The organism is Rhodopseudomonas sp. (genome assembly GCF_013377015.1).
Taxonomy (GTDB): domain Bacteria; phylum Pseudomonadota; class Alphaproteobacteria; order Rhizobiales; family Xanthobacteraceae; genus JARJEH01.
Genome location: NZ_JACABA010000003.1, coordinates 56,016 through 113,686, shown reverse-complemented (window position 1 = coordinate 113,686; position 57,671 = coordinate 56,016). Strand labels below are relative to the sequence as shown.

Genomic DNA, 57,671 nt, shown 5'->3' with positions numbered 1-57,671 from the left:
GCGCGGCTGAGCAAGAGCGCGAAGAAGGCCAAGGTCGGCCGCATCGTCTCGTTCGGCGCCGATGCCAAAGCCGATGCCCGGCTGATCGACCTGTCGTTGCATTCGGATTGCACCGCGGTCCATGCCGACATTCTGGGACACAAAGTCACCTACAAGCTCGGCATTCCCGGCCGCCACATCGCGATCAATTCGCTGGCGGTGCTGGCGGCGGCACAACTGGCCGGCGCCGATCTGGCGCTCGCCGCGCTGGCGCTGTCGCAGGTGCAGCCCGCAGCCGGGCGCGGCGTCCGCCGCGCGCTGGAATTCGACGACGGCGAGGCCACCCTGATCGACGAGAGCTACAACGCCAATCCGGCCTCGATGGCGGCCGCGCTCGACGTGCTCGGCCATTCGGCGATCGGACCGCAGGGACGGCGGATTGCGGTGCTCGGCGACATGCTGGAACTCGGCCCCGCCAGCGCCGAATTGCACCGCGGTCTCAACGAGGCGGTCAAGGCTAATGCCGTCGACACCGTATTTTGCTGCGGACCGATGATGCGCAACCTGTGGGACGCCCTTTCCTCGGGAAAGCGGGGCGGCTATGCAGGGAGCTCGGCCGAGCTCGAATCGCAGGTTGTCGCCGCGATCCGCGCTGGCGATGTCATCATGATCAAGGGCTCGTTGGGCTCGCGCATGAAAACGATTGTCACCGCGCTCGAGAAGCGCTTTCCCGGCAAGGCCGCACTCAACAGCGCTGCGGTTTAAGGCGGCTCGAATGCTTTATTGGCTGATCGACTTTTCCTCGACAATTCCGGTCTTCAACGTATTCCGCTACATCACGTTTCGCACCGGCGGCGCGATGGTGACCGGGGCGCTGTTCGTGTTCCTGTTCGGCCCCTGGATCATCGACAATCTGCGACTGCGCCAGGGTAAGGGCCAGCCGATCCGCTCCGACGGCCCGCAATCGCACCTGATCACCAAGATCGGCACCCCGACCATGGGCGGGCTGATGATCCTGTCGGGGCTGGTGGTCGGCACCGTGCTGTGGGCCAATCCGCTCAATCCCTATGTCTGGATCGTGCTCGCGGTGACGCTGGGCTTCGGCTTCGTCGGGTTCTACGACGATTATCTGAAGGTCACCAAGCAGAGCCACAACGGCTTCTCCGGCCGAACAAGGCTCGCGATCGAGGCGGTGATCGCCGGCGCGGCCTGCTACGCACTGATGCGGCTCGGCCGCGATCCGCTGTCGAGCTCGCTGGTGATTCCGTTTGTCAAGGAAGTGGCTCTGAATTTCGGCTGGTTCTTCCTCATCTTCGGCGGCTTCATCGTGGTCGGCGCCGGCAACGCGGTGAACCTCACCGACGGCCTTGACGGGCTGGCGATCGTGCCGGTGATGATCGCGGCGGCGAGCTTCGGGCTGATTTCCTATCTCGCCGGCAACGCGGTGTTCGCCGAATATCTGCAGATCAACTACGTCGCCGGCACCGGCGAACTCGCCGTGCTGTGCGGCGCGCTGCTCGGCGCGGGCCTAGGCTTCCTGTGGTTCAACGCGCCGCCGGCCTCGATCTTCATGGGCGATACCGGGTCGCTGGCGCTCGGCGGCATGCTCGGCACGATCGCGGTGGCGGTGAAGCACGAGATCGTGCTGGCGGTGATCGGCGGGCTGTTCGTGCTGGAAGCGGTCTCGGTGATCGTGCAGGTGACGTCGTTCAAGCTGACCGGCAAACGGGTATTCCGGATGGCGCCGATCCACCATCATTTCGAGCAGAAGGGCTGGACCGAACCGCAGATCGTGATCCGGTTCTGGATCATCTCGGTGATGCTGGCGCTGGCCGGGCTCTCGACCCTGAAGCTGCGGTGAAGCATTGATCCCGGTCACTAGCTTCGCGGGTAAGACCGTCGCAGTATTCGGGCTCGGTGGCTCCGGCCTGGCGTGCTGCCACGCACTGAAAGCCGGCGGCGCCGAGGTCGTCGCCTGTGACGACAGCATCGATCGGATGGTCGAGGCGGCGCAGGCCAATTTCATCACCGCGGATCTGCGCAGCGTGTCGTGGGCGAGTTTCGCAGCGCTGGTGCTGACGCCCGGCGTGCCGCTGACGCATCCTGCGCCGCACTGGACCGTGCTGAAGGCGCGCGAGGCCGGCGTCGAGGTGATCGGCGACATCGAACTGTTCTGTCGCGAACGCCGACGCCACGCGCCGGACGCGCCGTTCGTCGCCATCACCGGCACCAACGGCAAGTCGACCACCACGGCGCTGATCGCGCATCTGATGCGTGAGGCCGGTTACGACACCCAGATGGGCGGCAATATCGGCACCGCGATCCTGTCGCTGCAGCCGCCGCGCGCCGGCCGCGTCCACGTCATCGAGATGTCGTCGTACCAGATCGACCTGACGCCGTCGCTCGACCCCAGCGTAGGCATTCTGCTCAACGTCACCGAGGATCACATCGACCGCCACGGCACGCTCGCGCACTACGCCGAGGTCAAGGAGCGCCTGGTTGCCGGCGTGCAGCCGGGCGGCACCGCGATCGTCGGCGTCGATGACGGCTTCGGCCGCGCCGCCGCCGATCGCATCGAGCAGGCCGGCCGCCGCGTGGTGCGGATTTCGGTGAAGCAGCCGCTGGCGGACGGCATCACCGTTGAGCACGAGACGGTCTTGCGCGCCGCCGGCGGCGCCCGCAGCGAGATCGCGCGGATTGGCGGCATCGGCTCATTGCGCGGGCTGCACAATGCCCAGAACGCCGCCGCCGCGGCCGCAGCCGTGCTGGCGCTCGGCGTCAGCGCCGAAGCGCTGCAAAAAGGCCTGCGCAGTTTTCCCGGTCTGGCGCATCGGATGGAGCAGGTCGGACGCCAAGGCGCCACGCTGTTCGTCAACGATTCCAAGGGCACCAATGCGGACGCCACCGCCAAGGCTTTGGCATCCTTCAACGACATCTTCTGGATCGCCGGTGGCAAGCCGAAGACCGGGGGTATCGAGAGCCTCGCCGAGTTCTTTCCGCGAATCCGCAAGGCCTATCTGATCGGCGAGGCGGCGAAAGAATTCGCCGCGACGCTGGAGGGCAGGGTGCCTTACGAGATCAGCGAGGCGCTCGACAAGGCGGTGCCGGTGGCGGCCGCCGATGCTGCGGCCTCGGGGTTGGCCGAACCTGTCGTGCTGCTGTCGCCGGCCTGCGCCTCGTTCGACCAGTACCGCAACTTTGAAATTCGCGGCACGAAATTCCGCGATCTGGTGACGGCGTTGCCGGACGTGAAGCCGGTGGTGTGACGTTGTGCAGGTGACGTGACGAATTGAAGCCTGGCTTCGCCACACCCTCGACCGTCATCGCCCGCGAAAGCGGGCGACCCAGTATTCCAGAGCGGCAATGGGCCAATCGCGGCGCTGCGGCGTACTGGATCCCCGCTTTCGCGGGGATGACAGTGGGGGCTACCCGCAGCGCCGCGTCCGATCGGGTGCTGCGCAAGTTGTTCAGGACATCACCCCAACTTCTTCAAACCATTTCGATTTCGTTAACTCCTTGGCAACCACGATGGCGCACCAATTGGGTGAGCTTTGCCCAAGGATCGCCGATGATTTCCCGTGAACAACGCACGCCGTTCAGCGAATGGTGGTGGACCGTGGACCGCGTGCTGTTGGCGGCGGTGATCGCTCTGATGCTTGGCGGCGTGATCCTGTCGCTCGCAGCCAGCCCACCGGTGGCGACCCGGATCGGGCTCGACCCGTTTCATTTCTTCAACCGGCACGTGATGTTCCTGCTGCCGTCCTTCATCGTGCTGATCGCGGTGTCGTTCCTGTCGCCGCTACAGATCCGGCGCTCGGCGCTGATCGTGTTCGCGATCTCGGTGGCGCTGATCCTGGCGACGCTGCTGATCGGGCCGGAGGTCAAGGGCTCGCGGCGCTGGATCACGCTGCTCGGCGTCAACATCCAGGCCTCGGAATCCGCCAAGCCGGCCTTCGTGGTGCTGGCGGCGTGGCTGTTTTCGGAATCGGCGCGGCGGCCGGAAATGCCGGCGACCTCGATGGCGCTGGCGCTGCTGATGACGCTGGTGTCGCTGTTGGTGTTGGAGCCGGATTTCGGCCAGACCATGCTGATCCTGATGGTGTGGGGCGCGCTGTTCTTCATCGCCGGGATGCGGATCATCTGGGCGCTGGGGCTCGCCGGGATCTCCGCGGGCGGGCTGTTCGCCGCCTATCTGTTCGTTCCCCACGTCGCCGGGCGGATCAAGCGATTCATGAATCCGGCCTCGGGCGACACCTTCCAGGTCGATACCGCGATGGAGGCCTTCAGCAATGGCGGCTGGTTCGGGCTTGGGCCGGGCGAAGGCATCGCCAAGCGCAGCCTGCCGGACAGCCACACCGACTTCGTGTTCGCGGTCGGCGCCGAGGAGTTCGGGATCATTCTCTGCCTGGCGTTGCTGGCGTTGTTCGCCTTCATCGTGATCCGAACGCTGTCGCGGGCCTATGCGTCCGAGGACATGTTCTCGCGGTTCGCTTCCTCCGGTCTGGCGATCCTGTTCGGGATCCAGGCCGCGATCAACATGTCGGTCAATCTGCAGCTGATTCCGGCCAAGGGCATGACCTTGCCGTTCATCTCCTATGGCGGTTCGTCGATGGTCTCGCTGGCCTATGGAGTCGGCATGATGCTGGCGCTGACAAGGCAGCGACCGCGCACCGAGATCGACTCGCTCGGCAATGCCGACGCGGCCCGCGGCTTTGCCTGACGCCATGAGCGCGGCACCCCTGATCCTGCTCGCGGCGGGCGGCACCGGCGGACATCTGTTTCCGGCCGAGGCGCTCGGCGTGGTGCTGATGGCGCGCGGGATGCGGGTGCGGCTGGTGACCGATTCCCGGGCCATGAAATACAGCGGGTTGTTTTCCAGCGAGATGATCGACGTGGTGCCGAGCGAGACGGTGCGCGGACGCTCGCCATGGTCGTTGGCGCGCACCGGCCTGCTGCTCGGCGCCGGCACCCTTGTGGCGCTCAATCTGATGCGGAAACTGCGGCCCGCCGCCGTGGTCGGCTTCGGCGGCTATCCGACGCTGCCGCCGCTGTTGGCGGCGCGCGCCGTCGGCATCGCCACCGTGATTCACGACGCCAACGCTGTGATGGGCCGCGCCAATCGCCTGCTGTCGCGCCACGTCAGCGCGATCGCCACCTCGCTGCCCGGCGTGCTGGATCGCGATCCGGCGCTGGCGTCGAAAACCACCACCACCGGCACGCCGATGCGGCCGGCGATCCTCGCCGCCGCTGCGGTGCCATACGCTTCGCCCGATCCGGCCGGCTCGCTGCGGCTGCTGGTGGTCGGCGGCAGCCAGGGTGCGCGGGTGATGGCGGACATCGTGCCCGGCGCGATCGAACAACTGGATCCGGCGCTGTGGAGCCGGCTCCGTCTCGTGCAACAGGTGCGCGAGGAGGACATGGCGCGGGTCCGCGCGGTCTATGACCGGCTCGGCATCGATGCCGAACTGGCGCCGTTCTTTTCCGACCTGCCGGCGCGGCTCGCGGCCAGCCATCTGGTGATCTCGCGCTCCGGCGCCGGCACCGTGGCCGAACTCGGCGCGATCGGCCGACCGTCGATCCTGGTGCCGCTGCCGGGCGCGCTGGATCAGGACCAGTTCGCCAATGCCGGCGTGCTGATGCAGGCGGGCGGCGCGCTCCGGATCGCGCAACCAGACTTCACCATTGAGCGGCTGGCCGCGGAAATTTCGGCGCTCGCCGCCGAACCGGCGCGCCTGATCGCCATGGCCGCCGCCGCCCGCACCGTCGGCCGGCTCGATGCCGCCGAGCGGTTGGCCGATCTGGTGGCGAAAGTGGCCCGGATTTAGCGTGCTGCAAGCCGTTTTTGGCCTTGTCATGTCTAGCGAAAGCGGGGCATCCAAGGGCCGCGCGGCTTGCCTGAATTACGGTCCGCGCGGAAATTCACCCATCCGCCATCGCGGATGACGACGTTTAAGGAATCGGCGATGCGACTGCCGCGCGAAATCGGACCCATCCACTTCGTCGGGATCGGCGGCATCGGCATGAGCGGGATCGCCGAGGTGCTGTGCAATCTCGGCTACACCGTGCAGGGCTCCGACGCCTCGGAAAGCGCGAACGTCAACCGGCTGCGCGACAAGGGCATCGCCATCCAGGTCGGCCACAAGGCCGAGAACCTCGCCGGCGCCGACGTGCTGGTGGTCTCCACCGCAATCAAGCGCGACAATCCGGAACTGCTGGCGGCCCGGGCGCAGCGCATTCCCGTCGTTCGTCGCGCCGAAATGCTGGCCGAATTGATGCGGCTGAAAAGCTGCGTCGCGATCGCCGGCACCCACGGCAAGACCACGACGACGTCGATGGTCGCGGCGTTGCTCGACGCCGGCGATCTCGATCCGACCGTGATCAATGGCGGCATCATCAACGCCTACGGCACCAACGCGCGACTGGGCGCCGGCGAGTGGATGGTGGTGGAGGCGGACGAAAGCGACGGCACGTTCCTGAAATTGCCGGCCGACGTCGCCATCGTCACCAATGTCGATCCCGAACATCTCGACCACTTCAAGACCTTCGAGGCGGTGCAGGACGCGTTTCGGCATTTCGTCGAGAACGTGCCGTTCTACGGCTTCGCGGTGATGTGCATCGACCATCCGGTGGTGCAGTCGCTGGTCGGCAAGATCGAGGATCGCCGCATCATCACCTATGGCGAAAACCCCCAGGCCGACGTGCGGCTGCTCGATCTCAATCCGCAGGGCAGCGGTTCGACCTTCAAGGTCGCGTTTCGCGACCGCAAAGCCGGCACCGCGCATGAGATCGCCGACCTGATGCTGCCGATGCCGGGCCGCCACAATGCGCTGAACGCCACCGCGGCGATCGCGGTGGCGCATGAACTCGGTCTCACTGATGCGGTGATCCGCAAGGCGCTGGCCGGGTTCGGCGGGGTGCGCCGCCGCTTTACCAAGACCGGCGAATGGAACGGCGTCACCATCATCGACGACTATGGCCATCACCCGGTGGAGATCGCCGCGGTGCTGAAAGCGGCGCGGGAATCCACCGCCGGCAAAATCATCGCCGTGGTGCAGCCGCATCGCTTCACCCGGCTGCAGTCGCTGTTCGAGGAATTCTGCACCTGCTTCAACGACGCCGACGCCGTCATCGTCGCCGACGTCTATCCGGCGGGCGAGGCGCCGATCGCGGGAATCGATCGCGATCATTTCGTGCTCGGCTTGCGCGCCCACGGCCATCGCAATGTGATCCCGCTGCCGGGGGCCGCGGCGCTGGCCGGCATCGTCGCCGGCATCGCCCAGAGCGGCGACTATGTCGTCCTGCTCGGCGCCGGCAACATCACGCAGTGGGCCTATGCGCTGCCGGGCGAATTGAAAGCACTGGGGTAATCATGAGCTTCCCCGACATCACGCCGGAGCTGCACGCCGCGATGCCGCAGCTGCGCGGACGGCTGCTGGCCAATGAACCGCTGGCGCCGCTGACCTGGTTCCGTGTCGGGGGGCCGGCGCAGGCGCTGTTCACGCCGGTCGACGCGGACGATCTGGCGTATTTTCTCTCCCGGCTGCCGCCCGACATTCCGGTCACCACTGTCGGCGTCGGCTCCAACCTGATCGTGCGAGACGGCGGCATCGCGGGCGTCGTCATCCGGCTCGGTGCGCGCGGCTTCGGCGACACCCGCGCCGAAGACGATGTGATACATGCCGGCGCCGCCGCGCTCGACAAGCGCGTCGCCGAGACGGCGGCGGCGGCCGGGATCGGCGGACTGGAATTCCTGCATGGCATTCCCGGCACCATCGGCGGTGCGCTACGAATGAACGCCGGCGCCAATGGCGGCGAGATCAAGGATGTGCTGGTGGAAACCACCGGCATCGGCCGCGACGGCGCGCTGAACGTGTTCAGCAACACCGGCATGCGGCTGTCCTATCGCAGCAGCGGCGTCGAGCCGTCGATCGTCTTCACCGCGGTGACGCTGCGCGGGGCGATCGCCACGCCCGAGGCGATCCGCGCCAGGATGGATGAGGTGCAGCGCCATCGCGAGACGGCGCAGCCGATCCGGGACAAGACCGGCGGCTCGACCTTCAAGAACCCGCCCGGCCACAGCGCCTGGAAACTGATCGACGAAGCCGGCTGCCGCGGCCTGCGCGTCGGTGGCGCCCAGGTGTCGGAGCTGCACTGCAATTTCCTGATCAACACCGGCGAGGCGACGGCGAGCGACATCGAGGCGCTGGGCGAGACCGTGCGGGCGCGGGTGCTGCAACAGTCCGGCATCGAGCTGGTCTGGGAGATCAAGCGGATCGGGATCGCCGCGCCGCCGCGTTGATCCGAACGGTTTGCACGTCAACGCGGAGCTGAGCGACTTGGAACGATCATTTTCGCCGCGCCTGCGCCAGTTGCACTGGTACGAAGTCGCGATCATCGCCGTGATCGCCTTGATATTCGCTGCCTACCTACCGATTGTGGTGAAGCGCACGGTAGTGCACGGCTTCGGCGATGTTCAGGTGTTCTTCCGCGCCGGCTGGGCGATCTGGACCGGCTATCCGCTTTACCAGGTCGCCGACAATCACGGCTGGACCTATCACTATCCTCCGACCTTTGCGTTGCTGATGGGATTGTTTGCCAATCCGCTCGAGGGGATGGCGCGGCCAGCCTGGGCGCTGTCGTTTTCGATGTCGGTCGCGGTCTGGTACGTCATCGGCGCCGTCGCGATGGCGCTGGCGGTGGATCTGTGGGCGAGGGCGCTGCAACGCTGCGTGGCGCGGCCCTTGCTCCAGGATCGCTGGAACGGCTGGTGGCTGCTGCGGCTCGGGCCGCTGCTGGCGCTGCTGCCGTTTTTCGGCGACGGGCTCGGCCGCGGCCAGCCGACCGCGCTGGTGCTGCTGTCGATGGTGGCGTTCCTGGTGCTCTATGTCCGCGGCCGGATTTTCGCTGCCGCGTGCTGCTTGGCGATCGGCTTCACCATCAAGATCTTTCCGCTGGCGCTGCTGCTGATTCCGCTGCTGCGGCGGGACTGGAAGACGATCTTTGGCACCGCGGGCTTCGGCTTGGTGTTCCTGATCGCGGTGCCGGCGCTGTGCCTCGGCACGACCGCGGTCGTGCAGCTCTATACGGCGCTGTGGACCGATCACCTCAGCGGCATCCTGGGCGGCGCGCCGAACCCAAAAATCGCCGCCGAGATCACCTTCACCTCCTACGATATGCTCAGCATCGGCGCGATGCTGGCGCGGATCGGCGCCGGCGGTTTGCCGGACGCGGCGTCGCTGCCGCCCTGGGCCACCGCGGGACAGATCGCAGCAGACGCGGTGCTGCTCGGCGCGGTGCTGATCGTCGGCCATGGCCGGTTCTGGCGGCTGCGCGGGCCGCAACCGGAGCCGTCCGAACCGTTGCTGATCGCCGGCGCCATCCTGTGCGCAGCGCTGCCGGTGATGCTGTCGGTGTCGCAGCCGAACTACGTGGCATTCGCCGCGCCGTTGTTGGCGGTGATCCAGCTCGACGCCTGGCGCCGCAGCGGCCGCGTGGCGTTGCTGCCGGCGCTGTTTGCCTGGTCGGCGATGGCGTGGTTCGGCATGATCGCCACCGAGGTGGAGGTGTGGCAGCCGCTGCGGGTGATCGGCCTCACCACGCCGGCGATCGTGATCCTGCTCGGCTGGGGCCTGGCTTGCCTGCGGCGGGCACCAGTTCAGGCGTAAGCCGGCTTCTCCGAATCAGATAAATCGACGAATCTCAGCGCGGGCGCGGCGTTTCGCAGCCATCACATCGACCCGCGACAATGCGAGGACATCAGGTGACAAAACGCAAGCACGTCGCGGTTCTGCTTGGAGGCTGGTCGTCCGAGCGGGAGGTCAGCTTGCGCTCGGGGCAGTCCTGCGCTGACGCGCTGGAGCGACGCGGCTATCAGGTGTCGCGCATCGATGTCGGGCGCGATATTGCAACCGTGCTCGATCGGCTCAAGCCCGACCTGGCGTTGATGATGCTGCATGGCCGCCCGGGCGAGGACGGCACCATCCAGGGCGTGCTGGAGACAATCGGGATCCCCTACACCCACTCCGGGGTACTGGCGTCGGCGCTGGCGATGCAGAAGGATCTGGCAAAGACGGTGATGACGGCCGCCGGGATCCCGGTGGCGACGGGGCTGACACTGTCGCGCGCCGAAGTGGCGAAAGGCCACGCCATGGCGCCGCCCTATGTGATCAAGCCGGTGGCCGACGGTTCCAGCGTCGGCGTATTCATCGTCACCGAGGACCATGCCCACCCGCCGCAGGAGCTGTTTCGCGACGACTGGCCCCATGGCGACCGGCTGCTGGTTGAAAAATACATCGCCGGCAAGGAATTGACCTGCGCGGTGGTCAAGGGCGAGCCGACCGGGGTAATCGAGATCGTGCCAACGGTGCGATTTTACGATTACGAGGCAAAGTATTCGAAAGGCGCATCAAAACACATCCTGCCCGCAGCTATTTTACCATTTGTTTACCAGGAAGTCCGAAGGTTAACGCTGGCGGCGCATGTGGCGCTCGGCTGCCGGGGCGTAAGCCGTGCGGATTTCCGTTACGACGACCGCATCGAGGGAACTGGTGGCCTCATCTGCCTCGAGGTCAACACCCAACCCGGCATGACCGAGACGTCACTTGTGCCAGAGCTCGCAGCGGATGCGGGCATAACATTTGACGAGCTCGTGCAATGGATGGTGGAGGACGCCTCGCTCGGTCGCTGAGACTGCTGAGGCTTCGGGCTGACCTGTTGAGAGCTGCCGCGATCGGCGCGGCGATATTGTTGCGCGAACGTCTTGCGGCCCCGCGTCGAGCCAGCGCAGCGGTCCCGGTCAAGCGCCCCGAAGATGCTGATCGTCTGACCGCTTTCGTGGAGAAATATGTCCCGCGCCGGGTCGGCGTCGCGGCGACCGTGCTGATCCTGATCGGCAGCGCCGGACTCGGCGTGGTCAAGGGCGGGCACCTCGGTGAGGTGATCGAGGCGCTCAGCGACGCCCGCAACGCGGTCGCCAATGTGGTCGGATTCCGCATCGTCAACGTCGCGATCGCCGGCCGCAAGCAACTGACTCAGGACGAGATCCTGGCGATCGGCGGCGTCAACGGCCGTTCCTCGCTGCTGTTTCTCGACGCCGCCGTGGTCCGCGACAAGCTGAAAGCTAATCCCTGGATCGCCGAAGCGACAGTGCTGAAGCTCTATCCCGGTCAACTGCAGATCGACATTACCGAGCGCTCGGCATTCGCACGTTTGCAGCTCGACGGCCGGCTGTCGGTGATCGCCGACGACGGCGCGGTGCTGGAACCCTATGTGGCGCGGCGCTTCATTTCGCTGCCGCTGGTAGTGGGCAATGGCGCCGGCACCAGGGCTAAGGATTTCCTCGCACTGCTGGCACAGTATCCGCAGGTATCCTCGATCACCCGGGCCGCGATTCTGGTCGGCGAGCGGCGCTGGAATCTGCGGCTGAAGAACGGCCTCGACATCAAGCTGCCGGAACATGACGTCGGCAACGCGCTGGCGACGTTGACGCGGCTCGACGATGAAGACCGGCTGTTCTCGCGCGATATCGTCGCGGTCGATATGCGACTGCCGGACCGGCTGACGGTACGGCTGTCCGAGGACACCGCCAAGGCGCGCGAAGAATTGTTCAAAGACAAGAAGACCAAGAAGAAGGCTGGTGACGCTTGACCGGCTTCGATCGCAATCAGACCCCGAAGACAAGACCGATGGCGCCGCACCGCACGGCGCTGGTGGCGTCGCTCGACATCGGCACCAGCAAGATCGCCTGCATGATTGCGCGGTTGAAACCTTGCCCGCCGAGCGACGCACTGCGCGGACGCAGCCACGCCGTCGAAATGGTCGGCTACAGCCAGATCCAGTCGCGGGGCGTCAAGGCCGGCGCGGTGGTCGATCTGGCCGATTGCGAGCACGCCGTTCGTCACGCCGTGGCGCTGGCCGAACGGATGGCGCGGGTTCGGGTCGAATCGGTGCTGCTGTCGGTCTCTGCCGGCCGGCTACAGGGCCAGTTGATCGAAGCGTCCGCCGACATCAAGGGCGGCGCTGTGACCGCCGACGATGTCGCCCGGGTCACCAGCACCGGAATGAATCACGCTACCGGCCCGGGCCGGACCGTGCTGCACGCGCTGCCGGTCAGCTACACGCTCGACGGCGTGAAGGGCATTCGCGATCCCCGCGGCATGGTCGCGCGTCAGTTCGGCGTCGACATGAATGTCGTCACCGCCGACGCCACCGCCGCCAAGAACCTGATGCTGGTCGTCGAACGCTGCCACCTCAACGTCGAAGCGATGGCGGCGAGTCCATATGTCGCAGGTCTGTCGGTGTTGACCGACGACGAGGCCGATCTCGGCGCCGCGGTCGTGGAAATGGGCGCAGGAACAACGACAATCGCGATCTATTCGGCCGGCCGGTTCGTTCATGCCAGCGGCTTTGCGGTCGGCGGTCAGCATATCACCATGGATTTGGCGCGCGGTCTGGGGGCTTGCATCGCGGATGCCGAGCGAATCAAGACGTTATATGGCACGGTGCTAACCGGTGGTTCCGATGCGCGCGAATTGATGTCGATCCCCACCGCCGGGGACAATGAGCGGGACGACCCGCAGATTATCTCCCGGGCCACGATCGCGAACATCATTCGGCACCGTGCCGAGGAGATTTTTGAAATGGTCAGGGACCGGCTGGCTGATTCGCCGTTTGCGGCAGAGCCCCGGGCGAGGGTGGTGCTGAGCGGCGGCGCATCACAGCTCACCGGTATCCCCGAATTGGCAACCCAGATTCTCGGCCGCCCGGTTCGGGTCGGCCGTCCGCTCGGTTTCAGTAGAATGCCCAACGAGGCCAAGAGCGCGTCCTTCGCGGTGCCGTCCGGCCTGCTGGTCTACCCGCAATACGCCCATCTCGAACACGTCGAACCGCGGCATAGCCGGCACGCCAGAGCGGCGAGGCCGGGCTATTTCGGCAAGGTCGGCCGCTGGCTGCGTGAGGGCTTTTGATGAATCTTGTCCAACCTATTCCCATTCCATCAGCTTTCCCGGCGGCAGGCCGGGGGCATCACGAACCAACGCGCGCGTAATCGAGAGGCAACCATGACCATCAATCTCAACGTCCCTGACATTCGCGAGCTGCGGCCCCGGATCACCGTGTTCGGCGTCGGCGGAGCTGGCGGCAACGCCGTCAACAACATGATCACCGCCGGACTTCAGGGGGTGGATTTCGTCGTTGCCAATACCGACGCGCAGGCGCTGACGATGTCGAAGGCTCAGCGCCTGATCCAGATGGGCACCCAGGTCACCCAGGGCCTCGGCGCCGGTTCGCAGCCCGACGTCGGCGCCGCCGCGGCGCAAGAAGTGATCGACGAAATCCGCGACCATCTGACCGGCGCCAACATGGTGTTCGTCACCGCCGGGATGGGCGGCGGCACCGGAACCGGCGCCGCGCCGGTAATCGCCAAGGCCGCCCGCGAGATGGGCATCCTCACCGTCGGCGTGGTGACCAAGCCGTTCCACTTCGAAGGCCAGCGCCGGATGCGCACCGCGGAGTCCGGGATCACCGAGCTGCACAAGGTGGTCGACACGCTGCTGATCATTCCGAACCAGAACCTGTTCCGGGTCGCCAACGAAAAGACCACCTTCGCCGACGCCTTCGCGATGGCCGACCAGGTGCTGTATTCGGGCGTCGCCTGCATCACCGACCTGATGGTCAAGGAAGGCCTGATCAATCTCGACTTCGCCGACGTCCGCGCCGTGATGAAGGAGATGGGCAAGGCGATGATGGGCACCGGCGAGGCCTCCGGCGAGAAGCGCGCGTTGACCGCCGCCGAAGCCGCGATCGCCAACCCCCTGATCGACGATTCCTCGATGAAGGGCGCCCGCGGCCTTCTGATCTCGATCACCGGCGGCAAGGATCTGACGCTGTTCGAGGTTGATGAAGCCGCCACCCGAATCCGTGAGGAGGTCGACCAGGACGCCAACATCATCGTCGGCGCCACCTTCGATGAATCGCTTGATGGCGTGATCCGGGTTTCGGTGGTCGCCACCGGAATCGAGCAGGCGCAACTCGCGCGCGCCGCGGCGCCGACCGCCGCTCCGATCGCGATCTCGTCGGGTCCTGACAGCCGTCTCGCCGAACTTACCGCCAAGCTGCGCGCCGACAACCAGCGCGCCGCTGAGGCCGCTGCCGCCGCCACGCGCCCGGTGCAAGCTGCATCGGCGGGGGCGCCGCGGGCGCCGTCCAGCAACATCGAGCGCGCCGCGCTGGCGGCGATTGCCGCCGCGGTCGGCTCCGATGCGCCGATTCAGGAGTCGGCGCAGCAGCCGGTCCAGCAGGCCTCCTATGGCGACGTAACCGTCCGTCCGATTGCCCAGAAGCCCTCGCTGTTCCCGGAAATCGAACCCGCCCGGATCGCAGCCGAGGAGCCGGCGCCGGAATCATTTATTCCGCAAGCCGCCGAGCGCGCTCCGTTGCGGACGCCAAGGATGCCGCGGTTCGACGAACTGCCGGTGCCGGCGCAAAACGAGATTCGGCAGGCGCGCGGCGACGTCGAAGAGGACCATCCGCAGAAGACCCGAATGTCGCTGTTGCAGCGTCTCGCCAATGTCGGCCTCGGCCGCCGTGACGAGGAAGCTGAGCCGCCGATCGCCGCCCGCGCCTCAGGTCCGGCGATGTCGCCATTGCCGCCGCTGCCGGAGCGTAAACCGCAGCGCAGCGTCGCCGAGCAAATGTCATCGAACGAACCGGTATCCGAATACGCGCGACGTCCAGCGCCGCAGGGGTTGGACGCCCATGGCCGGCCAGCACCTGTTGCACCTGCGCCACAGGGTGACGACCATCTCGACATCCCGGCGTTCCTGCGCCGTCAGGCAAACTGACCTCTTGTAACAATTCGACTGCCAAATGGCCCCGGCGTCCCCGCCTGGGCCATTTTTCGTGGAGTCTAAACAATTCCGTAACTTTTTATTAAGATGCTGATTTAGCAGTATTATTCTCGGCTCTCGGGAGCCATTTGCCGGTCACCGGCAGTGCCTCGGTGGCCAAATTCGGTGAAGCCGCGGCGGCAATGCGGCGGAGTTTGGGTAACAATCAGTAAAAAACCGTGAGTTGGCGCCTTTTGGGGCAGTGCTATGGTTTCCGTGACTTGGGGACACCTTGAAGACGAGTCGGCGGGAAACCTGATCGGTTCGAACTTCAAGTGGGTCAATTTGGGCAGTTACTCATGAAATCAAGCCGGCAAGCAACGCTGCGTTCGCAAGCCACCGTAACCGGTGTCGGTGTTCATTCAGGTCTTCCTGCCAGCTTGACGATCGGACCCGCAGACATCGATGCGGGTTTTATTTTTGTGCGGACCGGAGTCGACTGCGCCGACCGCGAACTGGCGGCGACCGCGAAGTCGGTGATTGCGACCGAACTGGCCACCGTGCTGGGCGACGCCGACGGTCCGCTGGTGTCCACCGCCGAGCATGTGCTTGCCGCGCTGCGTGGCATGGGGATCGATAACGCCACCATCGAAGTCGACGGCCCCGAAGTGCCGATCATGGATGGCAGCGCTGCTGCCTTCGTCGCCGCGATCGATCAGGCGGGAACCGTTGAGCAGGCCGCGCCGCGCCGCTTCATCCAGGTGTTGAAGCCGGTGCAGGTCGCCCAGGGCGATTCATTCGGCGAATTGCGACCCCACGCCGCCGGCTTCCGCGTCGAGGTCGAGATCGATTTTTCCAATCCGGTGATCGGTCGCCAGTTCTATAATCTCAACGTCGCTCCCGAGAGTTTCCGCCGCGATGTTTGCCGTGCCCGTACCTTCGGCTGCATGAACGACGTGGCGAGGCTGTGGAGCATGGGTTACGCGCTCGGCGCGTCGTTCGAGAATTCGCTGGTGTTCGACGAGACTCGCCTGCTCAACACCGAGGGCCTGCGCTACGCCGACGAATGCGCGCGCCACAAGGCGCTCGACGCCGTGGGCGATCTTGCACTTGCGGGCCTTCCGCTGCTCGGCGCCTATCGCTCCGTGCGCGGCGGCCACAAGCTGAACCATCGGGTGCTGACCGCCTTGTTGGCTGATCACAGCGCCTGGCGGGTGGTCGAGGCCGAGCCGGTGCGACGTCCGCGCGGCCGTGCCGAGCTCGTCAGTGGGATGGTCGGCGGCATGGTTGCCCCGGTCTACGGCCCGGACGTTTCCTGAGCCTGGTCCCGAGCCTCCGCGGTTAACCACAACCGCCGACGATCTGCCCCGGACCGCCTTATTCCCGGCGAAATGCCTGCGTACTCGGTTGGTTAATCGACCTCTTTGGGCTAGAAAGCCCGCTGTCGCGCGGCCCCATTCGAGAGCATGTCGATGGTTCGTCCATGACGGTGTTCATGGCGCGCGCAGCAGGCACGGCATCACAGGCATCGGGTAACATATGTCGGTACAACGCGTGACGCCCGGGCTGCGGGAATTGGTCGTCCACGGCGGCGGCGCATCTGCGTGGCGCACGTTGCGGCTCGCCGCTGGTCTGATCGTTCTCGCGCTGCCGCTCAGCGGCTGCGGCACCGGCGCGCTGTGGGACAAGTTCCTGACCAAGGATGAGACCTACACCGACGAACCCGCCGACAAGCTCTACAATGAGGGCTTGTACCTGATGAACCAGGGCAAGGACCCGAAGGCCGCCTCGAAGAAATTCGAGGAAGTCGATCGCCAGCATCCTTATTCCGACTGGGCCCGCAAATCGCTATTGATGTCGGCTTATTCATTCTACCAGGCCGGCGACTACGACAGCTGCATCGGCTCCGCCACGCGCTACGTCACGCTGCATCCCGGCAGCCCGGACGCAGCCTATGCGCAGTACCTGATCGCGGCGTCGCATTACGACCAGATTCCGGACATCTCGCGCGACCAGGGCCGCACCGAAAAGGCGATCGCCGCGCTCGAGGAAGTGATCCGGAAATATCCGACCTCGGAATACGCCAACAGCGCCAAGCAGAAGCTGGAGGGCGCGCGCGACCAGCTGGCCGGCAAGGAAATGGACGTCGGCCGCTATTACATGGAAAAGCGCGACTACACCGCGGCGATCAACCGCTTCAAGACCGTCGTGACCCGCTACCAGACCACGCGACATGTCGAGGAGGCGCTGGCGCGGCTGACCGAGGCCTATATGGCGATCGGCATCGTCGGCGAGGCGCAGACCGCCGCCGCCGTGCTCGGCCACAACTTTCCCGACAGCAAGTGGTACAAGGACGCTTATAATCTCGTGAAGTCCGGCGGACTCGAGCCGAGCGAGAACAAGGGCTCCTATATCAGCCGGGCCTTCAAGAATTTCGGCCTCGGCTAGGGTTCCGGATTCGCAGCTCGCGCGAGCTTGCGACATCATCCGGGACGAACTCCAGATCGATCAGGACAGCGGCAACACGGCATTCTAGTATGGGCGCCGGTTCGGAAGTTCTTGACAGATTCGCGGTGGGGCGAAGAGAACGTCCGGACCGTCACACCAGCAGGACCTAACCCGCATGCTTGCGCGCCTTTCGATCCGTGACATCGTCCTGATCGAGCGGCTCGATATCGAGTTCGCGCGCGGCCTCGCGGTGCTGACCGGCGAGACCGGCGCCGGCAAGTCGATCCTGCTCGACGCCTTCGCGCTGGCGCTCGGCGGCCGCGGCGACGCTGGGCTGGTCCGCCATGGCGTGGAGCAGGGCCAGGTCACGGCGTCGTTCGATATTCCGGAGCGGCATCCGGCGCGGGCGATCCTGGCCAGCAACGGGCTCGACGACAGCGGTGAGATGATCCTGCGCCGGGTCCAGCTCGCCGATGGCCGTACCCGCGCCTTCATCAACGACCAGTCGGTCAGCGTGCAGACGCTGAAGGCGGTGGGCGCCGCGCTGGTGGAGATCCACGGCCAGCACGACGAGCGGGCGCTGGTCGACGCCGCGACGCATCGCCGGCTGCTCGACGCCTTCGCCGGCCTGGAAAAGGATGTCGCGGCGCTGGAGACGCTGTGGGAGGCGCGCCGCGCCGCTCGCGCCGTGCTCGACGAGCATCGTGCCGGGATGGAGCGCGCCGCCCGCGAGGCCGACTATCTGCGCCACGCCGCCGAGGAATTGAAGAAGCTCGCGCCGGCCGAGGGCGAGGAGACGGCCTTGGCCGAGCGCCGCAGCGCGATGATGCAGGGCGAAAAGATCGCCGGCGATCTGCGCGAGGCGCAGGACGCGGTCAGCGGCCATCATTCGCCGGTGGCGGCGCTGGCAGCAGCGGTGCGCCGGCTGGAACGCCGCGCCGGCAGCGCGCCGGCGCTGGTGGAACCCGCGGTGAAGGCGATCGACGCCGCGATCAATGCGCTGGAGGAGGCCGACCAGCACCTCTCCGCGGCGCTGATCGCCGCCGATTTCGATCCGCTGGAGCTGGAGCGGATCGAGGAGCGATTGTTCGCGCTGCGCGCGGCGGCGCGGAAATATTCCACCCCGGTCGACGGGCTGGCGGCGCTGGCCGCCAAATACGCCGCCGACGTGGCGCTGATCGATGCCGGCGCGGAGCGGCTGCACGGCCTCGAAACGGCGGCGGCGGAAGCCGACGGCCGCTACAGCGCCGCCGCCGCAAAATTGTCGCTGGCGCGCGGCAAATCGGCGGAGAAACTCAACAAGGCGGTGCAAGGCGAACTGGCGCCGCTGAAACTCGACCGCGCCAAATTCATCACCCAGGTCGACAGCGATCCGGCTTCGCCCGGGCCGCAGGGCTTCGATCGCGTCGAATTCTGGGTGCAGACCAACCCGGGCACAAGGCCGGGGCCGCTGATGAAGGTGGCGTCGGGCGGCGAGCTGTCGCGGTTCCTGCTGGCGCTGAAAGTGGTGCTGTCGGATCGCGGCTCGGCGCCGACGCTGGTGTTCGACGAGATCGATACCGGAGTCGGCGGCGCGGTGGCGGATGCGATCGGCGCCCGGCTGGCGCGGCTCGCCGGCAAGGTCCAGGTGATGGCGGTGACCCACGCGCCGCAGGTCGCAGCAAGAGCCGACCAGCATCTGTTGATCTCCAAGGACGCACTCGACAAGGGCAAACGCGTCGCCACCCGCGTCAATGCGCTGATCGACGAGCACCGCCGCGAGGAAATCGCCCGCATGCTGGCCGGCGCCGAAATCACCGCCGAAGCCCGCGCCGCTGCTGACCGTCTGATCAAGGCGGCGGGGTGATCTTTCCCTCGCCCCGCTTGCGGGAGGAGAGAGATTGCGATTCCTAAACCTGGCGCAAGATTCCGGGTTCGCTCGCCCAAGGGCTCGCGCCCCGGAATGACTGTTGTTGGTCATTCCGGGGCGCGAGCAGCGTCAGCTGCGCGCGAACCCGGAATCTTGCTGCGAGTCACGACCACCTCGCTGCGAACTCTACCGCGTAGTGCTGTCGTACAGATCGTTCCAATTGGGATTGTCCTTGACGATCAGCGCGACCTTCCAGAGCCGTCGCCACTTCTTGATCTCCTTCTCGCGGGTGATCGCCGAGACCGGATCGTCATAGATTTCGAACCAGACCAGCTTGGTGATGTGGTAACGCGCCGTGAAACTATGGATCGCCTTGGACCGATGCTCGAACACGCGCCGAACCAGATCATTGGTCACGCCCAAATAGAGCGGGCCATCTTTCCTGCCGGCCAGAAGATAGACATAATAGGCCATTGAAACGCCCACTGTGCCGCGAGATTCCGGGTTCGCTCGCAAGTGCTCGCGCCCCGGAATGACGGACTGATATTCCACGACATGGTCTCGAAATCCAAGCCCGCTCCCACCGACATCTCCAATCTCACCAAGGCGAAGGCCAAGGTCGAGCTGACGCGGCTGGCGCTCGAGATCGAGCGTCACGACAAGGCTTACTATCAGGAAGACGCGCCGAAGATTTCCGACGCTGACTACGACGCGCTGCGCCGCCGCGTCGAGGCGATCGAGGCGAGGTTTCCCGAGCTGGTCAGCGCCGGGTCGCCGACCCAGAAGGTCGGCGCCGCGCCGGCGCGTGGCTTCGCCAAGGTGCAGCACGCGGTGCCGATGCTGTCGCTCGGCAACGCCTTTAGCGACGACGAGGTCACCGAGTTCGTCGAGCGCGTACAGCGTTTCCTCAAGCTCGATGAAATCCCCGCGATCGTCGCCGAGCCGAAGATCGACGGGCTGTCGCTGTCGCTGCGCTACGAGCATGGCGAACTGGTGCGGGCCGCGACCCGCGGCGACGGCTTTGTCGGCGAGGACGTCACCGCCAATGTCCGCACCATCGCGGATATTCCGCACACGCTGAAGGGCCGCGCGATCCCCGCCTCCTGCGAATTGCGCGGCGAGGTCTACATGCTGAAGAGCGATTTCCTCGCGCTCAACCAGCGACAGGAACAGGCCGGCGAGGCGCCGTTCGCCAATCCGCGCAATTCGGCGGCCGGCTCGCTGCGACAGAAGGACGTCGCCATCACGGCGTCGCGGCCGCTGAAGTTCTTCGCCTATGCGTGGGGCGAGATGAGTGACGCGCCGGCCGACACCCAGCACGGCATGCTCGGCTGGATGAAACAGGCCGGCTTCGTGGTCAATCCGCGGATAACGCTATGCCACAGCGTCGACGACGCGCTGGCGTTCTATCGCAAGACCGGCGACGAGCGCGCGTCGCTGCCTTACGATATCGACGGCGTGGTCTACAAGGTCGACCGGCTCGACTGGCAGGAGCGGCTCGGCTTCGTGTCGCGCAGTCCGCGTTGGGCGATCGCGCATAAATTCGCCGCCGAGCAGGCGACGACGGTGCTGGAGAAGATCGACATCCAGGTCGGCCGCACCGGCGCGTTGACGCCGGTGGCGCGGCTGGCGCCGGTGACCGTCGGCGGCGTAGTGGTGCAGAACGCGACGCTGCACAATGAGGATTACATCAAGGGCGTCGGCAATGACGGCGCGCCGATCCGCGACGGCGTCGATATCCGGGAAGGCGACACCGTGGTGGTGCAACGCGCCGGCGATGTGATTCCGCAGATCGTCAACGTCGTGCTCGACAAGCGGCCGGCATCGGCCAAACCCTACGACTTCCCGCACAAGTGCCCGGTGTGCGGCAGCCACGCGGTGCGCGAGGACGGCGAGGTGGTGCGGCGCTGCACCGGCGCGCTGATCTGTCCGGCGCAGGCGGTGGAACGGCTGAAGCATTTCGTCTCGCGGCTGGCGTTCGACATCGACGGTCTCGGTGAGAAACAGATTCAGGAGTTCTACGACGACGGCCTGATCATGCACCCGGTCGACATCTTCACGCTGCAGAAGCGCGACGCGCGCGCGGCAAAGAAGCTGCGCGACCGCGAGGGTTTCGGCGAGACCTCGGTGCGCAACCTGTTCGCCGCGATCGACGCGCGCCGCCGCATCGAACTGAACCGGCTGATCTTCGCGCTCGGGATTCGCCATGTCGGCGAAGGCAACGCCAAATTGCTGGCGCGGCATTACGGCAGTTTTGATGCGTTCCGTGACGCAATGCTGGCGGCGGCCGCGGGGCAGAGCGCCGAGGGCAATAGCTCGGAAGCCTATCAGGACCTCAACAATATCGGCGGCGTCGGCGAGATCGTCGCTGACGCCGTGGTCGAGTTTTTTGCCGAGCGGCGCAACGTCAAGGCGCTCGCCGAATTGCTCGATGAAATCGAAGTGCTGCCGGTCGAGCAGGCGAAGAGCGACACCGCCATCGCTGGCAAGACCGTGGTGTTCACTGGGTCGTTGACCAAATTCACCCGAGACGAGGCCAAGGCCGCGGCGGAGCGGTTAGGCGCCAAGGTGGCGGGCTCGGTGTCGAAGAAGACCGACTACGTGGTCGCCGGCGAGGATGCCGGCTCGAAACTCACCAAGGCGCGCGAGCTCGGCGTCGCAGTGCTGAGCGAGGACGAGTGGCTGGCGCTGATTCAGGGTTGACGCCGCGCGCCGCGCTCAGGCGAGCTTGAGCAGCCGGCGGCGCGACGAGCCGACCAGGTTCTGCACCGGCACGCGCACCGAACGCGGAATCGCCGCGAGGCTGCGCACCAGGCCCGGGAAGTAGCCGACGATCGGTTCGCGCCGGTGCATCGCGGTGAAGATTTCGTCCCAATGTTCGGGATGCTCGCCGACATCGGGGGCGACATGCACGCTGGTCAGATTCGGCGTCGCGGCGCCGTCGTCCGGGCTCTCGACTTCGCTCATATACAGCAGGTGGAACGAGGACGGCGGACGCCATTGCCCCAGCGCGTCGAGCAGCCGCGCCGCCGCCTGCGGGCCGCCGACCCCGGGCTCCTCGTGGCGAACGAACAGCACCCGCTTGGGCGACGTCAGCGCGGTCGCCATCCGCCGCGTCAACTGATCGTAGCGCGCCACCACGCGGTCGCGATCGGCGATGAAATCGGCGGCGATCGGAAAGTCGTGCAGATGCTGGAAGCCGTAGCGGTGATCCGCGATGTGGTCGGAACGCAGCTCCAGCAGCTCGGGCTGAAACATGCCCGCGAAACGGTCGGCCAGCGCGGAGGCGGTGCCCTCGTTGCTGGAAATGATCCAGTCGAACGGCATCGTGCCGCTATGGATCATCATCCGTCGCAGATGCTGTGCGGTGAAACAGCGATGGCCCAGGCCGATAACGGTGTCGAACATGCGAGCTACGCTGCGCCAAAATCGGCAATGCTGCAAGTCCGGGCGGGCGCCTGCCGCGACGCACGCCGGCGGCTGTGGCCGCGGCGCAACCCTGCGCCTTGGCGGCATTCACAGCAGCCCGGTCTCTTCCTCCTCGGCCTTTTCGATCAGCTGCTCGGTCGCCACCACGCCGCCGCGCGGCACCAGCAATACCATCATCGCCGCGCAGGCCAGCGACAGCACCGCGATGGCGATGTTGAGCGGCACCGGCGTGGTGAAATGGCCGCCGAGCCAGGCGCCGAATTGCGAACACAGCGAGCCGAACCCCATCTGCAGGAAGCCCATCACCCCCGAGGCGGTGCCGGCGGCCTGCGGCCGGATGCTGATCGCGCCGGCGGCAGAATTCGACATCACGAAGGCATTGCCGACCATGATCAGCATGTGGGTGCCGAATAGCCAGGACGGCAGCTGATTGTAGCCGAGAACGCCCCACACCAGGTTCAACAGCGATCCGCCGATCTGCAGCGCCAGGCCGAACCAGATCAGCCGCTCCAGCGAGTGGTGCGGCGCGAACCGCACGCAGAACAGATTGCCGACCAGATAGGCGAAGCCAGAGGTCGCAAACCATGCACCATATTCGGCACTGGAGCGGCCCATCTGCGTCACCACCACATAGGGGCCGCCGCCCGCGAAGGTGAAGATGATCGACGACGCCAGTACCTGGCACAGCACATAGCCGAAGAAGGCACGGCTGTTGAACAGGCTGACGAGATCGCCGCGAAATCCGGCGGTGCCGGGCTCGCCGCGGCGGCGGGTTTCCGGCAAGGCGATCGCGATCAGCACCGCGACCGCGATCGAACCGGCGGTCATGACGTAGAACACCGCGCGCCAGCCGAATCCGGTTTCGATCACGCCGCCGACCAGGGGGCTCAGCATCTGCGCGATCATCATCACCGCGATCACCAGACTGATCATGCCGCCGACGCGGTCGCGGCTGTAAAGGTCGCGGATGATGGCGCGGCTGATCACCATGCCCGAGGCGCCGCCGAGCGCCTGCAGGAAACGTGCGACGATCAGCTGCGGCAGGGTCTCGGCGAAGATGCAGCCGACGCTGGCCAGCGCCATCAGCGTCAGCCCGCCGAGCAGCACCGGACGGCGGCCGAAGCGGTCCGACAGCGGCCCCATCAGGATCTGCGAGCAGGCCAGCCCCACCATGTAGAGCGACACCGTCATCTGCGCGATCGAGATGTCGCGGCCGAAGGTGGTGGCGAGCACCGGTAGCGCCGGCACCAGCATGTAGAGCGAGATCGGCGCCGCGCCGTTCATCAGCACGAGCAACAGCAGCATCAGGCGGGAGGCCGGCTCGTCGGGCCGTTTTGTGGTGGTCGCGGCCGGTGTTCCGGTCATGCCGTGCATGGATGAGCGTCGCCAGTTCTGACCGGATGGTGTGGACGAATCCGACTGTAGCGATCCCAAGCCGCAGGAGCAGGGTGAATTCGGAATGCGGCTATTCCGTTTTCGGGACCTGCGTCACACCCGCGCCAGCGGCGCGGTGGCGGCGTCGAGCCAGAGCTTGTCGGTTTCGCCGAGATGCGGGCTCACCTCGCGCCGCACCCTGGCGTGGTAATCGTTGAGCCAGCCGAGTTCCTTGCTGCTGATCATGCCGAGATCGATCAGCCTTCGGTCGATCGGCGCCAGCGTCAGCGTCTCGAAGGCGTTCATCGGTTTTTCAGCGCCGGCGATTTCGGCCGCGATCACCAGTTCGAGATTCTCGATCCGGATGCCGAAGGCGTCGGGTTTGTAGTAGCCGGGCTCGTTGGACAGGATCATGCCGCGCTTCAGCGGCGTGGTGCCGAGTTTTGAAATGCGCGCCGGACCCTCGTGCACCGACAGATAACTGCCGACGCCGTGGCCGGTGCCGTGCTCGAAATCGACTCCGGCCTGCCACAGGAATTGCCGCGCCAGCGAATCCAGCTGTGCGCCGGTGGTGCCGTCGGGAAACACCGCCCGCGCAATCGCGATATGGCCGCGCAGCACCCGGGTGAAACGGTCGCGCATCTCGGCGGTCGGCTCGCCGATCGCGATGGTGCGGGTGACGTCGGTGGTGCCGTCCTGGTATTGCGCGCCGGAATCGATCAGCAGCAGGTCGCCGCGTGCGATCCGGCGGTTGCTCATGCGGGTGACGCGGTAATGCACGATGGCGCCGTTCGGCCCGGTGCCGGAGATGGTCGGGAACGACACGTCCTTCAGCGCGCCGGTGTCTCGGCGGAAGCTTTCCAGCGCCTCGACGGCGTCGATTTCGGTCAGCGCGCCGCTTGGTGCTTCACGGTCGATCCAGGCTAGGAACCGTGCCAGCGCCACCGCGTCGCGGCGATGCGCAATGCGGGTGCCTTCGATCTCGGTCGGGTTCTTCACCGCCTTCAGCAGCGCCACCGGATCGTTGCCGCGCACCGGCTTGCCGCCGGCGGCCGTGATCAACCGCGCCAGCGCATCGGCGGCGGTGGTGCTGTCGAGCGCGATCGACGCGCCGGTTTGCGCCAGCCGCTGCAACGCCGGCGTCAGCGCTTCGGGCTCGTCGATCTCGGCGGTCTGCGCCAGATGATCGCGGGCGCTGTTCGACAGCTTGCGGGCGTCGATGAAGATGGTCGGCCGGCCGTCCTTCGGCACCAGCGCATAGGACAGCGGCAGCGGGGTGTGACTAACATCGGCGCCGCGAATGTTGAAGGTCCATGCCACCGCGTGGGAATCCGACAGCACCAGCGCGTCGGTGCCGAGCCGGGCGATCTCGCCGCGAATGTGCGCCAGCTTGGCGGCTTCGGATTCGCCGGCGAATTGCAGCTCGTGAACGCTGACCTGGCCGAGCGGCGGGGCTGGGCGCTCGGTCCAGACCGCATCGAGCGGATTGCTGTCGACCGCGACCAGTTCCGCACCGGCCTTGGCGCAGACTGCGGCAAGTTTCTCGGCTGCCGAAGAAGTGTGCAGCCACGGGTCAAAACCGAGGCGGTCACCGGCTGTGAGGTGCTGTTCCAGCCAGCTTTCCGGCGGCGGATCGACCAGCGGCGCGATGTTCCAGGCGCTGCTGTCGACCTGTTTGGCCGCCTGCAGGGTGTAGCGGCCGTCGACGAACACCGCGGCCTCGCGGTTCAGCACGATCGCCAGACCAGCCGATCCGGTAAAGCCGGTAAGCCACGCCAGCCGTTCTTCGGAAGCCGCGACATATTCGTTTTGTTGCTGATCGGCGCGGGGAATCACGAAGCCGTTGAGCTTCCGCCGCAGCAGCTCCTCGCGCAACGCCGCCAGCCGCGCGGTCAGCGCGACGCCGCCCTCGGCTTCTTCAAATGTCTGGAAATGCGCCTCGAACATCGTTGCACCATCCTAGGAGCGACCGCCCGCGCCGGCAATCGGGGGAGATTTGCCTCGTCGTGGCACGGATTATGCTTAAATTATAGTGCCTGCGACCGACAGGCGAGAACGATTTGCCGCCAGGCGCGTTCATCTGATGCAGCTGGGAGAATCCCGGGAGTGTTTCAACTCAGCGAAGAGGGGATAAACCATGCCTGCCTTTACGTTTGAGAAGATCTCGCCGCCTCGCCGCGGCCCCGTTCCCAGCAATGCGCCCGCCCCGGACAGTGACAGCAAGCCGCGCGGTGTGATCGTTCAGATGCTGGATCGGTTCGTCGAATCCCGCGTCAAGCGCGCGGTGCCGAAGCCGGACGGCATCCTCGCCCGAGGCCGCAAACTGCCGAAATAGCCATTTCCGTAAGTTCAGCCGTTCTGCAGCAGCAGGCTGCTCCAGCCCTCGACGATCTGATGTCGCACCAGCCGTAATCCGCGCGCCCGGTAGGCGGCGATAACGCTTTGCGCCTGCGGCGGCAACAGGCCGGACAGCACCACCATCGCCGACGGCGCCAGATGCTGTGCCATCGGCGTCGCCAGCTGCCGCAGCGGATTGGCCAGGATATTCGCCAGCACCAGGTCGAACGGCGCCCGCGCCTTGAAGGCCGGCGCGCCGAAGCCGACGGCGCAGACCGTCTCCACCCAATTGCCGACGCCGTTCAGCCTCGCATTGTCGCGGCACACCGCGACCGCTTGCGGGTCGATATCGCTGGCCAGCACCCGACGGCGCAGCGCCTTGGCGGCGGCGATCGCCAGCACGCCGGTGCCGGAGCCGAGATCCAGCACCCGGCGCGGCAGATGGGCGTGCAGCACCTCGTCGAGCAGCAGCAGGCAGCCCCGCGTGGTGCCGTGATGCCCGGTGCCGAATGCCAGCGCCGCCTCGATCTCGATGCCGAGCTGGTTCGGCTGCACCCGGTCGCGATCATGGTGGCCGTGCACCACGAAGCGCCCGGCCTGCACCGGCGCCAGCGCGTCGAGGCTGGCCCTGACCCAGTCCCTCGGCTCCACCGTGTCGAACGCCACCGTCGCCGCGATAGCTTCGCCGGCGGCCAGCGCCACCAGGCCGCGCACCATCGCCTGGTCCGGCGGGTCGGCGAAATGCAGGCTGATGTCCCAGCCGCCATCGGCGCGCTCGAACGCCGTCACCGCGGCCGCCCCATCGTCGAAACTCTCATTGAGCCGGTCGACCGCGCGCCGCGCGGCGGCCTCGTCGCCGATCGCGAAATGGGCGCGGCTGGTGGTGGGGGTGAGGGTCATCGCGGGTCCGGAAAGCTGTTGCGGCGGGGCGCCCCTGCATTAAGCTGGCCGCGGCCCGCCGCAAAGCAGGAATTTCCGGGGGAATCGCCATGTGCCTGCTGAGACGACCGCTCTACCAGCGCAGCGAAGGCGCCGACGACGATCGCTGGCGGCTGGTGTTCGACACCGAGACCAAGCGGCTGTTCGTCGAGCACGAAAAGACCCGCGGCGACATGCGCGGGGGCGGCACCGCGACTGCGACCGACGAGATCGAGGTCGCCGACTTCCTGACCCAGCAGGGTCATGGCCAGCGCGAACTGGCGCGGCTGCTCGGGACGCTGTTCGAGCAGCATCCGGCGGCGGCGAGGCCGCACGTTGGATAGGATGCTTGGAGCTTGTGATAGTCGACCGCCTGCGCACAGGGTTTCGCGCGATATTTCCACAGTCTGACTCGGCGCTTTCGCACCGGATATCAACAGACTCAGGCACAGCTTCTGCGTCTACTTTTCCACAGTCTGTCCACAGGCTTGTCCACAGCTTCGCCGCTGCGGCATGAACAGGCCCTATCCACGTCCTGTGAACAGCGCGCGGTGGTCGCTGAGGATGGCCTGGGCGGCGTTGTGGCCGGGGGCGCCGGTGACGCCGCCGCCGGGATGGGCGCCGGCGCCGCAATGATACAGGCCCTTCAGCGGGCCGCGGTAGTCGGCATAGCCGAGCATCGGCCGGGCCGAGAACAGCTGGTTCAGGCTGAGCGCGCCGTGGAAGATGTCGCCGCCGAGCAGGCCGAAGGTCCGCTCCAGATCCAGCGGCGACATGATCTGGCGGCCGATCACGCTGGCTTTGAATCCCGGCGCGTAATTGTCCACCGTCGCGATCATCAGATCGGCGACCTCGTCGCGGCACTCGTCCCACGACACCCCGCCGGGCAGCTGCGGCGCGACGTGCTGGCAGAACAGGCTGGCGACGTGCGCCCCGGGCGGGCTCAGCGAATCGTCCAGCGTCGAGGGGATCAGCAGTTCCACCACCGGCGCGCGGCTCCAGCCGTGCTGCTTGGCGTCCAGCCAGGCGCGATCCATGTAGTCGAGCCCGGGGGCGATGATGATGCCGGCGGTCAGGTGATCGTCGGCGCCGGGCAGCGCGGTGAACGAGGGCAGGGCGCTGAGCGCGACATTCATCCGGAAGGTGCCGGAGCCGTTGCGCCAGTTGCCGATCCGCTCGCGGAATTCGGCCGGCAGCGCATCCCGCGGCACGAGGCAGGTGTAGAGCAGCTTCGGGTTGACGTTGGAGACGACATATTTCGCCCGGATGCTGCGGCCGTCGTCCAGCGTCACGCCGACGGCGCGGCCGCGCTCGACCAGCACCTCGCGGACCCCGGCGCTGGTTTCGATCTCGGCGCCATGCTTGCGCGCCACGCTCGCCATCGCCTGGCTGATCGCGCCCATGCCGCCGATCGCGTGACCCCAGACGCCCTTCCTGCCGTTCACCTCGCCGAAGGCATGGTGCAGCATCACATAGGCGGAGCCGGCGGCGTAGGGGCTGGCAAAATTGCCGACGATGGCGTCGAAGCCGAACAGCGCTTTCACCAGATCGTTTTCGAAGCGGTCGTCCAGCATTTCGCCGGCCGAGCAGGTGAATAGATCGAGCAGGATGCGCTGCTGTTCCAGCGACAGGCCACGCAGGATGTTGGCGGTGCCGAGCGCGTTGAATGCCTCGCGGATGCCGCCGACGCCAAAACCCTCGACCAGGTTCGGTGGCGCCCGCAGCACGAATTGCCGCAGCACGTCGGCGATCACGCCGAGTTCATTGACAAAGCCGTCAAACCGGGCGGCATCACGCGCGCTGAGTTTGGCGACCGAGCGCGCGGTCTGGCCTTCGCCGGTCAGCAGATAGCGGCCGTCGGGCGCGGGGAGGAAATTCTGCGCCCGGCGCTCGACGATCCGTAGCCCGTGGTCGTGCAACTTCAGGTCGGCGATGATCCTGGGATTGAGCAGGCTGACCGTATAGGCCGCCACCGAATTGCGGAATCCGGGATGAAACTCTTCGGTCACCGCGGCGCCGCCGACCACGGCGCGGCGCTCGACCAGCTTCACGCGCAATCCCGCCATTGCCAGATAGGCCGCGCAGGTGAGGCCGTTATGGCCCGCGCCGATGATCAACACGTCAGGATCGGACATTTGGCTTTCGCGGGCGGCCTTGAGCCGCGGATGACGATGACGGCCGGTCACACCGGCGTCACCCCGAGTTTATCAAAGACTTGTTTATCAAAGACTTGGATGTCCGGCACAAGACCCGTGTGTTAGATCGGTCCGTCCGATCATGATGGGGCGCTGGCCGAGCGAGTCGTTCGCAACGCTGCTTTTTCTTAAGGGCCGCGCGCTATCGTTCGGAAGCCTTCATTGCCATGTCGTGTCGTTCCGGTGTTGTTGTCGCGTACGCCGCGCCCTGCATTGGCCGGATCCAAGCTGGAGTTGTCATGATCGAGTCGTCGCCGTCCGCCGCCATGGCTCAGAATTCCGATTCCCGAAACCGGCTGATCCTGGTGATCTACACCGCGGCGATCTTCACCAGCGCCCTGCTGCTGTTCTCGGTGCAGCCGCTGTTCACCAAAATGGTGCTGCCGCGGCTCGGCGGCTCTCCGGCGGTGTGGTCGGTGGCGATGGTGTTCTTCCAGTCGCTGCTGCTCGCCGGCTATGCCTACGCCCATTATCTGACCCAGATCCGCAATCGCGCGGTTCCGGTGGTGATCCATCTGGTGCTGCTGGTGATCGCGCTGCTGGGTTTGCCGCTGTCGATCGCCGGCGGCTGGGGCACGCCGCCGGCCTCCGGCTATGCGTTCTGGCTGCTCGGGCTGTTCGCGGTCTCGATCGGGCTGCCGTTCTTCGCGCTGGCGGCGAACAATCCGCTGCTGCAGGCCTGGTTCGTCCGCACCGGGCATCCGCAGGGTCCCGATCCGTATTTCCTCTACGCCTCGTCGAATATCGGCAGCTTTCTGGCGCTACTGTCCTATCCGGTGCTGCTGGAGCCGATGCTGACGCTGCGCGCGCAGAACCTGGTCTGGACCGGCGGCTACGGCCTCTTGATCCTGCTGATCGCCGGCTGCGGCGTGCTGTTGCTACGCTCGCCGGTGGTGGTGACGCCGCAGCCCCGCGCCGACGACTTCGCCGCCGCGCCGCCCTCGCTCGCCACCGCGGCGCGCTGGGTGTTTCTCGCCGCGGTGCCGTCCGGGCTGCTGATCGCGGTCACCGCCCATATCTCGACTGACGTCGCCGCCGCGCCGTTGTTGTGGGTGCTGCCACTGTCGCTGTATCTCTTGACCTGGGTGCTGGTGTTCCAGTCGCGGCCGCTGCTGCCGCATAAATGGATGCTGGCGGCGCAACCGGTGGCGATCGCGGTGGTGATCGTGCTGCTCGCCTATACCGGCGTCACCAAGCTGCTGCTGCTGCTCGGCGGCCATCTGCTGGCGTTCTTCGTGATCGCGATGGCCTGCCATGGCGAGTTGGCGCGGACCCGCCCGGCGGCGAAATATCTCACCGGCTTCTATGTCGCGCTGTCGTTCGGCGGCATGGTCGGCGGGTTGTTCGCTGGCCTGATAGCGCCCTATACGTTTTCATGGATCGCCGAATACCCGCTGCTGTTGGCGCTGGCGGTCGTGTGCCGGCCGACCGGCGAAGAGGGCTATCCGCGCTTCACCAAATGGTACTGGCCATCTCTCGCCGTCCTCGCGATCGCAGTGATCGCGCCGGCCTTCACCACCGGAAAGATATTTAGCTGGATCGATAGCAACCGGGTTCTGGTGATTGGCGACGTCGCCGTGCTCGCCGCCTTCGCCGCGCTGGCGCTCGGGGTCAATCGCTGGAAGGTGTTCGCCACAGTGGTGCTGGCGCTGACGCTGACCCGGATCTATCCGTCCGACGACGGCCGGGTCGAGACCGTGCGCAGCTTCTTTGGCGTTCACAAGATCGTGGTGACGCCGAACGGGCAGTATCACGTGCTGATGCACGGCACCACGATCCACGGCGCCCAGAAGATGCAGAACGACGACGGCACCCCGGTCACCGGCAGGCCCGAGCCGATCTCCTATTACTACAAGGACGGCGGCATCGGGCAGGGCATCGCCGCCATTCGCGAACGCAAGGGCGGCCCGATCCGTGTCGCGGTGATCGGGCTCGGCTCCGGCTCGCTGACCTGCGCCTCGCAGCCCGGCGAAAGCTGGAAATTCTTCGAGATCGACCAGTCGATGGTCGATACTGCGCGCGATCCGAAATATTTCACCTTTGTCAGCAAATGCGCGCCGGACCTGCAGCCGGTAATGGGCGATGCGCGGCTGACCTTCGCGCACGAGCCGGACGGGGTCTACGACCTGATCATCGTCGATGCGTATTCATCGGACGCGATCCCGATTCACCTCGCGACCAGAGAGGCGATGGCGATCTACAAGTCCAAATTAGCACCGCAGGGCGCGGTGCTGATGCACGTCTCCAACCGTCACCTCGAACTGGCCAGCGTCGTCGTCGGCATTGCCGCCGCCAACGATCTGAAGAGCTGGGTCTATACTGAGGATTCCGGCCGCGACGCCGAGTACATCTTCGGCACCTCGGCGGTGGTCTCGGCGCGCGCCGAGGCCGATGTCGGCCAGCTCGCGGATTCGGATGTGTGGGCGGACACCGAGCCCGACGCCGAGCAGCGGGTCTGGACCGACGATTATTCCAACGTGCTCGGCGCGGTGTGGCGCCGGTTACGCAAGGGCGAAGAGTAAGCGGCGGCGTGGCCGGTCCGCGGTCCCGCCACCGGCCTCAGTAGTCCTGGTAGCCGCCGAACAATCCGCGCGGCTGATAATACGGCCGCGGCGCGTAGGCCTGCGGGGCATAGCCATTATCATAATAGTAATATTGCGGCTGCGCCTGGGCCTCGTATTGCCGCCGATAGCCGCGTGGCGCCGGATAGCGCGCGCCGCTGCTGCCGTCGGTCGGATAGATGTAGCCGTCGTCGGCGACTTGCGGCGCGACCGGGCGGCGGGTTACGGGCGGCGCGAGTTCGACCGGCTCGCCGGCGGCGTCATAGGCCGGCGCGGCCGTGCGACCGCGGCGCGCCGTGGCGGTTCGGGCGGAAGGCCCTGGATTGCGTGCCAGCGCGACCTGCGACGATCCGGTCAGGCTGACGGTGGTGTTGAGCACGCCTTGTTCTTGCACCAGCGCATAGAGCGTCGAAGCATTGGCGCGCGACAGCCGCACGCAACCATGCGAGGCCGGCGAACCGAGACGGCTTTCGGAGTCGGTGCCGTGGATGGCGTGGCCCACCTTGGTGAAGAAGATCGAATGCGGCATCGGTGCGTCGTCGAATTCCTTGGAGTAGTGATCCTCCTCCATCCGGAACGCGGTGAAGCTGCCGTTCGGCGTTTCATGCGACGGATTGCCGGTCGACACCGGCCAGCGATAGCGCTCGACGCCGTCGACCGCGACGGTCATCTGCTGCGCGTCTTTGTCGACGGTGATGGCGATCTTGGCCTGCGCCAGTCCGGCGGCGCACAGCAGCATCAAGCCGGCGAGGGGAACGAGATACGAACGCATGTGACGCTGGCCTCCTGGCGCGATCCGCAACTGCCCGTCCCCGCTTGCAATATGCACGGTGCCACGCCGCGGTTCCAGAACCATGCTGGCGCATCGTTAATCGCCGAGATGGCGCAACCAAGGCCAAGTTGACGCCGAACCGGGCCTGACGAAGTCGTGACCGGCGCCCGCAGGCGGCGCGGGGCAAATTTCCGTGGCGATGGAACCTTGGGGCCGCACCCGCGTTAAGGCAGCACCACGAACTCGGGCCGAAGCGCGGCCATCCAGCGGACATTAGGACATTTAGATGAAGACCAAGGTGACCACTCTTCCCAGCCGCACGCCCATGAAGCTCTATCTCGCGATCGCCGCCACAGCTCTGGCGCTGTTGTCGGTGCCGGTGGCCGGCCATGCTCAGGGGATTGTTCGCGGCGCCCATGAAGGCGCGCGCGAGGGTAACCGCGCGGCCGGTCCGGTCGGTGGCGTGGTCGGCGGGGCGATCGGTGCAGGTGTCGGCGGCGCGGTAGGCGCAGTCAACGGCGTGCTCGGAATTCCGAACCGCGGCTATCGCGGTCGCTACCATCGCGGCCGCGATTGCCGCGGCTACTATACCCGCAGCGGCAACTTCCGTTGCTATCGATAAGGCTGCCAAAAACTCAGCAAGGCGCGGCCCCGATCGGGCCGCGCTTTTTTGCGTGGTGTGCGAGGATCAGCTCTTCAGCCGGTAGCCGGTCCTGAAGATCCACCACACCATCGCCATGCAGGCGACCAAGAAGCCCAGCGTGACGCCGATGCTGGTGCCGATGCCGACGTCGGAGATTTCATAGAAGCTCCAGCGAAAGCCGCTGATCAGATAGACCACGGGGTTGAACAGCGCGACGGTCTGCCAGCCGGGCGGCAGCATGCTGATCGAATAGAAGCTGCCGCCGAGGAAGGTCAGCGGCGTCACCACCAACAGCGGGATCACCTGCAGCTTCTCGAAGCCGTCGGCCCAGATCCCGATGATGAAGCCGAACAGGCTGAAGGTGACCGAGGTCAGTACCAGGAACGACAGCATCCAGACCGGATGCAGGATGTGCAGCGGCACGAACAATCCCGCTGTCGCCAGAATGATCAGGCCGAGAATGATCGACTTGGTTGCGGCCGCCCCGACATAGCCCAGCACCACCTCGAAGAACGACACCGGCGCCGACAGCAATTCGTAGATCGTGCCGGTGAATTTCGGAAAGTAGATCCCGAACGAGGCGTTGGAAATGCTCTGGGTCAGGATCGACAGCATCACCAGCCCGGGCACGATGAAGGTGCCGTAGCTGACGCCCTCGATCTGGGTGATGCGGGATCCGATCGCAGCGCCGAAGACCACGAAATATAGCGAGGTCGACAGCACCGGCGACACCACGCTCTGCAGCAGCGTGCGCATGGTGCGCGCCATTTCGAACAGATAGATCGCACGGACGGCCCGGTGGTTCATCATGGCTCCCTCACCAGGCTGACGAAGATCTCTTCCAGCGAGCTTTGCGAGGTGTCGAGATCGTGGAATTTGATCCCGGCGGCGCGGACGTCGCTGAGCAGGCTGGTGATGCCGGTGCGTTCGCTCTTGGTGTCGTAGGTGTAGACCAGTTGCTGGCCGTCCTCGCCAAGCGACAGATCGTAGCCGCCGAGCGAGTCCGGAATTGCAGCGAGCTTGCCCGACAGATGCAGCTTCAGCCGTTTCTTGCCGAGCTTCTGCATCAGCGCCGACTTCTCTTCGACCAGAATGATCTCGCCATTGTTGATGACGCCGACCCGGTCGGCCATTTCCTCGGCCTCTTCGATGTAATGTGTGGTCAGGATGATGGTGACGCCGGAGGCCTGCAGCGCCCGCACCACCTCCCACATCCCCTTGCGCAGTTCGACGTCGACGCCTGCGGTCGGTTCGTCGAGGAACAGGATCTGCGGTTCGTGGCTTAGCGCCTTGGCGATCATCACCCGCCGCTTCATGCCGCCGGACAGCGTCATGATCTTGCTGTCCTTGCGGTCCCACAGCGACAGATCGCGCAGCACCTTCTCGATATGCGCCGGGTTCTTCGGCTTGCCGAACAGGCCGCGGCTGAAGCTCACCGTGTCCCACACCGATTCGAAGGCGTCGGTGTGCAATTCCTGCGGCACCAGCCCGATCATCGACCGCGCCGCGCGATAGTCGGTGACGATATCGTGACCGTCGACCGTGACTTTGCCGGACGTCGCATTGGCGATGCCGCAGATGATGCTGATCAGCGTGGTCTTGCCGGCGCCGTTCGGCCCCAGCAGCGCGAAAATCTCGCCACGTGCGATCTCGAGGTTGATGCCGTCCAGTGCCTTGCGGCCGGAGCCGTAGGTCTTGCTGAGATCGGCGATGGAGATGATGGAAGCCATGCGGGTTTGGGCCGTTCGGACAGGCGGAGGTGGGGGACAGGCCCGAACCGCGGGGGTTCGGGCGGGGCAGGCAAACGCAACCCGCGGGCGCGGAATGGCTACATAGGAACGCGGGCGCGCATGCGCAACCGTGCCGCAGTCGGCCGCCGGAGCTATTCCGCTGCGTCGACTGGGAATTCGACCACGACGACGATGGCGTCCTTGGCAGCTTCGATGAATTCAGGGTCTTCGCGCAACTGATCCATGCTGCGCGGCGGCTTCAGGCCGCGCGATCCGTCGTCATTGGTCCAGTCCTCGGCCGCGAAGGTCAGAGCCTCCTCGGCTTCCTCCATCGCTTCCTCGACGGTGTCGCCCGCGGTGATCAGCCCGGGAATGTCGGGAAACGATACTGTGAAGCAGTCGTCGGCGTCCTCGTGGATCAGGGCGATGTAGTGCAGCGTTGAACTCACACCCGCTCCACGAAACTATCGACCACCTTCTTCTCGCCGGCCTTTTCGAACGCGATGGTGAGTTTGTTGCCGTCGACCTTCACCACCAGGCCATAGCCGAATTTCTGGTGGAAGACCCGGTCCTGTAATGAGAACTCTGACGTCGCGCCGGTGGATTTCGCCACCAGCTCGCCCTCGATAGTCATCGGACCGCGGCGCGCAAAGCCGGCGCCCGGTGCGTCGCTGCGCGAACCGCCGAATGGAGACTGGCTTTCGTTGAAGCCGCCGCCGGCCTGGCCGCCGGAGCCGCGGCTGCGTTGCGCCTGGGCGCGCTGCCAGCCCGGGGTCGTGTAGCTGGAGCCGAAGGATTCGACATTGTCGAACCGCGACGGGCCGTAGCCGCTCATGCCGCCCCAGCCGGAGCCGCCTTTCGACTCGGTGATCTCGACATTGTCGGCCGGCAATTCGTCGAGAAAGCGCGACGGCAGCGTGGTGTTCCAGGTGCCGTGAATCCGTCGGTTGGTGGCGAAGTACAATTTCGCCCGCTTGCGGGCGCGGGTGATGCCGACATGGGCGAGCCGGCGCTCTTCCTCGAGCCCGGCGCGGCCCTGATCGTCGAGCGCGCGCTGATGCGGAAACAGGCCTTCTTCCCAGCCGGGCAGGAACACGCTGTCGAATTCCAGTCCCTTGGCGGAATGCAGCGTCATCACCGACACCGCGTCCTCGTCGGCGCCGCCCTCGCGGTCCATCACCAACGAGATATGTTCGAGAAAGCCTTGCAGGTTTTCGAATTCTTCCATCGAGCGGACCAGTTCTTTCAGGTTCTCCAGCCGGCCAGCGGCGTCGGCGGAGCGGTCCTTCTGCCACATCTCGGTGTAGCCGCTCTCGTCGAGCACGATCTCGGCGAGTTCGGTATGCGATTTCACATCGCGCTGGCCGCGCCAGCGGTCGAACGACAGCATCAGGTCGCGCAGGCTGCCGCGCGCCTTCGGCTTCAGTTCGTCGTTCTCAACGATCGCACGCGCCGCTTCGGACAGGGGGATCTTGCGCTTGCGGGCGTGATCGTGCAGCAGCTGCACGGTGGCGTCGCCGAGGCCGCGCTTCGGTACATTGACGATGCGCTCGAAGGCGAGGTCGTCGGCCGGCGAGTTGATCACCCGCAGATAAGCCAGCGCGTCGCGGATTTCGGCGCGCTCGTAGAAGCGCGGGCCGCCGATCACCCGATAGGGAAGGCCGAGGGTGACGAAGCGGTCTTCGAATTCACGCATCTGGAACGAGGCCCGCACCAGGATCGCGATGTCGTTGAGTTTGTGGCCCTCGCGCTGCAGCTGCTCGATCTCTTCGCCGATCGCGCGGGCTTCTTCTTCGGAATCCCACGAGCCGGTGACGGTGACCTTCTCGCCATCGACGTCCTCGGTGCGCAGCGTCTTGCCGAGCCGGCTTTCATTATGCGCGATCAGGTGCGAGGCGGCGGCGAGGATATGTCCGGTGGAGCGATAATTGCGCTCGAGGCGAATGACTTTCGCGCCGGGGAAATCGTGTTCGAAGCGCAGAATGTTGTCGACCTCGGCTCCGCGCCAGCCATAGATCGACTGATCGTCGTCGCCGACACAGCAGATGTTTTTGGGCGGCGCGGTGGCGGCAGGCGCCTCGGCCTCGCCCTTCGAGACGCGCGGGCTCTGCCCGCGCTCCTCAGGGTGAGGGACGAGGTCGGTGTGTGGGTCTGCCACGTCCTCGACGCCCTCATCCTGAGGAGCCGCGCGACGCGCGGCGTCTCGAAGGATGGGGGATGGTTGCGAACTCGGCGCCTGCGCCAACAGCCGCAGCCAGAGATATTGCGCGACGTTGGTGTCCTGATATTCGTCGACCAGGATATATTTGAAGCGGTTCTGGTATTGCCGCAGCACGTCGGGATGCTCGCGGAACAGCCTGATGTCTTCCAGCAGCAGGTCGCCGAAATCGGCGGCGTTGAGGATCTTCAGCCGCTCCTGATAGGCGTCATAGAGCTTGCCGCCCTTGCCATTGCCGAACACCGCGGCTTCGCCGGCGGGTACTTGCGACGGCGTCAGCCCGCGGTTCTTCCAGCCGTCGATCAGCCCGGCCAGCATCCGCGCCGGCCAGCGCTTGTCGTCGATGTTTTCCGCCGCCAGCAATTGCTTCAGCAGCCGGATCTGGTCGTCGACATCGAGCACGGTGAAGTTGGATTTCAGCTGCACCAACTCGGCGTGAACGCGCAGGATGCGGCCGCCGATCGAATGAAAGGTGCCGAGCCACGGCATGCCCTCGACCGCCTGGCCGAGCATCTGCCCCAGCCGCAGCTTCATCTCGCGCGCCGCCTTGTTGGTGAAGGTCACCGAGAGAATCTCATTGGGGCGGGCGCGGCCGGTGGAAAGGATATGGGCGATCCGCGAGGTCAGCACCCGGGTCTTGCCGGTGCCCGCGCCGGCCAGAACCAGCACCGGTCCCTCGAGCGTTTCGACCGCCTCGCGCTGCTCCGGATTGAGGCCCGACAGATATTGCGGCACGGCCTGCGCGCGCGCGCGCGCAGCGATGCCACCGGCGGCGGGCTGATAGCCGGGCAGATCGTTGTCGGTGCGCTTGATCGGTTCAGTCATGCGAATCGTCTGTCGTCCGACGGTGGCACCGCGGGCCCGAGAAAGGGAGCGTCATAGCAAGATTCATTGGCATATAGGGTTTTGCGGGGCCGCTGCACAGGGTTATCCCGGCGCGCCCGCCGGCTACCCGGATCTAGCCTCGCTTCGAGGGCATCGCGATGCTGCGTCCGATGCCCTCGGGCCGGGCGACGCCAGCATGTGATGCGGCCAGCGTATCGACGCGGGTGCGGATATCCGGCGGAAACGGCGCGGTCTTGCGTGCCGACATGTCCATGTGAATGGTCATGTTCTCCGAGGTGGCCGACAGCCAGCCTTCGGTGGCGTGGCGCAGTTCCTTGAACGTGTGCAGACGTTTCTCATCGGCGGCGACCAGCAGGATCGAGACCTGCGCCGGATCGCCGAGATGGATCTCGCGCAGATAGCGGACGTGGCATTCGGCGGTGAAGGTCGAGCCGCCCCGGGTCTTCATGTATTCGGGGCCAATGCCGAGCTTCAGCCACAGCTCGTCGATCGCGCGGTCGAACATTACGTTGTAATAGGCCATGTTGAGATGGCCGTTGTAGTCGATCCAGGCGGGTTCGATTTGCATCACCGAGGTGAGAAAAGGCGCCGGCAGCAGCGCGAGGTCGGCGGCAGGGCTCGTCATTTGCTCTCCATCGAAAGACCATCCATCCTCCCTTGACCCCTTTGGCGTCCTTTGTCACGGTCGTTCGTTACCGGAGGATTTGCCGTGGGTCTGACCATCACCAATATCCCGAAACGTGCCGAGCCGCAGGCGGTGGCCGCCGCCATTGAAGCGCTCGCCGCGCGGTTCGGCAACCGCCTGGTGACCTCGCAGGCGGTGCGCGACCAGCACGCCCACACCACCACCTGGCTGCCGTCGCAGGCGCCGGACGCGGTGGTGATGGCGCAGGAGACCGCCGACATCCAGGATGTGGTGCGGATTTGCGCCAGGCATGTCGTGCCGGTGATCGCGTTCGGCACCGGGACCTCGCTGGAAGGCCAGGTCAACGCCCCGGCCGGCGGCGTCTGCATCGACCTGCGCGACATGAACAACATCCTGGCGATTCATGCCGAGGATCTGGATTGCGTGATCCAGCCCGGCGTCACCCGCAAGGCGCTGAACGAGAATCTGCGCGACCAGGGCGTGTTCTTTCCGATCGATCCCGGCGCCGACGCCTCGATCGGCGGCATGGCCTCGACTCGCGCCTCCGGAACCAACGCGGTGCGCTACGGCACCATGCGCGACAACGTACTGGCTTTGAAAGTGGTGCGCGGCGATGGCGAAATCATCACCACCGGCACCCGCGCCAAGAAATCGTCCGCTGGCTACGACCTGACCCATCTGTTCGTCGGCGCCGAAGGCACGCTCGGGATCATTTCGGAACTCACCATCAAGTTGCGCGGCATCCCCGAGACCATCGCGGCGGCGGCGTGCTCGTTCGAAACCGTGCAGGGCGCCTGCCAGGCGACCATTTTGGCGATCCAGACCGGGATTCCGGTGGCGCGGATCGAGCTGCTCAGCGAAGCCCAGGTGCGGGCCTGCAACGCCTATTCGAAGCTGACGCTGCCGGAAACCCCGCTGCTGCTGCTGGAATTTCACGGTAGCGAGATCGAGGTCGCCGAGCAGTCGAAGAATTTCGCCGAACTCGCCAAGGATTGCGGCGGCGGCGAATTCACCTGGACCACCAGGCCGGAGGATCGCACCAAATTGTGGCAGGCGCGGCACGACGCCTATTGGTCGGTGAAGGCACTGCGCCCGGGCGCCGGCGTGGTCGCCACCGACGTCTGCGTGCCGATCTCGCGGCTGGCCGATTGCGTGGTGGAGACCGAGGAGGACCTGAAGCGGCTAGGTCTGTTGGCGCCGATCGTCGGCCATGTCGGCGACGGCAATTTCCATTGCTCGCTGCTGTGCGACGTCGATGACGCCGACGAGATGGCGCGCGGCGAGGAATTCATGCACCGGCTGGTCGAGCGGGCGCAGGCGATGGACGGCACCTGCACCGGCGAGCACGGTATCGGGCAGGGCAAGCAGAAGTATCTCAAAGCTGAACTCGGCATCGAGGCGATCGAGGCAATGCGCGCGATCAAGCAGGCGCTTGATCCGCAAAACATCTTCAATCCCGGGAAGATCCTGCCGCAAGCCTAGGCATAGGCTTCGCTTTCTGGTTTGCAGGAACGGCCCGGCAGTTGCTGTGAGTTCGCCACAGTTACACGCTTTGCGTTGATGTAACTAAGTTATTGCTTCAGACCAAAGGGCGGCGATCCGCCCGGGGGAGACCGCGTGCAGACGACGCTGCTCGGCTTGGCGATGGCGTTGATCCTTGCGCTGATCGCCGCCTTGGTGGGTCCGTATTTCATCGACTGGAGCCAGTTCCGCGGGCAGTTCGAGGCCGAGGCGACGCGGCTGATCGGCGCGCCGGTTCGCGTCGCCGGTGCGCTCGATGCGCGGCTGTTGCCAACCCCGACCTTGCGGCTGCGGTCGGTGGCAGTGGGCGGCGCCAATGATCCCGGCCGGGTCCGCGCCGACAAACTCGACGTCGAATTCAGCCTCGGCGCGTTGATGCGTGGCGAGTGGCGCGCCGACCAGCTCACCATCAACGGCTTCGCGCTGGATCTCGGTCTCGACGCGCAAGGCAAGCTCGACTGGCCGGCCTCGGGCCTGTCCAATCTAGCCGGACTCACGGTGGATCGGTTCAATCTGACCGGCCGGATCGCGCTGCATGACGCCGCCAGCCGCTCGACCGTCGAGCTGAACGACATCGCTTTTAGCGGCGAGCTGCGCGCTCTGGCCGGCTCGTTGCGCGGCGACGGCAATTTCCTGATGGGCGGCGCCCGCTATCCGTTTCGCCTGGTCTCGGGCCGCGGCACCAACGGCAACAGCACGCGCCTGCATCTGACGATCGATCCCGGTGCGCGGGCGCTATCGGCCGATCTCGACGGGCTGGTGACGTTCGAGGCGCGGTCGCCGCGATTCGACGGCACGGTGATGCTGGCGGCGCCGGCGCCGGCCAGGGCCGACCCCGATCCGTCGCGGACGCCGTGGCGCGTCTCGGCGCGGGTCAAGGCCGATCCCGCCGCCGCCCGATTCGAACAGCTCGAAACCCTTTATGGTCCCGACGACAGGGCGCTGAAACTGTCCGGCGACGGCGAGCTGCGCTTCGGCGCGTCGCCGCGGCTGCATGCCGCGCTGTCGGCGCGACAGCTCGACGCCGACCGGCTGCTGGCGAAAGACGGCGCCGCAGCCGATCCTGCGCCATGGCCATCGCAATTGCGCGGCCTGGCCCGGTCGCTTCCGCAACCCGCGCTGGCGACGCAGATCGAGATCAGCGCCGAGCAGATCATGCTGGGCGGGCGCCCGGTGCAGAACGTCGTCGCGGATCTGCGCTCCGACACCCGGTCGTGGATGCTCGAGCGGCTGGAGTTGCGCGCGCCCGGCGGATCGCAGCTGGCGCTGAGCGGCGGAGCCGCGCCGGGGGCTGCCGATGGTTTCAAGGGCACGCTGAGTATTGATTCCGCCGATCCGGATCTGCTGGCGGCGTGGCTGCAGGGGCGCGGCGACAGCGCCGGCCGCGTGCCGAAACCATTGCGCGCGCGGGCCGCGATCAGCATGGCCGCGGATAGCGTACTGATCGATGCGCTGAAAGCCGAGCTCGACGGCGGCACGCTGCAAGGACGGATCGCGCTGAGTAGTCCGGCGCCCGGCCGGGGCTCGCGGGTCGAAGCCGCGCTGAAAGCGGATCGGCTCGACCTCGATGGCTCGATCGGTCTGCTGCGATCTCTGGCCGGTCCGTTGGCCGAATGGCCCGACGAAGCCGTGCTTTCTCTCGATGTCGCTCGCGCCACCGCGCGGGGCCAAGTCCTGCAGCCCGTGGTGGCGCGGCTGCATTATGGGCCGGGCGCGATCGCTCTGGAGCAGTTGAAGATCGGCGCGGCCGACGGCCTGATGTTGCAGGGCGAGGGCTCGTTTGACCGTGGCAATAGCACCGGCCATTTGCAGTTGAACGCGACCGCGGCGTCGTTGGGACAATTCGCCGGCGCGATCGGTTCGATCGCGCCGATGGCGGCGGCGCGGCTCGCCGCGATGGGCGAGACACCTGGCGCTACGCGGGCGACGCTGGCATTCGACCTCGACGCCAAGCAGGCGGCACCTGGCCGCGTCAACGCTCGTGCCACGGTCGAGCTCGACTCGCCGCAACTGAAGGGCACCGCCAGCCTCAGCGCGAAGCCTGCGATCGCCGATCTTCGCGCTACTGATCTTGATGCGCTATCGCGCGGCGAACTCACTCTGGAGACCAGACTGACGGCGGAGCGCGGGCAGGCGCTGCTGGCGCTGCTCGGTCTGGAGCGCGCGATCGCGGCCAGCGAGGGGGCGGCGCGGCTGGAGGCGTCGGCGACCGGGGCCTGGCGGGCGCCGTTGCGGCTCAAGCTTCACCTCACCGGCACGGAGCTCGACGCCGAGGCCGAGGGCAGCGCCGAGCCATGGGCAGTCGAGCCGAAAGCGACGCTGAACCTCAACGCGCACCGGCTCAGCGTGGCGCCGCTGCTGCAGCTCGAAGGATCCGATGCGAGCGCGGCAGCGATCAGCCTGACGTCGCGGCTGGAGGTGGCGGGCGACAAACTGACCTTCAACACCATCAACGGCAGCGCCGCCGGCTCGCAGCTTCGCGGCCGGGTTGCGGTGACGCTGGGCGACGAGATTGCGGTCGAGGGCGAGGCGGGGGTCGACACGTTGGCGCTGGCGCCGGCGTTCAGGCTGGCGCTCGGCGCCGCCGGCAGCAATCAGGCCGCCCCGCTCGGGCGCGGATTGCTGCGCGGCTGGCGCGGCCGGCTGGCGTTCCAGGCGCTGCGCGGCGTGCTGCCGGGCGGCTCCGAGCTGCAGCCGATCGGCGGCGTGATCCGCAGCGACGGCCGCTCACTGACGGTCGAGTCCGGCGGCAAACTCGGCGGCGGCGAGGCCAAGGTCGACATCCACGCGCAGCCATCGGAGGCCGGCGTTGCGCTAAATCTGCGATTGCAGCTGGCCGGGGCCGATGCCGCCGCGCTGCGCTATCGCGCGCTGGCGATGCCGGCCGGACGCGTCGCGATGCGGATGACGCTGGACAGCAGTGGGCGCAGCGCGGCGGCACTGGCCGGCGCGTTGTCCGGTGGCGGAACGGTGTCGCTGGACGCGGCGCGAATCGCCGGGCTCGATCCGGCAGCGTTCGAGGTCGCGATTCGCGCCGGCGATGCCGGGCAGCCGGTCGACGCCACCAGCCTGGAACGGCTGCTCGCGCCGCTGCTGTCGGCGGGCGCGCTGCCGGTCGCGGCGGTGCAAATTCCGTTCAGCCTGAAGGACGGCCAGCTCCGTGTCCCGCCAACCACGCTGGACTCCCCGACGGCGCGGGCCGTGGTGTCCGGCGGCTACGATATCCCGGCCGATCAGGTCGACATCCGCGCCACCCTGACCTCGACCACAGTGACCACCATTTCGGTGCGCCCGGAGATCCAGCTGTTCGTGATCGGCCCGCCCGATGCGTTGGTCCGTAGCGTCGACGTTTCGGGGTTGTCGTCTTGGCTGGCAGTTCGGCGGATCGATCGCGAAACGCAAAAGCTTGAATTGCTCGAGCGCGAAGCTGCGCCGCCAGCGCCGCTGCCTGCCTCGATGCCGCCAAACAATGCGACGCCACCGAAGTCATCGCCGCCGATTATCGGCCCGCAACCGGCCGAAACCTCCGTTCCCCCGATGATCAAGCCGCCGCCGAGGGCACCCGATCAGCCGGTGGCGAATGTGCCGGTGCCGGAACGCGATCCGCGCGACGCCGTGCCGAAGACGCGCCTCCAACCGCCAAGCGCAACGGTTCCGCCGCAGGCTTCGCGCCCGACCGCCGCCCGCGAGCAGGCGGCGCCATTGCCGCCGCCAATCGAGATTCGTCCGGCGCCTGGCGATGTGCGTCAGCCAAGGCGGCGGCCACTGACGATCGCGCCGCAGACATCTCAGTGAGCGACGTCTTGGCGCGCGAGATCCTACATCCGGTGCACTGCTCGCAATCGCAGCGCCGCGACAAGGAAGGTCCGAACCGCCAGGTTAGTGTGCGGTCAGGCCTTCTGACTTGATTTCCGCGACCGGCTTCACCGCGCGGGTGCGGAAGTAGTCCAGCACGAACAGGCGAATCGCCGAGGACAAATTGCCCTGCTGACGATTGCCATCGATCTCACCGACCAACTCGGACAATGTCATGTCCCGCAGGCTGGAGATTTCCTTCATGCCATTCCAGAACGCCTCTTCGAGGCTGACACTGGTCTTGTGGCCCGCGACCACAATGGAGCGTTTGACGACCGGCGACTTCATGACGCGTCCTCGCCACCGAGCCTGTGTTGATTGAGCAAATCGTTCGCGCGGCTGGTGCGTTGTTCGTCGAGGGCGCGCTCGGATTTGGTGCGGCCGAAACGCGCACGATTAGCGTCGGCGAGCTTCGCGGATTGATCGCGCGTCGCTCGTTTCTTGAATCGTTTCAGGTTGACCACGTCCGCCACGCTCGCCCCCATCATCCAATAGATCGGTAACGCGCGACGTTTCCGGTTCGGGCTGAATTGCACCAGACCATCGACGGCTCGATCACCATCAGAAACAGATCCTCATCGCTCTCGGTTGCTGCTTGAGAATTAGTCTCCGCGAAACGGGAACTACCAATCCCAGACTGCAACGCCGCGACACCAGTTGATCAATCTGTACGAGCAAGGGATATGATTTGCATCAATTTCCCAAACGGCATTTTCTAGGCCAGACGCTGCAAAATCGCTCTATCCGGGATGCGTCATTTTGTCCGGGCGGACCAGGCGGTCGAATTCCGCCGCGGTGACCAGCCCGAGCCGGACCGCCTCCTGCTTCAAAGTGGTGCCGCGTTGATGGGCAGTCTTGGCGATCATGGCGGCGTTGTCATAGCCGATCTTCGGCGCCAGTGCCGTCACCAGCATCAACGAGCGTTCCATCAACTCCCGAATCCGGGCCTCGTCCGCCCTTATTCCATCGACGCAATGCTCGGTGAACGAGCGCGCGACGTCGGCGAGCAGTCCGATCGATTGCATCATGCCGTGCGCCATCACCGGCTTGTATACATTTAACTCAAAGTGTCCCTGACTGCCGGCGACGGTGATCGCGGTCTGGTTGCCGAACACCTGGCAGCAGACCATCGTCATCGCCTCGCACTGCGTCGGATTGACCTTGCCGGGCATGATCGACGAGCCGGGCTCGTTTTCCGGCAGGATCAATTCGCCGAGGCCGGAACGCGGCCCGGACCCGAGCAGCCGGATATCGTTGGCGATCTTGAACAGGCCGGTGGCGACTGCGTTGATCGCGCCATGCACGAATACATAGGCGTCGTTGCTGGCGAGCGCTTCGAACTTGTTCGGCGCGCTGGTGAACGGCAGCCCGGTGATCGCGGCCGTGCGCTTGGCGAACAGCTTGGCGAATCGCGGTTTGGCGTTGAGACCGGTTCCGACGGCGGTGCCGCCCTGTGCCAGCGGATACAGATCCTTCAATGCGGTGCGCAGCCGCGCGATGCCGCTGTCGACCTGGGCGGCGTAGCCGGAAAACTCCTGTCCCAGCGTCAGCGGGGTGGCGTCCTGGGTATGGGTCCTGCCGATCTTGACGATGCCGGCGAACGCTTTTTCCTTGTTGCGCAGGGCGCCGAGCAGGGCGGTCAGCGCCGGAACCAGATCGGCGACGATGGCTTGCGCCGCGGCGATATGCATCGCGGTCGGAAACGAATCGTTCGACGACTGACTCATATTGACGTGGTCGTTGGGATGCACCGGCTTCTTGGCGCCGCGCTCGAAGCCAAGCAATTCATTGGCGCGGTTGGCGATCACCTCGTTGAGATTCATGTTGGTCTGGGTGCCGGAACCGGTCTGCCACACCACCAGCGGAAAATGGTCGTCGAGCGTGCCCGCGATCACTTCGCGCGCGGCGCGGGCGATGGCGCGGGCGCGGCGCTGATCGAGCAGGCCGAGCTCGTGATTGGTTTCGGCGGCGGCGAGCTTGACGATGCCGAGCGCGTGAATGATCCCGATCGGCATCCGATCGTGGCCGATGCGGAAGTTTTGCCGCGACCGTTCGGTCTGGGCGCCCCAATAGCGATCCGCCGCAACGTCGATGGCGCCGAAACTATCGGTTTCGCTGCGGGTCGGCTGCGGCGCAGACGGTCGTGGTGAGCGGGCCATCGGTGCTGTCCGTCGTCCTGCGACTCAGTTGCGCGTAACCATTCAGTCGGCAACGCAGTCGCCGGCAGACAGATCGCTCCGCGCCGATTATTTCTTGCGGAAGCGGTCCAGCCGCACCACCTCGGCGCCTTCGCTCGGCTTCGCTGGTTCGTCGCCGGCTTCGGCTGGCGCTGGTGTAGCGACCGCAGGCGCCGCCGCGGCCGGAACATTCGCGGCCGGGGCTTCGACGGAACCCTCCGTGGGTTCGAATTGCAGGCCGAACTGCACCGAGGGATCGAAGAAGCTCTTGATCGAGCTGAACGGCACCACGAGTCGCTCAGGAATGCCGCCGAATGACAATCCGACCTCGAAACGGTCCTCGGTCACCACCAGATCCCAGAATTGATGCTGGAGAATCACCGTCATTTCTTCCGGATACTGCGCCAACAGCCGCGGCGACAGCTTCACGCCGTCGGCGGTGGACAGGAAGGTGATGAAGAAATGATGCTCGCCGGGCAGCCCGTGCTCGGCGGCGTCGGTCAGGACGCGGCGCAAAACCCCGCGCAATGCATCGCGCGCAAGGACATCGTATCGAATGTGGTCGGTCGCCATGGCCTTGGTCCCGTCGCTCGCCTATCAAACGCTGATCGGGCACCGACGTCGGTGGCTCCGACTCGCGCCTGACCAGAATGGTACTCCGACAACCGCCCGAGGTCAGCAGGGATCGGCGCTCCGAACCGCAATTCAACCGCGCAAGCGCTGACGGACGGCCCCGATCCGCCAATATAGGGTGCAAGGCACAGCGAAGAAAGTGCGGCAATTCAGCCATTTGCCCATTGTAACCGGTGGCGATGGCCGAATTCCGTCAAAATACCGTTTGGTCGGCTGCGACCGCCGTTCTAATCCTTCCAAATGGCACTAGATTCACCTCCAGCCGCGGTTCCTGCGGCGGCTCCGCCGGCCGCCGCCGCGCCGCAATTGCTGGAATTGTTCGTGGCTTTCGCCAAAATGTCGCTCGCCGGCTTCGGCGGCGTGCTGGTGTGGGCGCGGCGCTCGATCGTCGAGCAGCATCGCTGGATGACCGCGGACGAGTTCAACGAAACTTTCGCGCTCTGTCATTTCCTGCCCGGACCTAACGTCGTCAATCTCTCGGTGGTGTTCGGATCGCGCTTTCGCGGTATTCCCGGCGCGATCGCGGCGTTCGTCGGGCTGCTCGGTCCACCGGTGGTGATCGTCACGATTCTCGCGGCGCTGTACGCCCGCTACGGCGAGTTCGATGCGCTGCGACGCGCGCTTGCCGGGGTGTCCTGCGTCGCCGTCGGTCTGCTATTCGCGGTGATCTTCAAAATGCTGATGCCGCTGGTGCGCAAGCGCGATCCAATCGCGCTGGTTCTGCTGGCTGGGGTATTCGTCGCGGTCGGGTTGCTGCGCCAGCCGATGCCGGTGGTGCTGGCGGTGGCGATCCCGGTCAGTATCGGGCTCGCCTTCGCAAGGCGGCGGGCGGCATGAACGACACCGGGGTCGGCGCCCTCCTGACTCTGGCCTGGACCTTCGGGCTGATGTCGCTGCTGGCGATCGGCGGCGCCGCCGCGGCGATCCCGGAGATCCACCGCGTCGTCGTCGAATTGCGGCACTGGATGACCGACCTGCAATTCGCCGATGCGTTCGCGATCGCGCAATTGTCGCCGGGGCCCAATGTGCTGATCGTGACGCTGATCGGCTATCAGGTCGCCGGCATCGCCGGTGCGTTGGTAGCGACGCTGGCGATGTGCGTTCCGACCGCGACGCTGGCCTATTTCGTCAACAGGCTGCTGGCCCGCTCCAGCCATTCGCGCTGGCCGTCGGTCATCCAGGCGGCGCTGGTGCCGTTGTCGATCGGGCTGATGAGCGCCAGCGGGCTGATCCTGGCGCTGACCGCGGATCGGTCGCTGGCCGCGGCGATGATCACCGCGATGACGGCGCTGCTGGCGTCGACCACGCGGCTCAATCCGCTGTGGCTGTTGCTGGCAGGCGGATGCCTAGGCTTTGCTGGCGTTCTCTGACGAAACTGGCTAGGCAAGAGAAAGTTAGCCGCAAGCGCTATGCAAACAACACGGGCGAAAAGCCTTGGACTGGGGAAGCCCTTGGACTGGGGGAGCCGATGAGCGACGTGCCGAGCCATAGGCCGGACCACTCTATTTTTCCGAAATGGGTCCGCGGGCCGCAGGACTTTGTCGGCGGATTGGCGTTGATGGCGATCGCGGCGTTCGCACTGTGGGCATCGAGCGACCTGCAGGGCATGCACGGCTTTTCGTTCGGCGCCGGGACTGCGCCGCGGATATTCGCCGTGTTGTTGCTGGTGTTGGGCGCCGCGATCACCGCCACCGGAATTCTGACCGATGGCCCGGCGCATGCGACCTATGCCTGGCGCGGCCCGCTATTCGTGTCGCTTGCGATCCTGGCGTTCGCGGCCTCGATCCGGCCGCTCGGCCTGGTCGTCGCAGCCTTCAGCAGTTTCATGATCGCGGCGCTCGGCACGCCGGAGACGCGATGGAAGGAAACCATCGTCGTCGGCATCTGCCTGACCGCCGGGTGCAGTCTGCTGTTTCCTTATGCGCTGGGGCTGCCGCTGCAATTGCTCCCGTCATTCCTGACCCCATGAGTGCGTGATGATGGATCTGTTTTCCAATCTCGCGCTGGGTTTCGGTGTTGCCCTCACGCCGATCAATCTCGGCCTCTGCCTGATCGGAGCACTGGTCGGCACCCTGGTTGGCGTGCTGCCGGGGATCGGCACCATCGCCACCGTCGCCATGCTGCTGCCGATCACCTTCGGGCTGCCGCCGGTCGGCGCGCTGATCATGCTGGCCGGCATTTATTACGGCGCGCAGTATGGCGGTTCGACCACCTCGATCCTGGTCAACATTCCGGGCGAGGCGACCTCGGTGGTGACCACGCTCGACGGCTTCCAGATGGCCAAGCAGGGCCGCGCCGGGCCGGCGCTGGCGATCGCGGCGATCGGCTCGTTCTTCGCCGGTTGCGTCGCCACCGTGCTGATCGCGGTGCTGGGCGCGCCGCTGACCAAACTCGCGCTGGCATTCGGCCCGGCGGAATATTTTTCGCTGATGGTGCTCGGCCTGATCTTCGCAGTGGTATTGGCGAAAGGCTCGGTCTTGAAGGCGATCGCGATGATCGTGCTCGGCCTGCTGCTGTCGATGGTCGGCTCCGACATCGAAACTGGCGCCTCGCGGATGGCGTTCAACATTCCCGAACTCGCCGACGGGCTCGGCTTCGCCACCGTGGCGATGGGGGTGTTCGGATTCGCCGAAATCATCCGCAATCTCGACGCCGGCGCCGAGATGGACCGCGATCTGGTGCAGCAGAAGATCACCGGACTGATGCCGACGAAAAAGGACCTGATCGATTCCGCGCCAGCGATCTTGCGCGGCACGATTCTGGGCTCGATCCTCGGCATCCTGCCGGGTGGCGGCGCGGTGATCGCGTCGTTCGCCGCCTACACCTTCGAGAAGAAGATCGCGCGCGATCCGTCGCGGTTCGGTCGCGGCGCGATCGAAGGCGTCGCGGCGCCCGAGAGCGCCAACAACGCGGCGGCGCAGACCTCGTTCATCCCGCTGCTGACGCTCGGCATTCCGCCGAACGCAGTGATGGCGCTGATGGTCGGCGCGATGACCATCCACGGCATCGTGCCGGGGCCGCAGGTGATGCAGAACCAGCCGGAACTGGTGTGGGGCATGATCGCCTCGATGTGGATCGGCAATCTGATGCTGCTGGTGATCAATCTGCCGCTGGTCGGGATCTGGGTGCGGCTGCTGCGGGTGCCGTATCGGCTGATGTTTCCGGCGATTGTGGTCTTCTGCGCAATCGGGATCTATTCGATCAACAACGCGCCGGTGGATGTGGTGCTGGCAGGCGCATTTGGCCTGCTCGGCTATTGGCTGATCAAGCACGAGTTCGAGCCGGCGCCGCTGCTACTCGGCATGGTGCTGGGGCCGTTGATGGAGGAGAACCTGCGCCGCGCGCTGCTGATCTCGCGCGGCGACGCCACGGTGTTCCTGACCCGGCCGCTGTCGGCCTATCTGCTGCAGATCGCGATCTTCCTGCTGGTGATCGCGATCTTGCCGAATGTCCGAAGGCGCAGAGACGAAGTATTCGTGGAGTCGGAAAGCTGATGTCGCGGATCCGCGGCGGCGGCGAGGGAGCAATTTAATGCAATTGTTTGACACCTGGTTGGGCTTCCTCGGATGCATGTGCGGTCTGATAGCCGCAGCGATCTGGAACTGGCCGGCGATCCGCTCCGCGGCGATCGGATTTGCGGTTGGCATTGCAGTGGTGATGGTCGTGAACCTGGTCGCTCCATCGCCCGCCCCCTGTCTGCAGTCGGCGAAGGGATGGGACGTCTGGCGCGCGCACTTGCTATGTTCGTAACGCGTTCTCCGACAAAGCGAGATCCGGCCTGCCTTGAAAAGATGCTTCCAAGCGGATAATTAGGCGCGCATTCCGAGCACATATCCTGTTACTAATCAGGGACGGCGCGGTCGTAATCTGAAGCAGCGGGATCTGCGATTTTCGGTATTGGGTCGCGGAGAACGTGAACCAGGGCGTTGATCCCGCGCAAGTGCACGGCTGCGCCGTATTTCGAAGTCGATTGGACGCGGCGCGCTGTTGTTAATTCAATATTGTCGATCCGATTTTGCCTGTTGACGTTGAAATTTGGCGGAGACGTGTCGTGTATTTCCTCAGACGGCTGATGGTGATCGCCTGTGCGGCGGTCGTGGCTGCATCGACGGCAGTTGCGGAGTCCCAATTCTATCCGTCGCACGCCATCACGATGATCGTGCCGTTCGCGGCGGGCGGCCCGACCGATGTGGTCTCGCGGATCGTCGCCGAGCATATGGCGAAAGCGCTCGGCCAGGACATCGTGATCGACAACATCGTCGGCGCAGGCGGCACCATCGCAACCACCCGCGTGGCGCGCGCCGCCAATGACGGCTACACGTTGATCACCGGGCACATGGGAACCCACGGGGCGGCGGTGCCGCTGTATCCGAATCTGGCCTATCGTCCCGACGCCGATTTCGAGCCGGTCGCGCTGCTGGCTGGGACGCCGATCGTGATCGTCGCGCGTAAGGACTTTCCGGCAAACGACCTGCAACAATTCGTTGCCTATCTGAAGGCCAATACCGCGACATTGAACGTCGCGCATGCGGGCGTCGGCTCGGTCTCGCATGTGTCCGGCGAACTGTTGAACTCCATCCTCAATATCAAGCCGACCGGTGTGCCGTTCAACGGCACTGCGCCGGCAATGAAAGCGCTGGCCGCCGGTCAGATCGATTACCTCTGCGACCAGATCGTCAATGTCGTGCCGCAGATCAATGCCGGAACCATCAAGGCCTTTGCGATCGCCGCGCCCGAGCGCAACCCGGCGCTGCCCGAGGTTCCGACCACGGCTGAGGCTGGGTTGCCGGCGTTCCAGGTTCAGGCATGGAATGCGATCTTCGCACCCAAGGGAACTCCGGCGCCGATCATTGCCGCGCTCAATGCGGCGGTGGGCAAGGCGCTCGACGACGACGAGGTTCGCAACCGGCTTCTCGCTCTCGGCAGCGTGATCCCGGGTCCTGCGGAACGCACGCCGGAGGCGTTGATGGCGCTGGTGCGGGGCGAAATCGCCAAATGGACCCCGGTTTTGGGGCATGCCGGCAAATGATCGCTGACGAAACCGGTTGACGACCGGCGCAGCGCCGGCGTCCCAGCCTTGTCGTTTGCGGGTGCAAGGAGCATTTTCAGGGGTAGAGAATTCACTCGTAGCCGAATCGCCGCCGCCCGATTGCGGCGAGGGCGGTTCGTCTCATTCAGCCCCGAGTCCCGCCGACCATGAATCAATACCACGACCTGCTCGAACGCATCCTCAGCGACGGCGCCGAGAAGCACGACCGCACCGGGACCGGAACACTATCGGTTTTCGGGCATCAGATGCGGTTCAATCTCGCCGCCGGCTTTCCGATTCTGACAACCAAGCGGTTGCCGCTGAAGGCGATCGTGCATGAGCTGCTGTGGTTTTTGAAGGGCGACACCAACATCAAGTATCTCAAGGACCACGGCGTCTCGATCTGGGACGAATGGGCCGACGCCAATGGCGACCTCGGTCCAGTCTATGGATCGCAATGGCGCTCGTGGCCGTCCGCCGACGGCCGCAGCATCGACCAGATCGCCAATGTGGTCGAGATGATCAAGCGCAACCCGGATTCGCGGCGGCTAATCGTGACGGCGTGGAATCCGGCCGAAATCGACCGGATGGCGCTGCCGCCATGCCACTGCCTGTTCCAGTTTTATGTCGCGAACGGCAGACTGTCGTGCCAGTTGTATCAGCGCTCGGCGGACGTGTTTCTCGGCGTGCCTTTCAACATCGCTTCCTATGCGCTGCTGACCATGATGGTGGCGCAGGTCACCGGGTTGAAGCCCGGTGATTTCATCCACACGCTGGGCGATGCGCATCTGTATTCCAATCATTTGGAGCAGGCGCGGCTGCAACTGACCCGGCCGACCCGCGAACTGCCGGCGATGACGATCAATCCGCAGGTGACGGACATCTTCGGCTTTAAGTACGAGGATTTTTCGCTGCAGGGCTACGATCCGCATCCGCACATCAAGGCCGAGGTCGCGGTGTGACCATGACGGTCAATCCTGCCATCACCCTCATCGTCGCGGTCGCCGAGAACGGCGTGATCGGCTCGGCCGGCGCGATGCCGTGGCGGCTGAAATCCGACTTGCAGCACTTCAAGCGGCTGACGCTGAACAAGCCGGTGCTGATGGGGCGCAAGACGTTTCAGTCGATCGGCCGGCCGCTGCCCGGGCGAACCAATATCGTGGTCACCCGCGACGCGAATTTCGCCGCGGCCGGCGTTGCGGTGGCGAGTTCATTCGCCGCCGCCGAGGCGATCGCATTGGGTGATGCGCTGCGGCGTTTTGCCACCGAGATCGTTGTGATCGGCGGCGCCGAGATTTTTGCGCACTGGATCGATGCCGCCGAGTGTATCGAATTGACCGAAGTCCATGCGCGGCCCGAGGGCGATACCTATTTCCCCGCGATCGATCCCGAACGCTGGGAGGAAGTCGCGCGCCGCCTTGTTGCCGCAACGGCCGATGACAGTGCCGATTTCTCCTATGTGACCTATCGCCGCCGCAAGCCGCGTTAACCGTCCGATACCGATGATTGCATTGACAATCGCCGGTTTGAGCTTAGCTGGATTCGGGCGACGACCTGCGTTGTAACGGTCGGGACTGTCCCCTATAAAGCCGTGCAGAACTTGCGAGCCGGCCCTTATCCCGGGCCGCGCGGAGGAGACTTTGAATGCCGTGGAAGAATCAAGGCGGAGGCCCGTGGGGTTCTGGTCCCAAGGGGCCATGGGGCTCGGGTCCGCAATCGTCGGGGCCAAGGCCGCCCGATCTTGAAGACCTGCTGCGTCGCGGCCAGGACCGGCTGCAGCAGCTGTTGCCCGGCGGCTATTTCAGCAGCCTCGGGATCGCGATCGCGCTGGTCGGTGCGCTGGCGATCTGGGGATTGTCGGGCTTCTTCCGGGTGCAGTCCGAAGAGCTCGGCGTGGTGCTGCGATTCGGCAAGCATGTGCGGACGGTGCAGCCCGGTCTGAACTATCACATACCCTATCCGGTCGAGACCGTGCTGCTGCCGAAGGCGCTGCGGGTTTCAACCATCAGCATTGGCATGACCCTGATCAACGATCCGTCGCGGCGCGGCGCGACGATGCGCGACGTTCCGGAGGAAAGTCTGATGCTGACCGGCGACGAGAACATCGTCGACGTCGACTTCACCGTGCTGTGGCGAATCAAGCCGGACGGCGTCGGCAACTATCTGTTCAACATCCAGAACCCCGAAGGCACAGTGAAGGCGGTGGCCGAAAGCGCGATGCGCGAAGTGATCGGCCGCACCAACATCCAGCCGATCCTGACCGGCGCCCGCACCACGATCGAGGCCGGCGTCCAGGATCTGATGCAGAAGACGCTGGATAGCTACGGCGCCGGCATTCTGGTGCAACAGGTGCAGATGCAGAAGGTCGATCCGCCGTCGCAGGTGATCGACGCGTTCCGCGACGTGCAGGCCGCCCGCGCCGATCTCGAGCGGCTGCAGAACGAAGCCCAGACCTATGCCAACCGCGTCGTTCCCGACGCCAAGGGCCGGGCTTCGCAAATCGTCCAGGTTGCCGAAGGCTACAAGGGGCAGGCGGTCGCCGAGGCCAAGGGCCAGAGCGCGCGCTTCCTCGACGTCTATGAGGAATACAGGAAGGCGCCCGACGTGACCCGACAACGGATCTATCTCGAGACCATGGAGCGCATTCTCGGCGGCGCCCAGAAGCTGGTCTATGACGGCGGTGGTGCCGGCTCCCAGGGCATCGTGCCCTATCTGCCTTTGAACGAACTGACGCCGCAAAGTCCGGCGGCAGCCAAGACGGCGCAGCCGCAGAGCGGAGCTACCCGATGAAGGCCGGAATTGCAGGGATTGTCGCGCTAATCTTGCTGTTGGTGCTGATCGTCGTTGGTTATGCATCGGTGTTCACCGTGACCCAGACCGAGCAGGTGTTGCTGGTGCGGCTCGGCGAGCCGGTCCGCGTCCTCACCGAGCCGGGGCTGCATTTCAAGGCGCCGTTCATCGATACCGTGATCAGCATCGACAAGCGGATCCTCGATCTCGAAAACCCGTCGCAGGAAGTGATCGCCTCGGACCAGAAGCGGCTCGTGGTCGATGCCTTCGCACGTTATCGCATCAAGGATGCGCTGCGGTTCTACCAGAGCATCGGCTCGATCCAGGCCGCTAACATCCAGTTGACCACGCTGCTGAACGCATCGCTGCGCCGGGTGCTCGGTGAGGTCACCTTCATCGAGGTGGTGCGTGACCAACGCGAGTCCCTGATGAACAAGATTCGGGACCAGCTTGACAAGGAAGCCGCCGGCTACGGCATCTCGGTGGTCGACGTTCGGATCCGGCGCGCCGACCTGCCGGAGCAGAACAGCCAAGCGGTGTATCAGCGGATGCAGACTGAGCGGCAGCGCGAGGCTGCCGAGTTCCGCGCCCAAGGCGGTCAGAAGGCGCAGGAAATCCGCTCCAAGGCCGACCGCGAGGCGACCGTGATCATCGCGGAAGCCAATTCGCAGGCCGAGCAGATCCGGGGTACCGGCGACGCCGAGCGTAACCGGCTGTTCGCTGAGGCCTATGGCAAGGACGCCGACTTCTTCGCCTTCTATCGCTCGATGTCTGCCTACGAGCACGGACTGAAGAGCAACGACACCCGGTTCCTGCTGCGACCGGATTCGGATTTCTTCAGGTTCTTCAGCAATCCGTCCGGCAAGGCCGCGGCCAAGGCCGAGGCGACCGCGGCGCCGAAGCCGTAACGGTTTCGTCGGGGCCACGGCAGGGCGGCGGCCGGGACGCGGTTTTGCGTTCCCGGGCGCCGTCGACTAAAAGGTGGCGTTTTGGGAGGCTTGCCTCGCACGACAACGAAAATGTTGCGGGGGGAACGCCGCCCGGGAGGAATTAGTCGCATGAGGTCAATTGCGTTCGCCGACTTCCTCATCGGCCTGGGTATTCTGTTCGTTCTCGAAGGCCTGCTATTCGCCGCGGCGCCAGCCTGGATGCGGCGGGCGATGAAGAGCGCGCTGGCCACACCGGACAATATCCTCCGGGTTGCCGGCATCGGGTCGGCGGTGGCCGGCCTGATCCTGATCTGGCTGGTGCGGCACTGAGCATCGCTCTCCGCCCTGACAAGCGCGTGGTTGTGCGGCGCTTTGTTTCAACGTTATCGTGAGTAACGCTGCCGGGTTTTGCCGCAATCCGACCGGCGGATGCGGGTAAGATCGGCTCGACCGGTTCCGAAAGGGCGTTCATTTTCCCAACATTCCGGACTCGCGGCCTGGATTCAAAGGACGTTAGAAGGCTTTGAACCCAGGATGGTTTTGGTTTTGAATTGGCTTGAAGGACTGGCTGAGCCGGCGCCTGGAACGTCTGTTCCGTCATACCTACATCCCGATACTTGCGCCGATCCCCGGATCGGGCGCACAGTTTGTCGGCGCTCGTTCGCGATGCGTTTCGTCCCGTCCTCAGGAGAGATTTCGGCCATGTCCGGTGCGATCCCAGCCTTCCGCCATCACCTTCGTCCGCTGCTGGCGGCGCTCTGCCTTGGCGCCGCCATGGCGACGATTGCGGCGCCGGCGCGCGCGCGCGGCCCCGATGGTATTGCCGACGTCGCCGAGAAGGTGATCGACGCGGTGGTCAACATCTCGACCAGCCAAACCATCGAGGCCAAGAGCAGTCCGGGCGAGGGAAGGGGTGCTTCGCCGCAGCTTCCGCCGGGCTCCCCGTTCGAGGAATTCTTCGATGATTTCTTCAAGAACCGTCGCGGCCAGGGCGGCGACAAGGGCGGCCCGCGCAAGACCAATTCGCTGGGCTCGGGCTTCATCGTCGACACCGCCGGCATCGCCGTGACCAACAATCACGTCATCGCCGACGCCGACGAGATCAACATCATCATGAACGACGGCACCAAGATCAAGGCGGAGCTGGTCGGCGTCGACAAGAAGACCGACCTGGCGGTGCTGAAGTTCAAGCCGCCGGCGAAGCCGCTGGTGGCGGTGAAATTCGGTGACAGCGACAAGCTGCGGCTCGGCGAATGGGTGATCGCGATCGGCAATCCGTTCAGCCTCGGCGGCACCGTGACCGCCGGGATCGTTTCTGCGCGCAACCGCGACATCAATTCCGGACCCTATGACAGCTACATCCAGACCGACGCCGCGATCAACCGCGGCAATTCCGGCGGGCCGCTGTTCAACCTCGACGGCGAAGTGATTGGCGTCAACACCCTGATCATCTCACCGTCCGGCGGCTCGATCGGCATCGGTTTCGCCGTGCCCTCGAAGACAGTGATCGGCGTGGTCGATTCGCTGCGCAAGTTCGGCGAGCTGCGCCGCGGCTGGCTCGGGGTGCGGATCCAGCAGGTCACCGACGAGATCGCCGAGAGCCTCAACATCAAGCCGGCGCGCGGCGCGCTGATCGCCGGCGTCGAGGACAAGGGTCCGGCGAAGCCCGCCGGGATCGAGCCCGGCGACGTCGTGATCAAGTTCGACGGCAAGGACATCAAGGAGCCGAAGGACCTGTCGCGCGTGGTTGCCGACACCGCGGTCGGCAAGGCGGTCGATGTCGTCATCATCCGCAAGGGTAAGGAAGAGACCAGGCAGGTCACGCTCGGCCGGCTCGACGACGGCGACAAGCCGCAGCCGGCATCGGCGAAATCGCAGCCGGAGCCGGAGAAGGTTGTCACTCAGAAGGCGCTCGGCCTCGATCTCGCCGGCCTCAGCAAGGATCTGCGCGCCAAGTACAAGATCAA

49 protein-coding genes (2 of these 49 cut by a window edge) are annotated in these 57,671 nt (G+C 65.7%); 33 read left to right on the top strand and 16 right to left on the bottom strand.

Going from position 1 to position 57,671, the window contains the following annotated elements:
- From HXX15_RS15635 to recN, 15 genes are all read left to right on the top strand, one after another.
- Positions 1-744, top strand: the 3' portion of a protein-coding gene (locus HXX15_RS15635; RefSeq protein ID WP_296517160.1) for a UDP-N-acetylmuramoylalanyl-D-glutamyl-2,6-diaminopimelate--D-alanyl-D-alanine ligase. It extends 696 nt beyond the left edge of the window; the window shows 744 of its 1,440 coding nt (coding positions 697-1,440); its start codon lies beyond the left edge, outside the window; it ends in the stop codon at positions 742-744.
- Positions 745-754: 10 nt separating this feature from the next.
- Positions 755-1,840, top strand: coding sequence for a phospho-N-acetylmuramoyl-pentapeptide-transferase (gene mraY / locus HXX15_RS15630; protein WP_296517158.1), 1,086 nt, complete (start codon positions 755-757; stop codon positions 1,838-1,840).
- A 4-nt stretch (positions 1,841-1,844) separates the two neighbouring features.
- Positions 1,845-3,245 carry a UDP-N-acetylmuramoyl-L-alanine--D-glutamate ligase gene (gene murD / locus HXX15_RS15625; protein WP_296517156.1) on the top strand — a complete coding sequence of 467 codons (1,401 nt, stop codon included), beginning with the start codon at positions 1,845-1,847 and terminating at the stop codon, positions 3,243-3,245.
- 302 nt (positions 3,246-3,547) lie between these two features.
- Entirely contained in the window at positions 3,548-4,699 is a 1,152-nt protein-coding gene (gene ftsW, locus HXX15_RS15620; protein WP_296517154.1) for a putative lipid II flippase FtsW, read from the top strand.
- 4 nt (positions 4,700-4,703) lie between these two features.
- Positions 4,704-5,804, top strand: a complete 1,101-nt coding sequence (murG, locus tag HXX15_RS15615; protein ID WP_296517151.1) for an undecaprenyldiphospho-muramoylpentapeptide beta-N-acetylglucosaminyltransferase — start codon at positions 4,704-4,706, stop codon at positions 5,802-5,804.
- Between the two features lie 138 nt (positions 5,805-5,942).
- Positions 5,943-7,346 (top strand): UDP-N-acetylmuramate--L-alanine ligase, encoded by a 1,404-nt coding sequence (murC, locus tag HXX15_RS15610; RefSeq protein ID WP_296517149.1) that lies wholly within the window; start codon positions 5,943-5,945, stop codon positions 7,344-7,346.
- Between the two features lie 2 nt (positions 7,347-7,348).
- Complete coding sequence (gene murB / locus HXX15_RS15605) at positions 7,349-8,278, top strand: UDP-N-acetylmuramate dehydrogenase (protein ID WP_296517147.1); 930 nt, start codon at positions 7,349-7,351, stop codon at positions 8,276-8,278.
- Between the two features lie 37 nt (positions 8,279-8,315).
- Entirely contained in the window at positions 8,316-9,644 is a 1,329-nt protein-coding gene (locus HXX15_RS15600; RefSeq protein ID WP_296517145.1) for a glycosyltransferase family 87 protein, read from the top strand.
- 95 nt (positions 9,645-9,739) lie between these two features.
- Entirely contained in the window at positions 9,740-10,666 is a 927-nt protein-coding gene (locus HXX15_RS15595) for a D-alanine--D-alanine ligase (protein ID WP_296517143.1), read from the top strand.
- Complete coding sequence (locus HXX15_RS15590) at positions 10,633-11,625, top strand: FtsQ-type POTRA domain-containing protein (RefSeq protein WP_296517141.1); 993 nt, start codon at positions 10,633-10,635, stop codon at positions 11,623-11,625. Before HXX15_RS15595 ends, HXX15_RS15590 begins: the two co-directional genes overlap by 34 nt.
- Positions 11,622-12,944 carry a cell division protein FtsA gene (ftsA, locus tag HXX15_RS15585; RefSeq protein WP_296517139.1) on the top strand — a complete coding sequence of 441 codons (1,323 nt, stop codon included), beginning with the start codon at positions 11,622-11,624 and terminating at the stop codon, positions 12,942-12,944. Before HXX15_RS15590 ends, ftsA begins: the two co-directional genes overlap by 4 nt.
- Before the next feature lie 93 nt (positions 12,945-13,037).
- On the top strand, positions 13,038-14,819 hold the full coding sequence (gene ftsZ, locus HXX15_RS15580; protein ID WP_296517137.1) for a cell division protein FtsZ: 1,782 nt from the start codon (positions 13,038-13,040) through the stop codon (positions 14,817-14,819).
- A gap of 344 nt (positions 14,820-15,163) precedes the next feature.
- Positions 15,164-16,123: a UDP-3-O-acyl-N-acetylglucosamine deacetylase gene (lpxC, locus tag HXX15_RS15575; RefSeq protein ID WP_296517135.1), complete on the top strand. Its 960-nt coding sequence runs from the start codon at positions 15,164-15,166 to the stop codon at positions 16,121-16,123.
- Positions 16,124-16,343: 220 nt separating this feature from the next.
- Positions 16,344-17,252 (top strand): outer membrane protein assembly factor BamD, encoded by a 909-nt coding sequence (locus HXX15_RS15570; RefSeq protein WP_296517133.1) that lies wholly within the window; start codon positions 16,344-16,346, stop codon positions 17,250-17,252.
- 175 nt (positions 17,253-17,427) lie between these two features.
- Positions 17,428-19,098 carry a DNA repair protein RecN gene (gene recN / locus HXX15_RS15565; protein WP_296517132.1) on the top strand — a complete coding sequence of 557 codons (1,671 nt, stop codon included), beginning with the start codon at positions 17,428-17,430 and terminating at the stop codon, positions 19,096-19,098.
- Between the two features lie 189 nt (positions 19,099-19,287).
- On the opposite strand, the gene HXX15_RS15560 is transcribed toward recN, so the two are convergent.
- The gene (locus HXX15_RS15560) at positions 19,288-19,575 is read right to left on the bottom strand and encodes a GIY-YIG nuclease family protein (protein WP_296517130.1); all 288 of its coding nucleotides are present in this window, start codon (positions 19,573-19,575) and stop codon (positions 19,288-19,290) included.
- A gap of 81 nt (positions 19,576-19,656) precedes the next feature.
- Between HXX15_RS15560 and ligA the strand changes: the two genes are divergently transcribed.
- Positions 19,657-21,804: an NAD-dependent DNA ligase LigA gene (ligA, locus tag HXX15_RS15555; RefSeq protein ID WP_296517129.1), complete on the top strand. Its 2,148-nt coding sequence runs from the start codon at positions 19,657-19,659 to the stop codon at positions 21,802-21,804.
- Positions 21,805-21,819: 15 nt separating this feature from the next.
- Here ligA and HXX15_RS15550 read toward each other — a convergent pair whose 3' ends face one another.
- From HXX15_RS15550 to HXX15_RS15540, 3 genes are all read right to left on the bottom strand, one after another.
- Positions 21,820-22,509 carry a DUF1796 family putative cysteine peptidase gene (locus tag HXX15_RS15550; protein ID WP_296517126.1) on the bottom strand — a complete coding sequence of 230 codons (690 nt, stop codon included), beginning with the start codon at positions 22,507-22,509 and terminating at the stop codon, positions 21,820-21,822.
- Between the two features lie 108 nt (positions 22,510-22,617).
- A complete protein-coding gene (locus HXX15_RS15545; protein ID WP_296517124.1) occupies positions 22,618-23,904 on the bottom strand; it encodes a multidrug effflux MFS transporter in 1,287 nt (428 codons plus the stop codon).
- A 114-nt stretch (positions 23,905-24,018) separates the two neighbouring features.
- Positions 24,019-25,851 (bottom strand): aminopeptidase P family protein, encoded by a 1,833-nt coding sequence (locus tag HXX15_RS15540; protein WP_296517122.1) that lies wholly within the window; start codon positions 25,849-25,851, stop codon positions 24,019-24,021.
- Positions 25,852-26,041: 190 nt separating this feature from the next.
- Between HXX15_RS15540 and HXX15_RS15535 the strand changes: the two genes are divergently transcribed.
- Positions 26,042-26,239, top strand: coding sequence for a hypothetical protein (locus HXX15_RS15535; protein WP_296517121.1), 198 nt, complete (start codon positions 26,042-26,044; stop codon positions 26,237-26,239).
- A gap of 14 nt (positions 26,240-26,253) precedes the next feature.
- On the opposite strand, the gene HXX15_RS15530 is transcribed toward HXX15_RS15535, so the two are convergent.
- On the bottom strand, positions 26,254-27,141 hold the full coding sequence (locus tag HXX15_RS15530) for a 50S ribosomal protein L11 methyltransferase (RefSeq protein ID WP_296517119.1): 888 nt from the start codon (positions 27,139-27,141) through the stop codon (positions 26,254-26,256).
- An 89-nt stretch (positions 27,142-27,230) separates the two neighbouring features.
- Between HXX15_RS15530 and HXX15_RS15525 the strand changes: the two genes are divergently transcribed.
- A complete protein-coding gene (locus tag HXX15_RS15525) occupies positions 27,231-27,503 on the top strand; it encodes a hypothetical protein (protein WP_296517117.1) in 273 nt (90 codons plus the stop codon).
- 180 nt (positions 27,504-27,683) lie between these two features.
- On the opposite strand, the gene HXX15_RS15520 is transcribed toward HXX15_RS15525, so the two are convergent.
- Entirely contained in the window at positions 27,684-29,294 is a 1,611-nt protein-coding gene (locus HXX15_RS15520) for an NAD(P)/FAD-dependent oxidoreductase (protein ID WP_296517116.1), read from the bottom strand.
- 299 nt (positions 29,295-29,593) lie between these two features.
- Between HXX15_RS15520 and HXX15_RS15515 the strand changes: the two genes are divergently transcribed.
- Positions 29,594-31,876 carry a spermidine synthase gene (locus HXX15_RS15515; protein WP_296517115.1) on the top strand — a complete coding sequence of 761 codons (2,283 nt, stop codon included), beginning with the start codon at positions 29,594-29,596 and terminating at the stop codon, positions 31,874-31,876.
- Between the two features lie 37 nt (positions 31,877-31,913).
- Here HXX15_RS15515 and HXX15_RS15510 read toward each other — a convergent pair whose 3' ends face one another.
- A complete protein-coding gene (locus HXX15_RS15510; RefSeq protein ID WP_296517112.1) occupies positions 31,914-32,687 on the bottom strand; it encodes a L,D-transpeptidase in 774 nt (257 codons plus the stop codon).
- 286 nt (positions 32,688-32,973) lie between these two features.
- On the opposite strand from HXX15_RS15510, the gene HXX15_RS15505 reads away from it, so the two are divergent.
- Entirely contained in the window at positions 32,974-33,309 is a 336-nt protein-coding gene (locus tag HXX15_RS15505; RefSeq protein ID WP_296517111.1) for a hypothetical protein, read from the top strand.
- Positions 33,310-33,375: 66 nt separating this feature from the next.
- On the opposite strand, the gene HXX15_RS15500 is transcribed toward HXX15_RS15505, so the two are convergent.
- From HXX15_RS15500 to HXX15_RS15480, 5 genes are all read right to left on the bottom strand, one after another.
- The gene (locus HXX15_RS15500) at positions 33,376-34,137 is read right to left on the bottom strand and encodes an ABC transporter permease (RefSeq protein ID WP_296517109.1); all 762 of its coding nucleotides are present in this window, start codon (positions 34,135-34,137) and stop codon (positions 33,376-33,378) included.
- Positions 34,137-35,060 (bottom strand): ABC transporter ATP-binding protein, encoded by a 924-nt coding sequence (locus HXX15_RS15495; RefSeq protein ID WP_296517107.1) that lies wholly within the window; start codon positions 35,058-35,060, stop codon positions 34,137-34,139. Before HXX15_RS15495 ends, HXX15_RS15500 begins: the two co-directional genes overlap by 1 nt.
- A 152-nt stretch (positions 35,061-35,212) precedes the next feature.
- On the bottom strand, positions 35,213-35,509 hold the full coding sequence (locus tag HXX15_RS15490) for a type II toxin-antitoxin system HicB family antitoxin (protein WP_296517105.1): 297 nt from the start codon (positions 35,507-35,509) through the stop codon (positions 35,213-35,215).
- Positions 35,506-38,103, bottom strand: coding sequence for an ATP-dependent helicase (locus tag HXX15_RS15485; RefSeq protein ID WP_296517102.1), 2,598 nt, complete (start codon positions 38,101-38,103; stop codon positions 35,506-35,508). The genes HXX15_RS15490 and HXX15_RS15485 overlap by 4 nt, the downstream gene beginning before the upstream one ends.
- A 133-nt stretch (positions 38,104-38,236) precedes the next feature.
- Positions 38,237-38,749, bottom strand: a complete 513-nt coding sequence (locus HXX15_RS15480) for a thioesterase family protein (protein ID WP_296517101.1) — start codon at positions 38,747-38,749, stop codon at positions 38,237-38,239.
- Positions 38,750-38,833: 84 nt separating this feature from the next.
- Between HXX15_RS15480 and HXX15_RS15475 the strand changes: the two genes are divergently transcribed.
- Positions 38,834-40,252 carry an FAD-linked oxidase C-terminal domain-containing protein gene (locus HXX15_RS15475; protein WP_296517099.1) on the top strand — a complete coding sequence of 473 codons (1,419 nt, stop codon included), beginning with the start codon at positions 38,834-38,836 and terminating at the stop codon, positions 40,250-40,252.
- Between the two features lie 135 nt (positions 40,253-40,387).
- Positions 40,388-44,086, top strand: coding sequence for an AsmA family protein (locus HXX15_RS15470; protein WP_296517096.1), 3,699 nt, complete (start codon positions 40,388-40,390; stop codon positions 44,084-44,086).
- An 84-nt stretch (positions 44,087-44,170) separates the two neighbouring features.
- Here HXX15_RS15470 and HXX15_RS15465 read toward each other — a convergent pair whose 3' ends face one another.
- The 4 genes from HXX15_RS15465 to HXX15_RS15450 form a co-directional block, all read right to left on the bottom strand.
- The gene (locus tag HXX15_RS15465) at positions 44,171-44,434 is read right to left on the bottom strand and encodes a ribbon-helix-helix domain-containing protein (RefSeq protein ID WP_296517094.1); all 264 of its coding nucleotides are present in this window, start codon (positions 44,432-44,434) and stop codon (positions 44,171-44,173) included.
- Positions 44,431-44,619, bottom strand: a complete 189-nt coding sequence (locus HXX15_RS15460) for a DUF4169 family protein (protein WP_296517597.1) — start codon at positions 44,617-44,619, stop codon at positions 44,431-44,433. Before HXX15_RS15460 ends, HXX15_RS15465 begins: the two co-directional genes overlap by 4 nt.
- A 267-nt stretch (positions 44,620-44,886) precedes the next feature.
- Complete coding sequence (fumC, locus tag HXX15_RS15455; RefSeq protein ID WP_296517092.1) at positions 44,887-46,305, bottom strand: class II fumarate hydratase; 1,419 nt, start codon at positions 46,303-46,305, stop codon at positions 44,887-44,889.
- A gap of 87 nt (positions 46,306-46,392) precedes the next feature.
- A complete protein-coding gene (locus HXX15_RS15450) occupies positions 46,393-46,896 on the bottom strand; it encodes a ClpXP protease specificity-enhancing factor SspB (protein WP_296517089.1) in 504 nt (167 codons plus the stop codon).
- Between the two features lie 300 nt (positions 46,897-47,196).
- On the opposite strand from HXX15_RS15450, the gene HXX15_RS15445 reads away from it, so the two are divergent.
- The 11 genes from HXX15_RS15445 to HXX15_RS15395 all read left to right on the top strand — a co-directional run.
- On the top strand, positions 47,197-47,793 hold the full coding sequence (locus tag HXX15_RS15445) for a chromate transporter (protein ID WP_296517086.1): 597 nt from the start codon (positions 47,197-47,199) through the stop codon (positions 47,791-47,793).
- Complete coding sequence (locus HXX15_RS15440; RefSeq protein ID WP_296517084.1) at positions 47,790-48,326, top strand: chromate transporter; 537 nt, start codon at positions 47,790-47,792, stop codon at positions 48,324-48,326. The genes HXX15_RS15445 and HXX15_RS15440 overlap by 4 nt, the downstream gene beginning before the upstream one ends.
- A 98-nt stretch (positions 48,327-48,424) precedes the next feature.
- Complete coding sequence (locus tag HXX15_RS15435) at positions 48,425-48,925, top strand: tripartite tricarboxylate transporter TctB family protein (protein ID WP_296517082.1); 501 nt, start codon at positions 48,425-48,427, stop codon at positions 48,923-48,925.
- 7 nt (positions 48,926-48,932) lie between these two features.
- Positions 48,933-50,450, top strand: a complete 1,518-nt coding sequence (locus HXX15_RS15430) for a tripartite tricarboxylate transporter permease (RefSeq protein WP_296517080.1) — start codon at positions 48,933-48,935, stop codon at positions 50,448-50,450.
- Between the two features lie 578 nt (positions 50,451-51,028).
- Positions 51,029-51,985, top strand: a complete 957-nt coding sequence (locus HXX15_RS15425) for a tripartite tricarboxylate transporter substrate-binding protein (RefSeq protein ID WP_296517596.1) — start codon at positions 51,029-51,031, stop codon at positions 51,983-51,985.
- Between the two features lie 167 nt (positions 51,986-52,152).
- Entirely contained in the window at positions 52,153-52,947 is a 795-nt protein-coding gene (locus tag HXX15_RS15420) for a thymidylate synthase (RefSeq protein WP_296517077.1), read from the top strand.
- Positions 52,948-52,949: 2 nt separating this feature from the next.
- Positions 52,950-53,474 carry a dihydrofolate reductase gene (locus tag HXX15_RS15415; RefSeq protein WP_296517075.1) on the top strand — a complete coding sequence of 175 codons (525 nt, stop codon included), beginning with the start codon at positions 52,950-52,952 and terminating at the stop codon, positions 53,472-53,474.
- Positions 53,475-53,629: 155 nt separating this feature from the next.
- Positions 53,630-54,775 carry an FtsH protease activity modulator HflK gene (gene hflK / locus HXX15_RS15410; protein ID WP_296517074.1) on the top strand — a complete coding sequence of 382 codons (1,146 nt, stop codon included), beginning with the start codon at positions 53,630-53,632 and terminating at the stop codon, positions 54,773-54,775.
- Entirely contained in the window at positions 54,772-55,683 is a 912-nt protein-coding gene (hflC, locus tag HXX15_RS15405; protein ID WP_296517072.1) for a protease modulator HflC, read from the top strand. Before hflK ends, hflC begins: the two co-directional genes overlap by 4 nt.
- Positions 55,684-55,833: 150 nt before the next feature.
- Complete coding sequence (locus HXX15_RS15400; RefSeq protein WP_296517065.1) at positions 55,834-56,034, top strand: DUF2065 domain-containing protein; 201 nt, start codon at positions 55,834-55,836, stop codon at positions 56,032-56,034.
- A gap of 372 nt (positions 56,035-56,406) precedes the next feature.
- Positions 56,407-57,671: the 5' portion of a Do family serine endopeptidase gene (locus HXX15_RS15395; protein ID WP_296517063.1), read on the top strand. The gene runs 232 nt beyond the window's last position; the window shows 1,265 of its 1,497 coding nt (coding positions 1-1,265); the start codon lies at positions 56,407-56,409; its stop codon lies beyond the right edge, outside the window.

Bases quoted from the DNA above. Each gene is read 5' to 3' on its own strand.
- mraY (WP_296517158.1), top strand. From the start codon at position 755: ATGCTTTATTGGCTGATCGACTTTTCCTCGACAATTCCGGTCTTCAAC.
- ftsW (WP_296517154.1), top strand. From the start codon at position 3,548: ATGATTTCCCGTGAACAACGCACGCCGTTCAGCGAATGGTGGTGGACC.
- murG (WP_296517151.1), top strand. From the start codon at position 4,704: ATGAGCGCGGCACCCCTGATCCTGCTCGCGGCGGGCGGCACCGGCGGA.
- murC (WP_296517149.1), top strand. From the start codon at position 5,943: ATGCGACTGCCGCGCGAAATCGGACCCATCCACTTCGTCGGGATCGGC.
- murB (WP_296517147.1), top strand. From the start codon at position 7,349: ATGAGCTTCCCCGACATCACGCCGGAGCTGCACGCCGCGATGCCGCAG.
- HXX15_RS15590 (WP_296517141.1), top strand. From the start codon at position 10,633: ATGGATGGTGGAGGACGCCTCGCTCGGTCGCTGAGACTGCTGAGGCTT.
- ftsZ (WP_296517137.1), top strand. From the start codon at position 13,038: ATGACCATCAATCTCAACGTCCCTGACATTCGCGAGCTGCGGCCCCGG.
- lpxC (WP_296517135.1), top strand. From the start codon at position 15,164: ATGAAATCAAGCCGGCAAGCAACGCTGCGTTCGCAAGCCACCGTAACC.
- HXX15_RS15570 (WP_296517133.1), top strand. From the start codon at position 16,344: ATGTCGGTACAACGCGTGACGCCCGGGCTGCGGGAATTGGTCGTCCAC.
- recN (WP_296517132.1), top strand. From the start codon at position 17,428: ATGCTTGCGCGCCTTTCGATCCGTGACATCGTCCTGATCGAGCGGCTC.
- HXX15_RS15560 (WP_296517130.1), bottom strand. From the start codon at position 19,575: ATGGCCTATTATGTCTATCTTCTGGCCGGCAGGAAAGATGGCCCGCTC.
- ligA (WP_296517129.1), top strand. From the start codon at position 19,657: ATGGTCTCGAAATCCAAGCCCGCTCCCACCGACATCTCCAATCTCACC.
- HXX15_RS15550 (WP_296517126.1), bottom strand. From the start codon at position 22,509: ATGTTCGACACCGTTATCGGCCTGGGCCATCGCTGTTTCACCGCACAG.
- HXX15_RS15545 (WP_296517124.1), bottom strand. From the start codon at position 23,904: ATGCACGGCATGACCGGAACACCGGCCGCGACCACCACAAAACGGCCC.
- HXX15_RS15540 (WP_296517122.1), bottom strand. From the start codon at position 25,851: ATGTTCGAGGCGCATTTCCAGACATTTGAAGAAGCCGAGGGCGGCGTC.
- HXX15_RS15535 (WP_296517121.1), top strand. From the start codon at position 26,042: ATGCCTGCCTTTACGTTTGAGAAGATCTCGCCGCCTCGCCGCGGCCCC.
- HXX15_RS15530 (WP_296517119.1), bottom strand. From the start codon at position 27,141: ATGACCCTCACCCCCACCACCAGCCGCGCCCATTTCGCGATCGGCGAC.
- HXX15_RS15525 (WP_296517117.1), top strand. From the start codon at position 27,231: ATGTGCCTGCTGAGACGACCGCTCTACCAGCGCAGCGAAGGCGCCGAC.
- HXX15_RS15520 (WP_296517116.1), bottom strand. From the start codon at position 29,294: ATGTCCGATCCTGACGTGTTGATCATCGGCGCGGGCCATAACGGCCTC.
- HXX15_RS15515 (WP_296517115.1), top strand. From the start codon at position 29,594: ATGATCGAGTCGTCGCCGTCCGCCGCCATGGCTCAGAATTCCGATTCC.
- HXX15_RS15510 (WP_296517112.1), bottom strand. From the start codon at position 32,687: ATGCGTTCGTATCTCGTTCCCCTCGCCGGCTTGATGCTGCTGTGCGCC.
- HXX15_RS15505 (WP_296517111.1), top strand. From the start codon at position 32,974: ATGAAGACCAAGGTGACCACTCTTCCCAGCCGCACGCCCATGAAGCTC.
- HXX15_RS15500 (WP_296517109.1), bottom strand. From the start codon at position 34,137: ATGAACCACCGGGCCGTCCGTGCGATCTATCTGTTCGAAATGGCGCGC.
- HXX15_RS15495 (WP_296517107.1), bottom strand. From the start codon at position 35,060: ATGGCTTCCATCATCTCCATCGCCGATCTCAGCAAGACCTACGGCTCC.
- HXX15_RS15485 (WP_296517102.1), bottom strand. From the start codon at position 38,103: ATGACTGAACCGATCAAGCGCACCGACAACGATCTGCCCGGCTATCAG.
- HXX15_RS15480 (WP_296517101.1), bottom strand. From the start codon at position 38,749: ATGACGAGCCCTGCCGCCGACCTCGCGCTGCTGCCGGCGCCTTTTCTC.
- HXX15_RS15465 (WP_296517094.1), bottom strand. From the start codon at position 44,434: ATGAAGTCGCCGGTCGTCAAACGCTCCATTGTGGTCGCGGGCCACAAG.
- fumC (WP_296517092.1), bottom strand. From the start codon at position 46,305: ATGGCCCGCTCACCACGACCGTCTGCGCCGCAGCCGACCCGCAGCGAA.
- HXX15_RS15450 (WP_296517089.1), bottom strand. From the start codon at position 46,896: ATGGCGACCGACCACATTCGATACGATGTCCTTGCGCGCGATGCATTG.
- HXX15_RS15445 (WP_296517086.1), top strand. From the start codon at position 47,197: ATGGCACTAGATTCACCTCCAGCCGCGGTTCCTGCGGCGGCTCCGCCG.
- HXX15_RS15440 (WP_296517084.1), top strand. From the start codon at position 47,790: ATGAACGACACCGGGGTCGGCGCCCTCCTGACTCTGGCCTGGACCTTC.
- HXX15_RS15435 (WP_296517082.1), top strand. From the start codon at position 48,425: ATGAGCGACGTGCCGAGCCATAGGCCGGACCACTCTATTTTTCCGAAA.
- HXX15_RS15430 (WP_296517080.1), top strand. From the start codon at position 48,933: ATGATGGATCTGTTTTCCAATCTCGCGCTGGGTTTCGGTGTTGCCCTC.
- HXX15_RS15425 (WP_296517596.1), top strand. From the start codon at position 51,029: ATGGTGATCGCCTGTGCGGCGGTCGTGGCTGCATCGACGGCAGTTGCG.
- HXX15_RS15420 (WP_296517077.1), top strand. From the start codon at position 52,153: ATGAATCAATACCACGACCTGCTCGAACGCATCCTCAGCGACGGCGCC.
- HXX15_RS15415 (WP_296517075.1), top strand. From the start codon at position 52,950: ATGACGGTCAATCCTGCCATCACCCTCATCGTCGCGGTCGCCGAGAAC.
- hflK (WP_296517074.1), top strand. From the start codon at position 53,630: ATGCCGTGGAAGAATCAAGGCGGAGGCCCGTGGGGTTCTGGTCCCAAG.
- hflC (WP_296517072.1), top strand. From the start codon at position 54,772: ATGAAGGCCGGAATTGCAGGGATTGTCGCGCTAATCTTGCTGTTGGTG.
- HXX15_RS15400 (WP_296517065.1), top strand. From the start codon at position 55,834: ATGAGGTCAATTGCGTTCGCCGACTTCCTCATCGGCCTGGGTATTCTG.